Raw genomic sequence first — 57112 nt, forward strand, 5'->3', positions numbered from 1 at the left:
GTTTGTGGCCATGGTATTGGTCCTTTCAGTCCGTCAGGGCGTCGAGCGCGCGAGAGATGCGTGCAAGCCCTTCGGTGAGGTTATCGGTGGAATAGGCGTAGGAAAGGCGGAAATGGCCGGGCAGGCCAAAGGCACGGCCGGGCACCAGCGCCACCAGCGCCTCGTTCAGTAGGTAATCACAAAGATCGGCATCAGTCTCAATCACGCTCCCATCCGGGCGTTTGCGCCCGATGGTCCCGGCGCAGGAGGGGAAAACGTAGAACGCGCCCTCCGGCACCGGGCAGGTCAGGCCCGGCATGGTGTTGAGAGCGGATACAACCATGTCGCGGCGTGATTTGAACGCGTCACAACGGGTGGCAAGGTGATCTTGTGGACCGGTGAGGGCGGCCAGCGCAGCGGCCTGTGAAATCGACGAGGCACCAGAGGTGGATTGGCCCTGTACAGCCACCATCGCCTTGATCAGAGAGGCCGGACCAATACCCCAGCCAAGCCGCCATCCGGTCATCGCATGGGCCTTGGAGACACCGTTCACAATCAGCGTGCGATCCGCCAGATCGGGCGCAGCGCTGACAAAGCTGGCGAAAGGCGCATAGGCGATGTGTTGATAGATCTCGTCGGCGATCACCCAGACATGGGGGTGGCGGCGTAATACATCTGCAAGCGCGGCAAGCTGCGCCTCGGAATACATCGCACCAGACGGGTTGCCCGGCGTGTTTAAAAGCAGCCAACGGGTCTTGTCGGTGATGGCCGCCTCAAGCGCCTCTGGCGTCAGCAGGAACCCGGTCTCTGCAGATGTTTCCACCACCACCTGCTTGGCCCCGCAGAAGGTGAACATGTCGCCATAGCTGGTCCAGTAAGGCGCGGGCAGGATCACCTCATCGCCGGGATCCAATGTGGCTTGAAAGGCGTTTGACAAGACCTGTTTTGCCCCGGTTGAAACAAGGACCTGTGTGGGATCAAAGTCAAACCCGGCCTGCGCGGCGATGGCTTTGCGCAAGGCAGGGGTGCCTTGGGTGGGTGGATAGGTGGTTTGGCCTGCCCGCGCCGCCTTCATCGCGGCGTCGATCACATGGGGCGGGGTCGGAAAGTCCGGCTCTCCGGTTCCGAATGTGAGCACCGGTTTGCCCTCAGCCTGCAGGGCTCGTGCAGCTTCCGAAATACGGACGATTTCCGAAAGCGACAGGGCGGCAGCGCGCTGTGCGCGACGGAATGGGGCGGGTTGCGGCATGGTTTGATCCTGATCTTGCGCTACAGTCATAGGTTACACCATGGAACCCGGTGGAAAAAACGATATAAGGGCATAAGGTTATTCCAAAAGGGAATGTTATGTCGCGCCGATTTGCCCCTCCGATATCCTGTCTGACCGCGTTTGAGGCGGTGGCGCGCCTTGGGGCTGTGACCGAAGCAGCTTATGAACTTGACCTGACGCAAAGCGCGGTCAGTCGGCAGATCCAGAAGCTTGAGGCATTGGTGGGCACAAGTTTGTTTCATCGGGATCGCAAGCGATTGACCCTGACAGAGCCGGGCGCGCGCTATGCTGAAGAAGTGCGCATAGCGCTGTCGCAGATCACCAATGCGACAATTGCCCTTCAGGCCAACCCGGATGGGGGCGCGCTCAACCTAGCGATTCTGCCCAGTTTCGGCACCCACTGGCTGGCCCCTCGCTTACCGGGGTTCATGCAGGACCATCCGGGGATCACATTGAATATGTCCACCCGGACGGCCCCTTTTGCCTTTCCCGGATCGGGATTTCATGGCGCGATCCATTTTGGCCAGCAGGATTGGCCGGGGGCAGGGGTGGTGAAGCTTTGGGATGAGGTGGCGCTGGCCGTGGCAGCACCAGAGCTTTTAAGCCAAGACACCGCAGATCTTCCGCGTCTGGCATTGGAAACCCGACCCGATGCCTGGGCGCAATGGGCGGCAGCACAGGGGGAAGCGCCGCGCGGCAAACCTGCGATGGTTGTGGATCAGTTCGCCACCATGTTGCGTGCCGCACAGGCCGGACTTGGGGTGGCCTTAATGCCGGATTATCTGGTGGATCAGGCGCTTTCGCAGGGCAGCCTTGTCCGGTTGCCGGGAACCAAACCCGTGAGCACCGGCGCATATTATCTTGTCTGGCCCGAGGCGGGTGGGGACTACCCGGCTTTGGCGGCGTTTCGGGAGTGGTTGTTGCTGCAATGCGCGCAACGCCTGTGATCAACCGCGCTGTCTGACCTGTTCGGCCCTGACCTGATTGGGGGTTTTGGAATATTCCAACCGGTAGGCCCGCGCGAGCGATGAACTGTCGGAAAACCCACAGGCCAGCGCCACTTCGATCAGCGGCATCCGCGTGTCGGTGACTAGGTCATGGGCGCGTTTCAGGCGAATTTTTTTGTAAAGCCGTGCTGGGGTTTCATTCAGGTGGATCAGGAAAAGCCGTTCTAGCTGGCGGGTTGAGACGCCCACCCGCTTGGCCAGCGCGCTGACCTTGAGCGGGTGTTCCACCGTTTCCTCCATCACCCCAATTGCGCTTTGCAGCCGCTTTTCGAGGAAATTCGAAGAATGGCTCATGCCCTTCGGCTGGTCCCGTTGTGGGCCGCGGATGTCGGTCAGGACCAGCTGTGCGGCCAGTTCCGCCGCCAGTTGCGGGCTCAGGTCCGCAGAGAGGATCCCCACCATCAACTCAAGCGTATGTCCAAGACCCGCGCAGGTCATGACACCACTGGATTCTTCAGCCAGATGTGTGGTCAGCGTGGGGAAATCGCCCGCTTCAGACAACACGTTCACATCCCCCCAATGGGTTGTGACCGGTGTCTTTTTCGGTTTGATTTCTTTGATGTATTCGGTCGACGCCGCAGATAAAAGCACAACCCGGCGCTTGATTTTCTGCATCGCCCGAAGTCGAGGCATCCAGCCCGCCCCCTGACATTCCTTCCCGCCAATCACGATTAGGATCTGCTTGAGATATTGTTCGGCAATCGATGGCTCGGCCCGTACCATCATGTCGCCATTGCTGTGGACGATGCCCGGTAGGTCCGAGGTGATTTGCCAATCAAATCGTTCCTGCCCGCAGACTTCATTGGCAGTGTTCAGCGCAGACAGAACCGCAGCAAGTTCCACCTGCCAAAACCCCGGTTGCACAAAGATCTCGACGCTGACGGCTGACGTCGAAGCATCGGGTGGGTTGACAGGATCAGGACGTTGGGGGGAGGACATATGGCAGGCGCCTATGTTGCGGGCAGGGATAAGTGTTTCCCTGTCTCCAACATTTGGCACCGCCAAGCAACCCTAAGGGCGTCAATGAGGCGTTCAAAACCGTCAGAACCGATCCTTGATCAGATGGGTCAGGGTTGCACCTGTTTCATAGTAAACCTGTTTCATCCCGGCCATGGGCAGGGTGTGATGCTCTTGCGGTGTACGGGGCAGGGAGGATGTGTCACCCGTTATCAAAGCGTCTGCCATTGCTTTGCCAAACAATGTACCCGGCCCGATGCCGCGCCCGGAATAACCAAAAGCAATCAGGGCACCCTCTCCCGGAGACATGATTTTTGGCAAATACTCCCCGGTCATTGCGATACGCCCGTGCCAGCATTGAGAAAGCGTCACCCCAGCCAGTGCCGGGAACATTTTTGCCAGTTTGCGTTTGACCCAGCTCCGGTGGACAAAGCTGCCGGGATGATCAAGGGACCCCATGCCGCCGAGGATCAACCGCCCGGCCTGATCAAGCCGCCAGGACGACATCACCATCGCGGTGTCCCAGCATCCTTCTCGTCCGGGCAGGATCTGATCCAGTTGTTCACCCGACAGCGGCTCTGTCGCCGCCTGGAAAAAATGAACAGGAACGGTTGCGGGCGTGGGCAGCCCCTTGATCGGCAGCGCATAGGCGTTGGTTGCAATGATCATCTGTTGTGCGGTGATCTGCCCGCTGGGCGTGGTTACGATCCACTTGCCCCCGGAACGTTCAATTGCCGTGGCCGGGCTGTTTTCATGCAAATGCGCGCCGCGCTCCATCGCCGCCCGGGCCAGCCCTTTTGCGTAACCCAGTGGCTGGATGGTGCCCGCGCGTGGATCATGGATCGCCCCGTGAACCTCTTCTGACCCGACACGCGCCTTGGCTTCATTGGGCGATAAAAGCGCGACTGGTGCGCCAATCGCGGTCAGTTGTCGATGCCGGTTTTCAAGATCACGCATCCCGCTGGGTGCGTGGGCGCAGTGCAGCGTTCCGGACCGTACTGGTTCACATTGGATCGAAAATTCCTCAATCAGGTCAAAGACAAGATCCGGGGCACCTGCCAAGGCAGATGATAGCTTGGCCCCAGCCGCAGCACCAATCCGTGCCGAAATCTCTTCCGGGGGCAACCAAAGACCGGCATTGACCAGCCCCACATTGCGCCCTGATCCGCCGCCGCCAAAGGTGCCCGCTTCCACCAGCCGGACCTCCAGCCCCGCTTTTGCGCAATGAAGGGCTGCGGACAGGCCAGTATACCCCCCGCCAATCACCACCAGATCGGCGGTCACCGTCCCGTCAAGAGCGCTCGCGCGCACTTCCTCGCGGCAGGTCTGATGCCAGTGGCTTAGGGTAATGTCGGATTTGGTGATCGGCGCCATTTCCGCTGCTCGTGTCCTATTGAAATTTTAAGCTGAGATCACAGGCAGGCGCTGTTCACCCAGCCCCTCAACCCCCAGCACCATTTCGTCCCCGTCATTCAGATAAACCGGAGGGGTCTGCCCCATGCCCACACCGGGCGGCGTGCCGGTCGAGATGATGTCCCCCGGTTCCAGCGTCATGAAACGTGACAGGTAAGAGACCAGATGGGCCACCCCATAGACCATGGTGGCGGTGCTGCCCGACTGCATGCGTTTGCCGTTCAGGTCAAGGAACATGGACAGGGCTTGTGGATCTGGCACCTCGTCCTTGGTCACCAACCAGGGGCCGGTCGGGGCAAAGGTGTCATGCGACTTGCCCTTCACCCATTGCCCTGCATGTTCAAGCTGGAAATCCCGTTCCGAGATGTCATTGACCACGCAATATCCAGCGACATGAGAAAGCGCCTCCGCCTCGGTCACGTATTTGGCACGCGTGCCGATCACCACGCCCAGTTCCACCTCCCAGTCGGTCCGGGTGGATCCGCGCGGGATTTCCACCGCATCATTGGGGCCGCAGATGGCTGACGTCGCCTTGGAAAAGATGATCGGTTCCGGTGGCACCTCCATCCCGGATTCCGCCGCATGGTCGGAATAGTTGAGGCCAATGCAAATGAGTTTGCCCACGTCCCCCACACAAGGGCCGATCCGCTCAGGGGTGACGGCAGGCAGGGTGGTCGGGTCTATATCCTTCAGGATCGCCAACCCGGCCTCTGACAGGGCAGCACCGGTGATATCCTTCACATGCCCCGACAGGTCACGTACCTGACCATCCTTGTCCAGCATTCCGGGTTTTTCAGAGCCATGCGGCCCATGTCGCAAAAGTTTCATCGTGTTTTCTTTCCTCTTCCCGCCCGCTGCCCTGGTTTGCCAGCGGAGGATCGTCCCTTGGGTTCTGATGCCGCCTCAATCGCCGATTGTCGCGCCAGCGGGTCATCGGCCACAGCCAGCTCCACGGCTTCCAAACGGTGGATTTCATCGCGCAGGCGGGCAGCCTCTTCAAACTCAAGGTTCTCCGCCGCCTTGCGCATATCCACTTTGAGTGCGTCCAGATGTGCCGCCAAATTGTCGCCGACCAGCGGTTTATCCACGGTTGCGGTCACGCGGTTCATGTCCACGTCACCTTCATAAAGACCGGCCAGAACATCATCGACGTTTTTCTTTACAGTCTCCGGCGTGATGCCGTGCAGCTCGTTATAGGCTTGTTGCTTTTCTCGCCGCCGCTCGGTTTCCTTCAGCGCCCGTTCCATCGACCCGGTCACCCTGTCGGCATACATGATCACCCGCCCGTCAACATTCCGCGCGGCGCGTCCGATGGTCTGGATCAGAGAGGTTTCCGAGCGCAGGAACCCTTCTTTGTCCGCATCGAGAATGGCCACCAACCCACATTCGGGGATGTCCAACCCTTCGCGCAACAGGTTGATCCCGACCAGAACGTCAAACGCGCCCAGCCGCAAATCGCGCAGGATTTCAATACGTTCCAGCGTGTCGATGTCGGAATGCATATAGCGCACGCGGATGCCCTGCTCGTGCAGATACTCGGTCAAATCCTCCGCCATGCGTTTGGTCAGCGTCGTGACCAGCGTGCGATAGCCATCGGCCGAAACCTTGCGCACCTCGTCCAGAAGGTCATCGACCTGCATCTCAACCGGACGGATCTCGACTTGTGGGTCCAGAAGCCCGGTGGGTCGGATGATCTGTTCGGCAAAGACACCGCCGGTCTGCTCCAGCTCCCAGTTCGAGGGTGTGGCCGAGACAAACACCGACTGGGGCCGCATCGCGTCCCATTCTTCGAATTTCAAGGGTCGGTTGTCCATGCAGGAGGGCAGGCGGAACCCATGTTCTGCAAGAGTGAATTTGCGCCGATAATCCCCCCGGAACATGCCGCCGATCTGCGGCACGGAAACATGGCTTTCATCGGCAAAGACAATTGCATTGTCAGGAATGTATTCAAACAGGGTGGGCGGCGGCTCGCCGGGCGCGCGCCCGGTGAGGTAGCGCGAATAGTTCTCGATTCCCGAGCAGAACCCGGCGGCCTCTAACATTTCGATGTCGAACTTGGTGCGCTGCTCCAACCGCTGCGCCTCAAGCAGTTTCCCGTCGGCTTCAAATTCGGCCAGCCGCATGGCCAGCTCCTGTTTGATGTTCTGCACCGCCTGTTTCAGGGTTGGCGTGGGGGTGACGTAATGCGAGTTTGCATAGACACGCACCTTTTCCAGCGTGTCGGTCTTGGCCCCGGTGAGCGTGTCAAATTCGGTGATGCTCTCAAGCTCTTCGCCAAAGAACGAGAGCCGCCAACCGCGATCTTCGAGGTGGCTGGGCCAGATCTCCAGACTATCGCCACGTACCCGGAACGAGCCGCGGTGAAAGGCGTTGTCATTGCGTTTATATTGCTGCGCCACCAGATCGCGCATCATCATCCGCTGTTCATACTCTTCCCCCACAACGATGTCCTGCGTCATGGCGGTGTAGGTTTCCGGAGAGCCGATGCCGTAGATGCAAGACACGGACGCCACGATGATCACATCGTCGCGTTCCAACAGCGAACGGGTGGCCGAATGGCGCATCCGGTCGATCTGTTCGTTGATCTGGCTTTCCTTCTCGATGAAGGTGTCAGAACGCGCGACATAGGCTTCGGGCTGGTAATAATCGTAGTAGCTGACGAAATACTCGACCGCGTTTTCCGGGAAGAATCCTTTCATTTCGCCGTAAAGCTGGGCAGCCAGCGTCTTGTTCGGGGCAAGGATGATTGCCGGGCGCTGGGTTTCCTCGACGATCTTCGCCATGGTGAAGGTCTTGCCGGTGCCGGTGGCACCCAGCAGCACCTGATCGCGTTCACCCGCCTCAAGTCCACCTTTCAATTCGGCAATTGCAGTGGGCTGATCGCCTGCGGGCTGAAAAGGGGAATGCATGACAAACCGCTTGCCGCCCTCAAGCTTGGGGCGGGCGGTTGGGGCCATGGTGGGATTGGTCAGCGGGCTGTGAGGGGCCGCGCCGGATGTGTGAGACATGAACGAATCCTCCGTCCACAAGAATGGTCACTTTTTGTTCCTGTTCAAGAGGGGGGATGTGGTGCCTCCCCCAAAATGGTGAGTTTTATTCAAATGATGGGTTTGTCACATTGATTTTGGTTGAGCTCTGGTGATGTGTTTAAACAACCATTAGTGGTGAACCAAGATTGCGTTGTGCGCGGCTGGCAATATGCTGGCCGCGCTTAACGCTTTTTTAAGACATTGAACAATATTAAGAAACTGATAACGTATAAGGTGAATCTATTTTCAAAAAATACAACCAAAAGTGTTTTTAGCTGTTGCCAAATTATTTCAAATCCGCTTAGTCTGAGAGTGCAAGCAGCAGAACGGTCTGCCGGCGACAACGAAACACCCACCCCACCCCTCGCTCCCTCGTTGTTGCCGGCAGCCACTCTTCCTCAAAAAACAGGCCAGATGCTGAACAAGTGCAGCAAAATCGTTAGCGTGCACCCAGCCTTCACGCGCGATTCCAGCTTGAATTTGCACGTCGCATTAGAGATAAGTATGCGGAACGTTTCAGGAGAACAGCCATGCGCGCCCGTATCTATCAACCTGCTCGCAACGCCATGTCCTCGGGCCTGGGCAAGACCAAGACCTGGGTTCTGGAATACGCGCCGGATGCACCGCGCGATATCGATCCGCTGATGGGCTGGACGGGGTCTGATGATACCCAAAGCCAGGTGAAGCTGAAATTTGACAGCAAAGAAGCAGCGCTGGATTTTGCCAAGGACAAAGGCATCGACGCCGTTGTGCACGAGCCGCATAAACGCGCGGCCAATATTCGGGCCGGTGGATATGGCGAAAACTTCGCCACCAACCGTCGCGGTCCGTGGACGCACTGATTTTCGCTTAAAAGCATTGTGAAGCGCCTTCCAGTTCGGGAGGCGTTTTTGTTTTAAAGCCCTGGAGGGTTGCTGATGGCGGGAGCGAGGCTCTGCCTCGCGCTCCGAGGTATTTTGCGCAAGAAAAAAAGAGCAGATTCCGATCAGCTGCGATCTGACAGGAAGATGTTGGCGGCGGCTTCGAACTCGCGTGGCTTTTCGGCGTGCAGCCAGTGACCTGCACCGGGGATTTTGGCCTGACGGGCCTTGGGGAAAAGGGATTTGATCAGCGCGCGATGTTCCGGCAGAACGTAGTCTGATGCGGCACCGGCAAGGAAAAGGGCGGGGCCATCGAATTGGCCCGAAATGTCGGGGAATCCCACAATTTTCTCCATCTCGGCTTCCAGCACGTCAAGGTTCAAGCGCCATGTCTTGCCTGCAACATCGAGAGATTGCAGCAAAAACGCCCTCACAGAGGGGTCTTCAACATGAGCCGCAAGCTGGGCATCCGCGTCAGAGCGAGTGGTGATCTTCGACAGGTTCACTTTGCGCATCGCATCGATCATCGGGGTCTGGCTATGGCCATAGCCCACCGGTGCAATATCCGCGACAATGAGGCGGCGCACATGTTCAGGATGGGTGAGCGCCAGAACCATCGCTGCCTTGCCCCCCATGGAATGGCCAATCACATCAGCCTGACCACCAAGCCCGCTGATCACCTCGGCCAGATCCCCGGCCAGATCGGCATAGGCGTGGCTGTCGGCCCAATGGCTGCCCCCATGGTTGCGCATGTCAACGGTGATCACGCGACGAGATTTTCCCAGTCGTTTGGCGATGACGCCCCAATTGCGCCCTGATCCAAACAGCCCGTGCGCGATCAGGATCGGGGGGCTTTGGTGTTCCGCGGGGGCGTTGTCGCCATAGGTCTGCAATTCCAACATGATCCTCTGATAGCGTGGCGGGCTTGTGGGATGAACCCCCAAAGCGTAGGTTGCTTGGGTGATTTGGCCCACATGGGGGCAAAATGGATTTGTATCGGAGAACCGCGCGGCTTGCGCGATTGATGGAACACCGCCTTGATGTGCGCGGTGCGGATTTCTCCGCCAAGGTGCACCGGGCCGGGCGGGTGTTGCCCCGCCATGTGCGGATCGAAGCGGAGCGTCTGGTGTGGGCTCTGTCGATGCTGGACCATCCCCGTTTATCGCAACAAATTGATATGAAGGAAATGGCACAAGCCGCACGGATCATCGAGGCGTATCTGCTGTCGGTGGATCCCTGGGACCTGCGGCTCGGGCGTGTCGTGGACTGGGCGGCGGGTCTGGCCTTCAGCCTGCTTCTGCTTCTTGCTCTGTGCCTGTGGATCCTGTTCTGGCGGGGCTATCTGTAGCATTGGGTGCTGCACCTCCTAGCGCGCTGCGATAGACCAGCGTCACGGTGGAAAAGCTCACATATAAAAGCAGGTACCAGCTGCCCATTTTCGCCAAAGAAGCCCAGTCGATTGCCTTGGTGCCCGCATAGACCCAAGTGCCGGATCGGGTGCCGACATTCTCTGCGACCCACAGGAAAAAGCTTGAGAAAAACGCGGCGACCGGCAGAGGCATCCAGTAGAAACGGCCGATGCGAAACCAGATCTGGGTGCGCCAGTAAAGCAGTACCGTCAGTCCCATCAAGACCCAACGCATGTCCCAGATCCAATGGTGGGTGAAGAAGTTCAGGTAAATCGCAGCGGCCAGCGCGAAATGCGCCCAGAGCGGTGGGAAAGGGGTAAAGCGCATCTCAAATATGCGAATGACCCGCGCCATGTAACTGCCGACGCTTGCGTACATGAAGCCGGAGAAGAGCGGCACCCCCATGAATTTCAACACACCCGGTTCAGGATAGGCCCAGCTGCCCATCTGGATCTTGAAGATCTCCATGATCGTGCCGGTGAGGTGAAAGAGCAGGATCACGCGGGCTTCTGCCCAGCTTTCCAGTTTCAACCAAAGGAACCCAGCCTGAAGGGTGATGGCATAAATCACCAGCGCGTCATAACGGGTCAGCGTCCACTCCGGTTGCCATATCGCCTTGGTGACCATGATTCCAATGAGCATCAGCCCGCCAAACAGCGCCGCCCAGCCCTGCTTCAACACAAACATCACAAACTCCGCCACGCCATAAGGCAGGCGCGCGCGCATCCATTGGCCGAGGGACTGTTCCGTGTCGCGGGTGGTGTGGTGGGTCATGCGGTGTACATCTCTTACAGAGGTGACCTGAATAGAAATTGAGATTTCCGTTTTGATTTTGTAGCGTCTCAACCTGAAAGTGAACCCTCTGAGCAGTTTTTCCAGAGGAACCGATTACAAAAAGGTAGATCGATGCAAAGTATAAACGAGGAAAAGCGTGGGGTGTATCTGCATCTTGGGGCTCACCGTACGGGTACAGGCAGTTTTCAAGAGTTTCTAAGTATGAATGCCGGGCGACTAGAAGATCATGGCGTCAATCTAGCCGTGTCCAATCGCGATGGGCAATTGCGCAGCGGATTAAAGCTACGCCTGCCTGGCAAGCGGCATTTCCGCAAGAATGATCTGGACGAACACCGGGTCTGGTTAGACGAACAGATTGACAAAACCGGACTCAATCGGAAGCGGCTGACCCTGGTGTCCGAAGAGAACTTTCCGGGCACGATTAATACGCTGATGTCTCCCGAGATCTATCCGATTGCCGACAAAAGACTTCAGTTTTTCGCAAGCAAGATGCAAAAACCCATACGTAAAGCTCTGTTTGTGGTGCGCAGCTATGACAGTTTCTTTGAATCCATTTTTCGCAAGCGGGTAGAGTTCAGGGCGATTGACCCGTTTGATCACTATCGCGATGACATGATGACCATGAAGCGGGGTTGGGTGGATGTCATTCAGGACATTCGGGACGCCACCAAGGTTGATCAGGTGCATGTTCTTCGTTTCGAGGACAGACACGGCTATCTGCGCTTGCTGCGCACTCTGTTGCCCGGTTTGCCGCAGGATGGGTGGCTGGAACCCGATGGGCATCGCAATGTCAGCGCAACAAATGCGGCCTGCCGTGCGATTCAGAAGGCGTTTCATAACGGTGAAAAGCTCTCAAAACAGCAGATCGAGGATATCAAACTCCAATATGCGGCGGATAAGGGCGGAGAGGCGGTTGCAGATTTTTCCAGCTTGGACCGCACTGAATTACAGGACCGATATGCCGAGGACCTTCAGACAATCCGCAACTTGCCGTATGTTACTTTTTCATAAGCCCCACCATCTGGAAGGCGGGACCGGATCCAATGGCACAAGGAGCGATTGGTGTCGCGGGTGGTGCAGGAGTCTTTTATAGTTTGCATGGCAAATCCATGACCCGGAATGGCGATGTTTGGAAAGAAGCGGTGAAGCGCCCGGCGCGGCATCTACCTAACAGATATTGTGCGATGCGTTGCTTGCGGTTTGCATTTGGGTCAGGCCTCACAAATGAAGCAGTAGGTAAGCATTCGTCGCTCGCGAAGCCCCAGCAGTTGATTTTGCGTCATTTCTGCTGCGGTGTCCCCGAATAAAAGTTGCGTTGTCACGGGTAGTGACCGCGTTGGCTTGGGCTGGGTTGCTCTTTCCTTGAGCCAGTTGAAACTTTCCGCAGTTGAATCCTCTTCATGCAAAATCCTGAATCCGGCTTGCAAAAGATAGTTGGACATTTCCGCAGGTGTTGCAAGCTGGCTGATTGATGCATCCGTCGCCCACGGCGCCGGGTATAGGACATCGCCACCTTCCCCCTGAACAATGTCATATATGCCAAATCGCGCACCCGGTTTCAGGACCCGATGCGCCTCTTGATACATTGCCAACTTGTTAGGGATATTCATAGCAACATGAACTGTGACCGCGCCATCGAACTGATTGTCTGGAAACGGCAGGTCTGTGGCATCCCCTTGAAGGAAATCAGTTTTATCCCCGAGATCGACCCAATTGGAAATTGCATTCGCCGCTTCGCAAAACTCAGGGGTCAGATCGACGCCAACAACGCTTGCGTTGGCTTCCTCTGCGATCGTTCGGGCCACACCCCCCAATCCGCTACCGATATCAAGGACATGGTTCCCCGGCGCCAGTTTCATCTGTTCCAGCAACTGAACTGTCGCTGCTCTTCCGCGAAAATGAAACTCATCAATGGGTTCAAAATCAGAGGGCCGAAGATTAGACAGATCAAACCCCGAGCTTTGAAGATCATTTGCGATCCTGTCGGTCAAATTCATGCCGCGGCCGTAATGTGTTGATATCTGTTCTGGCATGTCACCCCCCACTTCTCGGTTTGAGCATCGTCATCAATTGACGACATCACCTGATCGCTGAGTTGGGAGTTTAGCACATCTGGCAACCAAACCTGAGAAGCCGTGGAAAGTTGGTGGGCAGCCTTGGGTGTTTTCCTTGTTTCCTGCAAATGAAACGCTCCGCTATACTATCCATGGGAACCTGCATGATAATAAGTCCACAACAGAAGTATAACTTGTGGGACCAACACGAAAGCCAGTGTGATGCTCAGAGCTTTAGCGATGTTGGGTTTTGACCAACGGGGTCCCAGAAAGTTGTCGGTCGCTCTTTGGTTTAACGAAATCCAGAAAGCAGAAGCATAAGCCGAGCCAAACGGAATGCCCGCTAGCACGATAAAAATTATTAAGCCGTTTAGATTTGAAATGGGCCCATCAAAGAGAGCAAAAGTGAAAACGCAGATTGTTCCCACAACTCCTCCAATTACAACAGCTCCCCAGTACCCGCCTGTTTGAGAACGTAACCATAGCTTGATGATTGGGACGGCGCATAAGGTGATGAGCGGCGCAAGCAGCATGACCGCAATTGCAAGTAACGCCGCCATGTCGTCATTTGTGATAGCCGATTTGACCATCATGAATCCTATTAAGGGCGAAGCGAAAACACTCCAAACAGGCCCTAAAACTATGGCGTCGAGAAATGAGGGCCAAATTCTTACTTCATCAATCGAGTGGGCCACGTTCCCTCGCAGGTAATAAAAACTCAACTTAAAGTTGATTGTAGGTTTTCTCTGGCAGCCAATCAACCCAGTTGAATACCCCATACTAAAAAAGCCCCGCCAGATGGCGGGGCTTTCGTTTCATACCGTTATGATCCGCCCGATCACAGGTTCGGATACAGCGGGAAGCGGGCGCAGAGGGCGGCGACTTTGGCGCGCACCGTGGCTTCTACATCTGCGTTGTTATCCGGGCCATTGGCGGCCAGACCGTCGACCACTTCGATGATCAGATCTGCGATTTCGCGGAATTCTGCTTCACCAAAGCCGCGGGTGGTCCCGGCAGGGGTACCCAGGCGGATGCCCGAGGTGACCATGGGCTTTTCCGGGTCAAACGGGATACCGTTTTTGTTGGTGGTGATATGGGCACGGCCAAGGGCGGCGTCCACGATGTTGCCGGTCACGCCTTTCGGGCGCAGGTCGACCAGCATCAGGTGGGTATCGGTGCCGCCAGACACGATGTCCAGACCGCCTTTGATCAGCTGATCAGCCAGTGCCACGGCATTTGCACGCACTTGCTTTTGGTAGGCTTTGAACTCGGGCTTCAGCGCTTCGCCAAAGGCCGCGGCCTTGCCAGCGATCACATGCATCAGCGGACCACCCTGGATGCCCGGGAAGATGGCCGAGTTCACCTTTTTGGCAATATCGGCATCATTGGTCAGGATCATCCCGCCACGCGGACCGCGCAGGGTCTTGTGGGTGGTGGTGGTGGCCGCATGGGCATGCGGGAAGGGCGAGGGGTGCTCGCCTGCCGCAACCAGACCAGCGATGTGGGCCATGTCGACCAGCAGGTAGGCGCCAACCGAGTCAGCAATCTCACGGAATTTGGCGAAATCGATCTCACGCGGAATGGCCGAACCGCCAGCAATGATCAGGGCGGGTTTGTGCTCGGTGGCCAGTTCCTGGATCTGATCGTAGTCGATCAGGCTGTCTTCGCGGCGCACACCGTAATGCACGGCGTTGAACCACTTGCCCGATTGGTTCGGACGCGCGCCGTGGGTCAGGTGACCGCCGGCCGACAGGTCCATGCCCAGAATGGTGTCGCCGGGTTTGATCAGCGCCTGGAACACACCTTGGTTGGCCTGCGAACCCGAATTCGGCTGCACGTTGGCAAACTCACAACCAAACAGTTCCTTGGCGCGGTCGATGGCCAGATTTTCGGCTACGTCCACATATTGGCAACCGCCATAATAGCGACGCCCCGGATAGCCCTCGGCGTATTTGTTGGTCAGAACCGAACCCTGTGCCTCCATCACGGCGGCTGAGACAATGTTCTCGGAGGCGATCAGTTCGATCTCGTCGCGCTGGCGACCAAGCTCATTGGTGATCGAACCCCAAAGCTCTGGGTCACGAGTGGCGAGGCTTTCGGTGAAGAAGCCAGGATCACGGGTATCAGTCATGCGCGTTTGTCCTCTGCTGGGTGACAATGGTGAGTACGTTGTTGCGTATTTCCTATCGGAAACATTTTAGGGGGCAAGGGGCAGAATGCGACCTAGAGGTGGAAAGACGCGTCATGACTGGCACTTTCGCGAAACTTGTGGTTCTTTCGGAAACGACGGACAGGAAGGGAAACCAAGATGTCGCAGAGAATCGCTTTCCTCGCCAGCGAGGCGCAGGTGGCACAGGTCGCACGTGAAGAATTGGTGGCACGATATGGAAATGTGCCCCCGGAAAAGGCAGATGTGATCGTGGCGCTGGGCGGCGATGGGTTTATGTTGCAGACCTTGCACGAGACCCAGGAACTGGCGGCACCGGTTTACGGAATGAACTGCGGCACCGTTGGATTTCTGATGAACGAATATAACCTTGATGGGCTGATTGATCGTCTGATCGCGGCCGAAGAAGAGGTGATCAACCCGCTTTCGATGACTGCGGTGGATGAGGAAGGCACAACCCATGAGGCGCTCGCCATCAACGAGGTGAGTCTGCTGCGCGCCGGTCCTCAGGCTGCAAAATTGCAGATCAGCGTGGACGGGCGGGTGCGCCTTGAGGAGCTTGTCTGTGATGGGGCGCTACTGTGTACCCCCGCCGGGTCGACCGCATATAACTATTCCGCCCACGGCCCAATTTTGCCGATTGGGTCCGATGTGCTGGCGCTTACCGCCATGGCGGCGTTTCGCCCCCGGCGCTGGCGCGGAGCGCTCTTGCCGAAAAATGCCACCGTCCGGTTTGACGTGTTGCAGCCAGAGAAACGCCCGGTGATGGCAGATGCTGACAGTCGTCAGGTACAGAATGTGGTCTCGGTCGAGATCCGTTCGGATGCCGAGATCAGTCATCGGATCCTGTTTGATCCGGGGCATGGATTGGAAGAGCGGCTGATCCGAGAACAGTTTGTCTGATCTGTGGCGAGGCTGGATCAACCGCCCTCGGAAGGGGCCTAAAAAGTTTAAACTTTGACGGTTTCAGGTATTAAAGAGTTTAATGTTTCGCGTTTGTGACCGTTAAAGAGTTTAATGTTTTTGCCCATACCGACGCGATAGACAAGACTGTGTGAGCGGCTCAACTCACACTTTGGCAGTCCTGCATTCTTATGCGTCACTGTCCCAAAACCCGGAGACATAATGCGCCTGTTTGCCCTGACCTCGCTGACCATGATCGCATTTGCTGCGAATTCCCTGTTGAACCGCGCAGCTTTGGCAGGGGATGCCAGCGATCCACTGAGCTTTGCGCTGATCCGGGTGGCCAGCGGGGCGGTCATGTTGGTGGGGCTTGTGTCTATGCATCAAGGGTTTTCAATACGGCGCCCCGATCTCTGGGGGGTGATCGCGCTGACAGTATATCTCCTTGGTTTTTCATATGCTTACCTAGAGATGGATGCCGGGCTTGGGGCGCTGATCCTGTTTGGTGGCGTGCAGGTGACAATGTTTGCAGGTGCGGTATATGGGGGTGAGACCTTACCGGCGATGCGTTGGATTGGGGCCGTGTTGGCGCTTTCTGGACTGGCCCTTCTTTTGTGGCCGAGCGAAGGGATCTCGCTCTCTCTTGTCAGCTTTTTCCTTATGTCCGTTGCCGCCGTTGGATGGGGTGTTTATTCCCTGATCGGGCGCGGTGCGACGGACCCTCTGGGGGCGACGGCATGGAATTTTATCTATTCTCTTCCATTGGTTGCAATGGTCTGGGTGTCGAGCTCCAGCGAGGTGGTGTTGTCATTAGAGGGCGTCGCCCTTGCCATATTCTCGGGTGCCATCACCTCAGGTCTCGGCTATGCGCTGTGGTATTCTATACTTCCACGACTTGGGGCGACCATCGGCGCGCTGGCACAGCTGTCGGTCCCGGTGATCGCGATCGCGATGGGAGTGGTGTTGCTCGGCGAAACCCTGACGATGCACATGGTGGTGTCGGCGCTGTTGGTGCTGGGGGGGATCGCTGTGGGGATGGTGAAAATAGAAATTAATTTAAATAGTTAGCTGGGTTAATTGTTCCAGATTTCCCGCTTGCGATAAATTGTGGATGGCGACAACCCAAGTGTATTCGCCGCCTTGGGGATCGACCCGCCATGGGTGCGAATGGTCTCTTCGATCACCAGCTGTTCGATTTCGGCAAAGCTTCGCCCCACCAAATTGCCCAACCCCTTGTCAGGCTGAGCGTGATGCGGCGCGGTGCTGGATGGGGTCTGAATATACGAAGGAAGCATGTCGGCGGTCAGGGTCTTCCCGTCATGACACAACACGGAGTTCCAGATTGCGCATTTCAATTCAAGCACATTGCCCGGCCAGGAATGCCGGTGCAGCCTTTCCAAGGCCTCAGGCGAAATACACTCAAACTTACGCTGCTCTGCCTTGGCGCAATCCTCAAGAAATTGCAGGGCGAGAGCGGAAATATCTTCTTTCCGATCACGAAGAGGGGGGAGCGCGACGGGGACGACATGCAACTGGAAAAACAACTCGTCCAGCACTTCGCCCCCACAAGACAGGGGTTTGGGATCGCGAGAAGTTGCGCTGATAATTCGATTGTCTTCAGATTGAGGGTCGCCCGCTTTAACCTGGTGAAGATTTCCTGATCGAATATACTGCACAAACTGGCTTTGCACGCTGGGGATGAGGTTTGCAATTTCATCCAGATAAATCGTCCCGGGCTTGCTTTGTGTGGTTTCAGTTCGCCCCCAATTTGAATGTCCAGATATAAGGTTTGAAAATTTATCTGGGGTCAAGGACGCGCAGTCGATCACAACAAACTGATCTTGATCGCGCCCTGAGTTTTCATGGATGTGGCGCGCGCAATGCTCTTTCCCCGTTCCGATCTCTCCGTGCAATAAAACAGGCGCCATTGATGCCGCCACGTCTTTCAAAACCTGAAGGATAGATTGCATCTGACTGTTTTCTCCAACCAAACGCCAGCTTGGAGCGGGGTCGAACTCAGCATCATTGGTCGAATGGGAAGATTGACGGATCTGGTCCGAGTTTTCTGGAGCAGAGAGTGCCAATTTGTCAGGGTGCTTGTTTGTGTTGAGGCGTGAAGGTGTCTCAGGGGGACAGGTGAAATTTGACTGCTTGAAACCTTTTGCAGCAGCAGATTGCGGTGCTTCCGGGTCCTCTGACAGAGCATTCGGATCTGCCATAGGTGGGGACAGTGTTTCGGCTACGCTTCGAATGGTGTACTCAAGGCGCTCTTGGCTGAAGGGTTGGAACAGGCACTCAAATACACCGACATGCATGGCCTCGGCGGCAAGGTTGATCTGATCGCTTTGGGCGATGACAACAATAAGCGGTGAGGGATCAAGCCTTTTGAGTTTTTTCAACAAGGGCAATGTTGATGCGCCATTCAGAAGCAGTGGCATGAAAACTGCGTCAGGCACCGACTGAGACAAGCAGGTTTCGACGTGCTGCAAATCCACGGCGTAGATCGCCTTGCCCCCCGAACTTTCGAATAGTTGGGGTGGAATGAGCTCAGCAAGCTTGTCATCGGCCATGACCAAGGCAAGGAGTGTTGAAGCTGTGGTCTTCGTGATTGTCGAATGTGCGGGGCCGGAATTTAGGTCGTTTATATGTATATGCGTCACTGCTGTCTGCCAGATCACCCGGTTCGGGTGAGCTTCACGTAAAAGTTGATTTTGAATCTATAGTTCTGGAAACGGCGTAAGAAAACACCCCTAAATGCAATTTAGGGGTGTTTTTTATCGAAAATTGTAACGTTGGCTATACTTAAGAATAGCCGATTTCAGCAAGTGCGTCCTTGATCTCGTCCAAAATGGCCGGATCGTCGATGGTCGCAGGCATTTTGAACGCCTTGCCATCCGCAATCGATACCATGGTGGCGCGTAGAATTTTGCCTGAACGGGTCTTGGGCAGGCGATCCACGACAATGCAAAGCTTGAAGGCTGCAACCGGGCCGATCTTTTCACGCACCAGTTTTACACACTCCGCAGTGACATCGGCATTATCCCGGTCCGCTCCAGCATTAAGGCAGACCATGCCCAGCGGAAGTTGACCTTTGAGTTGGTCTGTCACGCCAATAACTGCGCATTCGGCCACGTCAGGGTGCGAGGCCAGAACCTCCTCCATTGCGCCGGTCGACAGGCGGTGGCCGGCCACGTTGATCACGTCATCGGTGCGCGCCATGATGTAGACATATCCGTCCTCATCCTTGTAGCCCGCATCACCGGTTTCGTAATAACCGGGGAAGGTGGTGAGGTAGCTCGATTTGTAGCGTTCTTCAGCGTTCCACAACGTCGGCAAAGTGCCTGGGGGCAGGGGGAGTTTGATGGCAATCGCGCCCAGTTCCCCGGCTGGCATCTCATGCCCGCCTTCATCAAGGATCTGCACGTCAAAGCCCGGCATTGGAACGGAAGGCGAGCCCAGCTTGATCGGTAGCTCTTCGATCCCCAGCGGGTTTGCGGCAATCGCGTATCCGGTTTCGGTTTGCCACCAGTGATCGATTACTGGCACGTTCAACTGATCCTGAGCCCAGACAATCGTGTCAGGATCGGCGCGTTCACCGGCCAGATAAACCTGTTTCAGACAGGACAGATCGTATTTCTTCACGAACTCGCCCTTCGGATCTTCGCGCTTCACGGCACGGAAGGCGGTGGGTGCGGTGAAGAAGCTCTTCACATTATGTTCGGAAATCACCCGCCAGAAGGTGCCCGCGTCTGGGGTGCCGACCGGTTTGCCCTCAAACACGATGGTGGTGTTGCCATGCACCAGCGGCCCATAGGTGATGTAGCTGTGGCCCACAACCCACCCCACATCGGAGGCCGCCCAGAACACGTCGCCCGGATCCACGTTGTAAAGGTTTTTCATGGTCCAGTTCAGCGCCACCAGATGCCCGCCCGTGTGACGAATTACGCCTTTCGGCTGGCCGGTGGTGCCGGAGGTGTAAAGGATATAGGCCGGATGATTGCCCTCAACCGGCACACAATCGGCTGGCGCAGCAGCAGCCTCGGCCGCGGCCCAGTCGAAATCACGCCCGTCGATCAGCTCGGCAACATGCTCCTCACGCTGCAGGATCAGGGTAAAGTCCGGCTTGTGCTCTGACAGATCAATGGCACCATCCAGAAGCGGCTTATAGGCGACGATGCGGCCCGGTTCCAACCCACAGGATGCGGCGATGATTGCCTTAGGTTTGGCATCATCAATGCGCACCGCCAACTCGTTCGAGGCAAAGCCACCGAACACCACCGAATGCACCGCGCCAATGCGGGTTACGGCGAGCATGGCAATCAACGCCTCGGACACCATCGGCATATAGATGATGACCCGGTCACCCTTGGTTACGCCCTTGGCAGCCAGCGCTCCGGCAACTTTCGCCACCCGATCCTTCAATTCTGCATAGGTCATTTTCGATTGGCGGCCCGTGATCGGGCTGTCGTAGATGATTGCCACCTGATCCGCGCGTCCGTTTTCCACATGGCGGTCCACGGCGTTCCAGCAGGTGTTGACCATCCCGTCCGAAAACCACTCATAGAGTGGAGCGTTTTCGTCAAAAAGTGCTTTCGACGGAGCTTTGTCCCAGTCGATGGCTTCAGCGGCCTCCATCCAGAAAGCTTCCGGGTTGTCCTGCCAAGCGTTGTATACGTCTTTATATGCCATCATACATGTCCTCCTAAATCCCTTGTGAAGGAGTTAGGCTGGCTCTTGAAGTAAGAGCAAGTATCTTGAGGTGCGGTGCGACCAAAATTCGCAATAACTTTGCAGATCAGCAAAAAATAGCCTGCAAATTTTTGCAAACCGCCTGAAATTGCGGGTGAGAATTGAAAATTAAGTCAACTTTGCAAAACTGCAAAGTTTTGACTGCAAACATTTGCGACGAGATCTGCAGGGGCTATCACCTGCTCAGCTGGCAGAAAAAAAGGGAGCCGAAGCTCCCTTTCCATGTCGTGCAGCTCAAACCCCTTAGCCGTATTCAGCAACCGGGGTGCCCGCGATGGCGGACATGTTCAAAAGCCCGCGTGCGGTGATCGACGGGGTGACAATATGGGCTCGGTTTCCCATCCCCATCAAGATCGGGCCCACTTCAAGTCCGCCGCCCTTGACCTTCAGCGTGTTGCGTACCGCACTGGCCGCGTCGGCGTTGGTAAAGACCAGAACATTTGCGGGCCCGTCAAACCGCGCATCGGGGAATATGCGCTGACGCACTTCTGCGTCCAGGGCCGCATCCACATGCATTTCACCTTCATAGGAAAAATCACGTGGGGCGCTGTCGAGGATCGCCAATGCTTCGCGCGCGCGAATGCCGCTGTCGCTGCCGTGATTGCCAAACTGCGAGTAGGAGCAGATCGAGATTTTTGGCTCGACCCCAAAACGGCGCACATGGCGCGCGGCACCAATCACCGTTTCTGCGATCTGCGCAGCGGTTGGAGTGGGGTGCACATGGGTGTCTGCAATGAGCAGGGGACCGTCCTGCAGGATCATCAGGCTCAGGGCGCCCACTGGGTGCAGGTTTGGGGTGCCGAGGATTTGCTGGATATAATTGAGATGCCAGAGATATTGGCCAAACGTGCCGCATATCAGGCTGTCCGCTTCTTCGCGATGCACCATGATCGCGCCGATTGCTGTGGTGTTGGTACGCAGGATCGCTTTGGCCAAATCAGGTGTAACACCCTGGCGCGACATGATTTTGTGATAGCTGCCCCAATAGTCGCGATATCGCTCGTCCCGTTCCGGGTTCACGATGTCAAAATCGCGCCCCGGCTGGATCGACAAGCCCGCGCGTTCAGCGCGATGGGCAATTACGTCCGGTCGACCGATGAGGATTGGTACATCGGTGGTTTCTTCGATCATCGCCTGGGCCGCCCGCAACACACGCTCGTCTTCGCCTTCCGCAAAAACGATCTTGCGATGGGCTTTTGATGCTGCTTCGAAGACGGGGCGCATAATCAGGGCAGAGCGGAATACGCTCTCATCAAGCTTGGCCTTGTAGGCGCCAAGATCTTCGACGGGGCGGGTGGCTACACCGCTTTCCATCGCCGCCTTTGCCACCGCACTGGCGACCACGCCCATCAGGCGCGGGTCAAACGGTTTCGGGATCAGGTAGTCTTCGCCAAAGGTGAGTTGCTCTCCCTTATAGGCTGCGGCGGCCTCAGCTGACGTGGTGGCACGGGCGAGTGCTGCGATCCCTTCGATGCAGCCCAGTTGCATCGCGTCGTTGATCTCGGTCGCGCCCACATCCAGCGCGCCGCGGAAGATGAAAGGGAAGCAGAGTACGTTGTTGACCTGATTGGGAAAATCGCTGCGACCTGTCGCGATAATCGCGTCAGGAGCGACTTTGCGCACTTCGTCGGGCATGATCTCGGGTGTCGGATTGGCCAGCGCGAAAATAATCGGTTTATCCGACATTTTGGCGACCATTTCGGGTTTTAGGACACCGGGGCCGGAAAGGCCAAGGAATAGGTCCGCGCCCTCGATCACGTCGTTCAGCGTGGCAGGAGACGCGCCTTGTGCATAGGCTGCCTTTTGCGGAGTCATCTCCGCCTCTCGGCCTTCATAAACCAGCCCTTCGATGTCGCAAAGCCAGACGTTTTCGCGTTTTATCCCGAGCTTCAATAGCATGTTCAAACAGGCGATCCCTGCGGCCCCACCACCGGTGGAGACAATCTTGATATCCTCGAATGACTTGCCTACCACCTTCAGAGCGTTGGTGGCAGCTGCCCCGACGACAATAGCCGTGCCGTGCTGGTCATCGTGGAAAACCGGGATGTTCATCTTCTCGCGGCAAATTTGTTCAACGATGAAACAATCTGGCGCTTTAATGTCTTCGAGGTTGATCGCGCCAAAGCTGGGTTCCATTGCGCAAATGATGTTTGCCAGCTTTTCCGGGTCGCTCTCATCCAGTTCGATATCGAAGCAGTCGATATTGGCAAATTTCTTGAAGAGCACCGCTTTGCCCTCCATCACAGGCTTTGAGGCAAGTGCGCCGATATTGCCAAGCCCAAGCACAGCAGAGCCGTTTGAAACCACCGCGACCAAGTTTCCGCGCGCTGTATAACGGCTTGCAGCCGCGGGATTTTTTGCGATTTCCATGCTGGCTTCGGCAACGCCGGGTGAATAGGCCAAAGATAGATCTCGGCCGTTGGCCATCGGCTTTGTCGCTTGGATTTCCAGTTTACCGGGCTTCGGAAACTCATGGTAATCGAGCGCACGCTTGCGCGAATAATTGTTGTCGCTCATGGGGTTCCTCCGTCAAGTCCCGATCCTGAATGGCAATTGTTTAACTTTAAACCATCTGCCGATTTTGCCTGCAATATAAGGACAAGCGCTGTGCAATCAAGTCGCAATCGTCCTGCATTTCGTCGCTTCCTTGTGTCTTTGGGAGAGCGTAGCAGAAAATCGCCGTCGATGTTTGCGCAAACGCGCTTTCCTCTTGCATCCGGTCGCGTTGCGCGTCAGATTTGTTCAATTGATCAAAACGGAGGGGCACATGTCCTTGCTCAAAGCTGCGACTTCCGTGCGTGAGAACGCCCACGCACCGTATTCGAACTTTAAAGTGGGCGCAGCGCTGCGCACCAAAGATGGCAATGTCTATGCCGGCTGCAATGTCGAAAACATCGCCTACCCCGAAGGCACCTGTGCCGAGGCGGGCGCCATTGCGGCCATGTGCGCCGCCGGAGAGCGTGAAATTGCAGAGGTGCTGGTGATCGCAGATGCACCGTTGCCAGTCACCCCCTGCGGTGGATGCCGACAGAAACTCGCCGAGTTCTCGGAAGGTGATGTGCAGATCACCATGACCACGACCGAAGGCAACAGCATGACCATGTCGATGGAAGAGCTGCTTCCTGGTGCGTTTGCCTCGAAGCATATGGAAAACACATGACCCGCGCCTTTCTTGTGGTGATGGACTCGGTGGGCTGCGGTGGTGCCCCCGATGCCGATCAGTTTTTTAACAACAAAACCGTGCCTGATACCGGATCAAACACGCTGGCCCATATCGCACGTGCTTGTGCAAACGGGCAGGCGGAAGACGGGCGAAGCGGCCCTCTTTATATGCCGAACCTCGACGCGTTGGGGCTTTCAGCGGCCGTGAAGCTCGCCTCCGGTGATGAGATGCCGGGCATGGGGGCGACCCCCACCGGGCTTTGGGGCGCGGCGGAAGAGGTATCACGTGGTAAGGATACCCCCTCTGGTCACTGGGAAATTGCCGGCGTGCCGGTGCCATGGGACTGGGGCTATTTCCCGGATACGATTCCAACATTCCCAGAAGATCTGACGGCCGAGATTTGTCGTCTTGCCAATGTGGATGGGGTGCTTGGGAACAAACATGCCTCCGGTACAGCAGTTCTGGATGAACTGGGAGAAGAGCACATCCGAACGGGGTGGCCCATTGTCTATACTTCGGCAGACAGCGTGGTTCAGATTGCGGCGCATGAGGAAACATTTGGCCTCGAGCGTCTGATCAAGCTGTGTGAGGATGTTGCGCCCATGGTGCATAAGATGAACGTAGGTCGTGTGATCGCGCGCCCCTTTGTCGGCGAGCGGTCCGGGGCCTTCTCCCGAACCACCAACCGTCGCGATTTTGCAATTACGCCACCCAAGCCCACACTCTGTGACTGGGTTGGTGCTGCGGGCGGCAAGACCCACGCGATTGGCAAGATTGGCGACATCTTCGCCCATCGCGGTATCGACACGCTTAAGAAAGGCGCGGATCGCGATCTGATGGAGCATCTCGTCGACAGTTTTGATACGGCGCAAGATGGCGATCTGGTGTTTGCCAATTTCGTGGAGTTTGACGCGCTGTATGGGCATCGCCGCGACGTGTCGGGCTATGCTGCTGCGCTTGAGTGGTTTGATACGCAAGTTCCACGCCTGTTTGACAAAATGCGCGACGGCGACATGATCATCTTTACCGCCGATCATGGCAACGATCCGACATGGGTCGGAACCGACCATACCCGTGAACGCGTGCCGGTCGTCGGGACAGGGCAGGGCCTGCGTGAAATCGGTGTTTGTGGTTTTTCTGACATTGCCGCTTCTATCGCGGCCCATCTTGGGCTGAATGAACGCGGTGCAGGGGAGAGTTTTCTATGAGCTTCCAATCCCTTCCAAAAGTTGAACTGCACATGCACCACGAAGGCGCGGCCCCGCCCGCCTTTATCCGGGGGCTGGCCAAGGAGAAGAACGTCGATATCTCGCGGATATTCACTGAGGATGGTGGGTATGCTTACCGCGATTTCTGGCATTTCCTTGAGGTCTATGAGGCTGCGACTTCGGTGCTGACAAGCCCAGAAGATTTCCGCCGCCTGACCCTGGCGATCCTTGAAGAAAGCGCCAAAGAAGGTGTGGTTTATGCAGAAAGTTTCATCTCGCCCGATTTCTGTGGCGGACGCGATGTGGCGGCGTTCAAGGACTATCTTGCGGCCATCAAAGATGCGTCGGATGAGGCAGAGCGCGATTTCGGCATTACCCTGCGTGGGGTTGTCACCTGCATTCGTCACTTTGGTGGAGATGTGGCCCGCGAAACGGCAAAATGTGCGCAAGAGACTGCGGGCGACTGGATTGTCGGCTTTGGCATGGGCGGTGATGAGAAAGCGGGCAACCAGTCCGATTTCAAATATGCCTATGATATGGCGCGCGAAGCTGGATTGAAGCTGACCACTCATGCAGGCGAATGGAATGGACCGGATGAAGTGCGCGAGGCGTTGGATGCGCTGAAGGTGAGCCGGATTGGGCATGGTGTGCGCTCGATCGAGGATCTGAACCTGGTTGAGCGGCTGGTCGAAGAAAAGATCACGTTGGAGGTCTGCCCAGGCTCCAACGTGTTTCTCGGAGTTTTTGACCGTTTGGAAAATCATCCCATTGCCAAGCTGCGGGAACGGGGGGTAAATGTCACTGTGTCCACCGATGATCCTCCTTTCTTCCGCACTACGATGACGAAGGAGTATGAAGAGCTTCAAAGGGTCTTCGGCTGGGACGAAACAGATTTTGCCGATCTCAACCGCGTGGCGCTGGATGCTGCGTTCTGCAACGCAGACACCAAGGCGCGCATTGCCAAGCTGCTGGAGCCCAAAGATGTATGACCACCTGACCGTCGTTGACCACCCGCTGGTGCAACACAAGCTGACCTTGATGCGCGAAGAATCCACGCCGACCAGCGAGTTTCGCAGGCTTCTGCGTGAGATCAGCCAGCTTTTGGCCTATGAAATCACGCGCGAATTGCCGATGACCACCAAATCCATCACCACACCGATGCAACAGATGGATGCACCCACCCTTGCGGGGCGCAAACTGGCGCTGGTGTCGATCCTGCGGGCAGGGAATGGATTGCTTGACGGGGTGTTGGAGCTGATCCCCTCGGCGCGTGTGGGGTTTGTTGGTCTCTATCGCGATGAAGATACACTTGAGCCGGTGGAATATTATTTCAAGGTGCCCGAGCACATGGACGAACGTCTGGTGATCGCGGTTGACCCGATGCTGGCCACTGGCAACAGCTCGGTTGCGGCGATCGATATGTTGAAAAAATCCGGCGCAAAGAACATTCGTTTCCTCTGTTTGCTGGCTGCCCCGGAAGGCGTGGCGCGGATGAAAGAAGCACATCCGGATGTGCCAATTGTTACAGCATCACTTGACGAGCGGCTGAATGAGAAGGGATATATTGTCCCCGGTCTTGGCGATGCGGGCGACCGTATGTTCGGCACAAAATAAGGTTGCTAAAACAGCCCCGGCCAGAGACCTGCGCCGGGGCGTTTTTCGTTAATCCTCTCATATTCCACAAAGAATCTTTTTGAATTATCCACAGGTTTGATCCCGGCTTGTGGATTATCCCTTTACTTCATTAGGGTCATCCATCATGCTTGCCCACAATATTTTGTGTCGGGGCACAAGAGCATGATAAAAAAAACAGCGGCCGTAATGGCCATCCTTGCAGGTATAAGTGCAACAGGCGCACAAGCGCTCAGTTTAAAAAAAGGCGCGCAACCTGCCGAACTTCCGCCTGCTGGCTATGATGGAAATAGCTATGTGGACAGCCGGGGATGTATTTACATCCGCGCCGGTGTTGCGGGCAATGTAACCTGGGTGCCGCGTGTGACGCGGAACCGCGAGGTTGTTTGCGGGGCTAGACCCAGCTTGGCCGCAGCTCAGCCTGCTCCGGTTGAGGCACCTGTTGAAGCAGCGGCACCGATACAATCGGTAACCGCAGTTGAAACACCGTCCAATCCCACAGCGCCTGTTCAGTCCACAACCGTTCGCAAAGTGCCGAGCACTGCGCGCACAAGGGTTGTGCCGCGTCCTTCGAAACCTGGACCGGCCTTACCGCCGCGGATCGGATTTGGCCCGGATGAAACCAATCCGGACTTGCCTCCACCCTCTCCTGCACCCCGCTCTTGGCTGGATCGCTATTCCGAGAACGGTGGGGTTGATCCTTCACTTATTCCAAGCGTTGCGCCTGTGGCCAATCTGGCAGAGTTGCAGGATGCGCAGATTGTCCCCGATAACGGGACTGTTGATCAGAGCGTACGAGTGAATTGCCCTCCACAGGCCAATGTGAACTATGTGACCCTGAACGGAGAGCGTGTTCCCCTTCAGTGCGGTTCTCACCAGACCGTTCCAGAGAGCTATGTGGTGGCGCATGGAAACGGGCTGCGTACGCGGGTTACCACATTTCCGCACCCATCAGTTGCTCAGGCGCAAAGCGTTGCGCCTTACTCATCTGAAAACGTCGCGAGCGTGCCCGCCACAACCGTATCGGTTCCGCAAGGAAATGGGCATGCCCCTAGAAGCTACACAATTGTGCGCCGTAGTGATTTTGATAAATCCGCGCTGCCGCCCAGCACTGTGATTGCACCTCAAACATATGTCGCGTCAAACATGCCCGTGACTGTCCCCGAGGGGTACAAAGTCGCTTGGGATGATGGTCGGTTGAATCGGTTGCGTGGGGTGCGCACCGTTGGCGGGGATCTCCTTAGCGCGCAGATCTGGACGGAAGATCCGCCTCGAAAGCTGATTGGGGTAAAACTACCCAAATCCGCATTGTCAGGGGCGCCTATATTCGGTGGACCGGCCACTGAGGTGTTCTCGACCCGGTCTGCACCGATCACGTCCACGCAATCGGTCAGCGCACAGCCGTCAAATCACCGATATGTTCAGGTCGGCGGTTTTGCCAATCCGAGCAACGCGCGCAAGGTGATCATCAAGCTGCAGAAGATGGGGCTGACCGTCTCGTCGATGTCTTCGAAATCCGGGGTAAAGACCATTTTGGCAGGGCCGTTCACGCAGCAAGCTCAGCTGACATCGGCGTTAAGCAAGGTCCGGAGGGCAGGCTTTCAGGATGCGTTCCTGAGAAAGTGACGCAGGTCTGAAAGACATGAAACGCCCCGTCTGTCTGAGAACGGGGCGTTGTTCATTTGTAGATCACTCGCCGCAAACCCCTTGGAGACGCACCCAATTGTCATCCGACAGCAAAGGGGTTGCTGCGCTTAAAGGCACCGGGTCGGCCTCGATCAGTGAAATGGTCTTTTCTCCAGTCAGGTCAAGCGCATAGGCATAAGGGGTTGACGGTATATCCGCCTCCGCAAACCTGGGCAATAGAGCGTCTGGGTCCAGTTCGGCGGGGTCCGAGGTCAGCAGCCACTCTGCATAGATGTCCACCACCCCTTTCGGCATTTTCCCCGTAGTTAAAAGTTGAACGGTGGCTTTTAGGCCCGCATGGTTCAACAGTCCAAGCATCGGGTCTGTTTCGCGCCTGCGCTGGTCTTCCGCCAGGATGAAGCCCGCTGCTACGGCCGGTTCTTCATAGTCTTCAATAAGGGCTCGGTTCAAAAGCGTGATCTTGCCGGGCAGGTGGGTGGCCGTCTGAACACCGTCTGACAAGATGATCAGGCGCGGCGCATCCGCCCCCAGAACACGACGCCCCAATGCGTCAAGAGCGGAGCGCGCCGTTACCCCTTCACATTGCCGCCCCGCAACACGACCAATTTGGTTCAAGATCTGCTGGCCGATGGCGGCGCGGGTGGTGGCAGGCACTACTTTTGCGGTGTAGCTTCGCAAGGCGTCAGGAAGCCAAAACACCCCTGCACTTATCAAACCTGCCAAAGTTAGGGCACCCATCCAACCTCGAAGACGCCCCGGATGGTCGCGACGCTTTTCGACCACCTTGCGGACCCTTTCGATCCCGTCGATCATGGTATCGTCGTCGATTTCGAGCTCTTCGTAGTTTTCGTCTGACGGGGAAAACCGCGCTGGTCGCGTGCCAGGATTGATCCGCCGAACCGCCGCAAGGGACCAATGTGTCAAGGCTCGATCCGACATGTCGGTGAGGGTGAGAGATGCCTCTCCCAAGGACACAATGACATTGACGCGCTGCGCCTCAGGTGAGGCACACCACACGCCCGGCGCTTCGAGCCGGTCATATTTCTTGAGGGCCGTCATGGTCAGGTGGCGAGTCCTGTGCTGCTCTTACGAGTTTTAGTTGCGAAAAGAATAGCCATGCAGGGGCCGTTTGTCGATTGGTCGAGTTGTGAAAGTCAGATGAGAGCCACGAATTGCCCGATCCCCCGGTTTGGCGGCAACACACTGTTTGTAACGCCTAATCATGTTTGGCCTTGCCGCGCTGGCGATAATGGATTCTAGTTTTCTAGTTTTCTAGTTTTCTAGTTTTCTAGTTTTCTAGTTTTCTAGTTTTCTAGTTTTCTAGTTTTCTAGTTTCGCACGGCTTTAGGGCTGTTTGACCTGCTTGCGGAGTTGGAATTTCTGAATTTTTCCGGTGGAGGTCTTTGGCAGTTCTCCAAATTCCACGGCTTTTGGCGTCTTGAAACCAGCCAGGTGTTCACGTGCGAAGGCGATCAGCTCTGCCTCACTTGCTTCCATTCCTTCCTTTAGTTCGACAAAAGCACAGGGCACCTCGCCCCATTTGTCATCCGGCTTGGCGACCACCGCGCACAGATTAACGGCTGGATGGTGCATCAACACACCTTCAACCTCGACGGAACTCACATTCTCACCACCAGAGATAATGATATCCTTGGCGCGATCGGTGATCTTGATATAGCCGTCCGGGGTTTGGTGGGCGATGTCGCCGGAATGGAAATAACCGCCCTGAAACGCTTCAGCCGTGGCGTCCGGGTTCTTGAGATAGCCCTTCATGACCGAATTGCCCCGGATCATGATCTCGCCTGTGGCTTCGCCGTCCATCGGGATCTGCGCCATGTTGTCATCCATAACGGTGATGTCTTCCATCTGCGGAAAGGGCACTCCTGTCCGGGCCTTGAGTGCTGCGCGTTCATCCTGGGGCTTCCCATCCCATTCCGGGCCGTTCCACAGACATTCGGTCACATGGCCATAAGTTTCCGTCAGGCCATAGACTTGCGTGACGTTGAACCCAAGCGGTTCTACCGCAGCCAGTGTGGCTGCGGGGGGCGGTGCGCCTGCGGTGAAGACCTCGACGATATGGTCGAAGGATTTGCGATCTTCGTCACGCGCATTCACGATCATATTGAGCACAATGGGTGCCCCACCAAAATGGGTCACGCCCTCATCAGCAATCGCATCGTAAATCGCCTTGGGGGTTACGTCTCGGCAGCAAACGATTGTCCCGCCAAGTGCAGGCATCATCCAACTGTGGTTCCAGTTGTTACAGTGAAACAGCGGCACGATGGTCAGGTAGCGCGGATAAAGCCCCATGTTCCAGCTGACCGGCGTGCCCATGGTCATGAGATAGGCCCCGCGATGGTGATAGACCACACCTTTCGGGCGCCCCGTCGTGCCCGACGTGTAATTGAGCGCAAGGCTCTCCCACTCGTCTTCCGGCATGACCCAGGCGAATTCAGGATCACCAGAGGCAAGCAGATCTTCGTATTCCAGATATTTTCCCGAAGCCGGATGGCCTGCACGCGCGTCGGCCACCTCGATGATTTCAGGCGGGTCACCATCCAACAATGCGATCGCCTTTTCCGCCAGTGGCAGGAATTGTGGGTCCACCAGCACCGCCTTTGCTTCGCCATGGGCAAAGATGTAGGCGACCGTATCCACATCAAGGCGGATGTTGATTGTATTGAGCACCGCTCCGCAGGCCGGAATGCCAAAGGAGGCTTCGACATGGGGCAGGGTGTTTGGCAGGAGTGTGGCAACCACATCGCCGGGTTTGACCCCGCGTGTTGCAAGGGACGAGGCAAGCCGAGTGACGCGCGTGTAGTAGTCTTTATAGGTCAGCCGTGTCGGGCCATAAATCAGGGCTTCTCGGTTTGGAAACACCTTGGCGGCACGTCTGAGATGAGACAACGGTGTAAGCGGCACAAAATTTGCCGCGTTCTTTTCCAGCCCTGTTTCATCTGCCATCCAGCCCATCGCGTTCTCCCTGTTAAGTCGGTGTCCGGTTTTTCTGGTCTTTCCCGCCAGAATGTCGTTTTTCGAGCAGACCAGATCCCACTGGTTCTGGTCAATGACAGAAAACCTATTGTCTGGTCCAAAACCGACTTTTGATTGGAAATCATCATGCCTGCAGATGCCTCTCCACCGATTCCTTTGGGCGACGTGGCGTCGGAACATAGTGAAGCCCATGATCGCCCGGCCATGGCGGCGGGGGTGATCATTTTGGCGATGTTCATTCTTGGCGGGTTGGACAATTCAGTGTCGGTGATCGCGAGAGATACAGGGCTTTGGCAGTTCCACTTCATTCGTGCCTGTATAGCCGTGTCGCTGATGGTGGGGATGGCACGGTTTGGGTTTATCAATATCACGCCGAAACGGCGCTGGGCTGTCGCTCTGCGAGGCGGAATGACCGCAATAGCAATGCTGGTTTATTTCGGCTGCCTGGCATTTTTGCCGCTCGGGCAGGTCGCGGCGGGTCTGTTCACGGCCCCGATCTGGGTCATGCTGTTATCAGCAGTGTTTCTGAAGCAGAAGGTCGGTCCCACCCGTCTGGTGGCGGCAGCGATCGGTTTCGTCGGCGTTCTATTGGTGCTGCGCCCCTTCGAAGGCGGACTGAACACCTTGGCGCTGGTGCCAATGATCGCCGGGTTTTTCTATGCCTGCGGAGCCATTGCCACGCGGCAGTGGTGTGTGGGAGAAAGCGCCATGTCGATGCTGCTCTTCTTTTTTATCTCCCTCGGGGTGTTCGGTTTGCTAGGGGCAACTTTCTTGACCCTCTGGCCACACGATGTTCCCGCAGGGCCTGATGGGTTCATCCTGCGTGGGTTTGGCGAAATGGGGGGGCTGTCCATTGGATTGACCATCCTACAGGCGGTGGGATCAATGATTGCAGTGGGGCTGGTGTTTAAGGGGTACCTATTGGGTGATGCAGCTCAAGTTGCCATCTACGAATACTCCCTTTTGGTCTTCGCAGCGGGATGGAGCTATCTGCTTTTCGACCAGAGCGTGACCCCGATGAGCGTGATCGGCATGGGGTTCATCATCCTGTCAGGCATCGTGATTTCTCTGCGCTCGCGCGGGGCATGAAAACGGGCTAGGGTGCAGTCATGATCATTTCGCATGGCCGCCGCTATATCTTTGTTCACGCACCGAAAACCGGGGGCACGTCGCTAGCATTGGCGCTTGAAGCGCGGGCGATGAAAGACGACCTGATGCTGGGGGATACACCTAAGGCGACGAAGCGGCGCAGGCGGTTGAAGGATGTGCAGGCGGCTGGGCGTTTGTGGAAACACTCGACCTTGCGGAATGTTGAAGGTCCGGTGACACCGGATCAGATGCGGGACTATTTTGTGTTCATGCTGGTGCGCAACCCATGGGACAGGATGGTAAGCTATTATCACTGGTTAAGGGAGCAGAGCTTTGACCACCCGGCGGTGACATTGGCCAAGTCATCTGCTTTTGCCGATTTCTTGCGTGCCCCTGCAACACAGGCCAGTTTTCGGGCGACTCCCTATGCGAGTTATGTGACAGACGGGAAGGGGCGCGAACTGGCGGATCTCTTTGTTCGGTTGGAACATGTCGACGAAGATTTACCCGCGCTTGAGACACATCTTGGATTTTCCCTGCGACCACTTCCACATGAAAACCGATCTGATCGAGAGGTCGATTATCGCCGGTTTTATACGGATGAACTGGCGGAGATCGTGGCGAATTGTTGTAGGGAAGATATTCGTCGGTTTGGATACCAGTTCAATGGCTGAACAATTCGGCAGATTCAATGCCACCGCCAGCATCTGTCTCAGGGTTTCACTGCAAAATGATAGGCGGCACAAGGTTGATGCAACACGCGCCGTTGATCGCTGTCGTCAATGGCTTGGTCAAAGGCCTCTTCCATCTCGGTCGCAACATGTTCGAAGGCAGCTTGACGGTCGGGATCCGGTCGAACGATTTTGTCCAGAAAACTGTCAAAGCTCGGATATTCACGGGTCAGGACGTAGTCATTTTTTGACAAAAGACCAAACCTTCCACCTTCGCCCAACCGGTTCAAGAGTTCATGTGAATGGGTGCGCACAAAGGTTTCATCTTCGACAAATCGAACGACATCGAACATTGAACCAAAAGGGAATGGTTCGACAATATGCAGCCTGCCTGTCGGGCGCAGAACGCGATGGGCTTCGTTAAAAGCCGCATCCTGAAGCTCGATCGGAACGTGGTGAAAGGAGAAGAAAAAACAGGCGAGGTCTTGCGTATCAGTTTCCAGCGGCAAGTTTTCGGCTGTTCCCAGTATGACGTCGACATCTACCGGCAAACCAGACTGTGCACGCGCGACTTTGACTGCGTCGATCTCTACCGCGGTCACCACCGCCCCTTCGGCGTGAAGTTGTTTTGAGAATATTCCGTCACCTGCGCCGATGTCGACGACATACCGGTTGGAAAGAGGGCAGAGTGTTTTGAGGTGTTCGATATGCGCCATGTATCTTCCTTTTAGCGCGATAGGCGCTTCACAAGATCATAGCACAGTTTGTTTTTCGTTCTGCTGCATCCCCAAGAGGGATATCGTCGGCCCGAATACTCCGGGCCGACGCATGTTTTATCTGAATCAGGCGGCGTCTGCACTTTCATCAAACCGCTCGTAGAACCCTTCGCCCTCTTCTGCCATCTCGCGCAGCAGCGCAGGGGTGGAAAAGCGCGGGCCGAATTTCTCGGTGAGCTGATCACATACCTCGGCAGCATAAGGCGCGCCGAGCATATCCAGCCAGCTGAACGGACCACCTGACCATGGGGCAAAGCCCCAGGCGAGGATTGCGCCAACGTCACCTTCTCGGATGTCTTCCAGAACGCCTTCTTCCAGCGCGCGCACGGCTTCCAGCACTTGCGACATCATCAGGCGATGCTTGACCTCGGTCACATCGGGCTGCTCATCCGCAACCGCGAATTTTTCACCTAGACCAGCCCATAGCCCCGCACGCTTGCCTTTCGCGTCGTAGTCGTAGAAACCAGCGTTGGCTTTGCGGCCCATGCGGCCCTCATCAGCCATCCAGAAGATGATGTCATCCACGGCACCGTCCGGATAGGCATCACCCATGGCCGCCTTTGTGGCCTTTGCGATCTTCACACCCAGTTCAACCGAGGTCTCATCTACCAGTTGCAGCGGACCCACCGGGAAGCCCAGAAGACGTGCAGCCCCTTCAACAAGGGCAGGGGAAACCCCTTCACCCACCATACGGATGCCTTCGTTGATATAAGGGATGATGCAGCGGTTGCAGTAGAAGAACCGCGCGTCATTGACCACAATCGGCGTCTTGCGGATCTGGCGCACGTAATCGAGCGCTTTGGCCACGGCCCGGTCTCCGGTCTCTTTACCCTTGATGATTTCCACCAGCATCATCTTCTCGACCGGCGAGAAGAAGTGGATACCAATGAACCCATCCGGGCGTTCTGACGCTTTGGCCAGTTCGGTGATCGGCAGGGTCGAGGTGTTGGTGGCAAAGATGCAATCCTCGCCCACAACGGCTTCGACCTTCTTGGTCATCTCGGCTTTCACACCCACGTCTTCAAAAACGGCTTCGATGATCAGATCGGCACCCTTCAGCGCTTCGAGGTCGGTGGTTGCGGTGATTGCGCCCAGTACGGCCTCTTTCTTTTCAGGTGTCGCTTTCTTGCGGGCAATCCCCTTGTCCAGATAAGTCTCGGAATAGGATTTGCCGCGATCGGCAGCCTCTTGGTTCTGGTCGATCAGCACCACTTCCATACCAGCCATGGCTGATACCAGCGCAATGCCTGCACCCATCATGCCTGCGCCCAGAACGCCAACCTTTTTCACCGACTGATCGGCCACGTCTTTCGGACGCACTGCACCTTTTTCCAGCGCTTGTTTATTTATGAAAAGCGAGCGGATCATGGCCGAAGAGGACGGGTGCATCAGCACGTTCACGAACCAGCGGCATTCCACCCGCAGCGCGTCGTCAAAGGGCACCATTGCGCCTTCGTAAGCGGCAGAGAGCAGCGCCTTGGCCGCGGGATAGACGCCCGCGGTTTTGCCGTGAATCATCGCAGCCGCGCCAACATAGGTCTGGAACCCTGCGGGGTGATAAGGGGCGCCGCCGGGCATTTTGTAGCCCTTGGCATCCCATGGCTTGACGATGTCAGCATCCTTGGCGTTCAGAACCCATTCCTTGGCACGAGCCTGAAGCTCTTCCGGAGCGACCACTTCGTCGATCAGCCCAGCGGATTTTGCTTTCGCCGGGGCTACGGTCTTGCCTTCCAAAAGGAAGGGGGCCGCCGCCATTGCACCCATCTTGCGTACGAGACGTGTGGTCCCACCTGCGCCAGGGAAGATCCCCACGAGGATCTCGGGCAGGCCGATTTTGGCCTTTGGGTTGTCGGCAGCGATGATGCGGTGGCAGGCGAGCGGGATTTCCAGACCGATGCCAAGCGCAATGCCAGGCAGGGCCGCGACAATCGGTTTGCCGCCTTTGTTGGTCTTGACGTCCATGCCGGCGCGCTCGATTTTGCGCAGCACGCCGTGCATCTGCATGATGCCGTCAAACAGCCCTTTGGCCGGATCGTCACCCGCGTCTTCTTTCATCTGGGCGATAACATTCAGGTCCATCCCCCCGGCAAAATCCTTTTTGCCCGAAGTGATGATCGCGCCTTTCACGGCCTCATCGGCCAGAACGGTGTCGATATGCCCGTTCAGCTCTTCAAGCGCTGCATAAGACAGCACATTCATCGATTTGCCTGGCACATCCCAGGAAATGGTAGCGACGCCATCGGCGTCAACGGAATAGTTGAAATCAGCCATTATATAACGTCCCTTCTTATACGCGTTCGAGAATGGTAGCGGCACCCATGCCGGAACCGATGCAGAGTGTGGCAAGACCGGTTTCGCGATCTGACCGTTCCATCTCGTCAAGCAACGCCCCAAGGATCATTGCGCCGGTGGCGCCCAGCGGGTGGCCCATGGCGATGGCACCCCCGTTCACGTTCACCTTGTCATGATCGGCGTTGAAAGCTTGCAGGAAGCGCAAGACAACCGATGCAAAAGCTTCGTTCACCTCGAAAAGGTCAATGTCGCCAATGCCCATGCCCGCCGCCGCCAGCACGCGTTCCGTGGCCGGAACCGGTCCAGTCAGCATGATGGTCGGGTCGGTGCCAACCTTGGACGTGGCTTTGATGCGGGCGCGGGGCTTGATGCCATGGCGTTCACCAAATTCCTTGTTCCCGATCAGCACGGCCGCAGACCCATCGGCGATGCCGGACGAGTTGCCTGCGTGGTGCACGTGGTTGATCTTTTCCAGATGCGGGTATTTCAGAAGCGCCACGGCATCGAACCCCGGCATCTGTTCCCCCATCATCGCAAAAGACGGGTTCAGACCGCCCAGCGTCTGCATGTTGGTCTCGCGGATCATCTCGTCTTCTGACATGATCGCAAGACCGTTCTGGTCACGCAGCGTGTAGACGGATTTTTCAAAGCGACCCGCCGCACGGGCAGCGGCGGCGCGTTTCTGGCTTTCCACCGCATAGGCGTCACAGTCATCACGTGAGAACCCGTATTCAGTGGCAATAATGTCAGCCGAGATGCCCTGCGGAACGAAATAGGTCTTGGCCGCCAGGAACGGGTCGGCTGCAATCGCTCCGCCATCGGACCCCATCGGCACACGGCTCATGCTCTCGACACCACCGGCGATGTAAGCGTCTCCGGCCCCGCCGCGCACTTGGTTTGCGGCCATGTTCACGGCTTCCAGACCCGAGGCGCAGAAGCGGTTGATCGACACACCGGGAATGCGTTCGTCGAGGTCCGAATAAAGCACGGCAGATCGTGCCAGACAGGCACCTTGTTCGCCAACCTGGGTTACATTGCCCCAGATCACGTCCTCGACCACATGGCCTTCAAGATTATTGCGGCGCTTCAACTCGTTCAGCGTTTCAGCAGACAGGCGGGCGGCTGTCACTTCGTGCAGGGTGCCGTCCTTTTTGCCTTTTCCGCGCGGGCTGCGCACGGCGTCATAGATATAGGCGTCGGTCATTGTTGTTTCCTTTCGGGATCTTAGCCCCAGGCCTTTAAGCTCGATCAGCGGGGCTGCCGGGCATCAGGTCATAGGGGTGTTTCCAACCGGGTGTCTCCGATATGCGGGTCAACCAGGCGTCGATTGCGGGCCATTCGGCGCGGTCAAAGCCGAAGGGTTCAGGGTAAAAGAGGTAGCCGCAGCAAGAGAGGTCAGCGACGGTGAGCGCATCGCCCACCAACCAGTCACGATTGGAAAGTTCGCTTTCCAGCGTTTTGAACGCGGATTTCAAGCGTGCCATGTTGAATTTGATCACCTCTTGCGGGCGGTTCTCTTCAGGGATGAAGTTGTTCAGGAAGCGGGTTGTGCCAGCGACCGAGGACATCTTGTGATTGTCCCAGAACTGCCACCGCAAAATCTCGCGCCGTTCAGCAGCAGATCCGCCTCCCAGTTTGCCCGACTTCGACGACACATAATCCTGAATGGCGCCGGATTGTGACAGGATCACATCCCCGTCAACCATCACCGGAACCTCCCCCATCGGATTGATCTCGCGGTATTCCGGGGTGCGGGTTTCGCCGTTAAAGAAGTCGACAAAGACCGGTTCCCAAGCAAGACCGGACAGTTCCAGCGTCAATGCCGCTTTATAGGCGTTGCCGCTTTCACCGAAGCAGTAGAGTTTGATGGTCATCACGTTCTCCCCGTTGTGATCTTTCGGTGTGTTGTTTCAGTCTGCCTTCGGAAGCCGGGGGCGCTGCCCCCGGACCCCCGGGATATTTCTGGTCAGAAGATGAGGGTGGGTGTCTTCTTCTGACTTCAAGTATCCCCGCCGGAGGCTCCTGATCGTTCCACTGACGGAGTGTTTAGCGTTTGCGCGCATCCAGTTCGGAGTTGAAAAGGCGCAGACGTGCTGTGAGGTTTTCTTTGTTTGTCACACTGTCGAAATGCTCAAAGAGAAAGGATAGGGCTTCACCTTCATCAAGCCCTGCTTCCTGCGCAAAGCGTTTCAATCGACGATAGCCGTCCTCGGTCATGGCACAAGGGAAGCGGCGGGTCAGTTTGAAACGCTTTGGCATTTATTTCCTCTTTCTCAGATGTTTAGAACTGGTCTGCGTCCAGCCCCATAACAGTGGCCGAGCCGCTTTCGACCCGCGCCAGATGCATTGCTGTGGCGGGCAGGCGTCGTGCCATATAATAGCGGGCGGTGGTCAGCTTGGTCTCGTAAAACGTGGCGTCAGAGGTTCCATTGGCCAATGCGTCAAGCGCTGCGCGGGCGGATTTGGCCCAGACAAACCCAAGGCAGACATGGCCGAAGAGATGCATGAAATCATAGCTTCCTGCCAGTGCATTATTTGGGTTTTTACCTGCGGATTGCATGAAATACATCGCAGCCGCCTGCAGGTGTTTTGAGGCGTCCTTGAGCGGATCGATGAAGTCTTTCATCGCCTCATCTTCACCCTGTTCCTTGCAGTAGGTCTTGATCATTTCAAAGAAGCCCATGATCGGTTTGCCTCCGCCTGCAGCCAGCTTGCGGCCCACAAGATCCAGCGCCTGAACACCGTTGGCGCCTTCATAGATCTGGGCGATGCGAGCGTCGCGGGTGAACTGGCTCATGCCGTGTTCTTCGATATAGCCGTGACCACCATAGACCTGTTGGGCTAGCACGGTCATGTCATACCCCTGATCGGTCAGGAAACCTTTCAGAACCGGGGTCATGAGCGAGATCAGGTCGTCAGCTTCTTGATCTTCGGCACGGTGGGCTTGGTCAATCAAGGTGGCGCCCCAGAGAAGGAACGCACGCGCGCCTTCGATAAAGCTCTTCTGATCCATCAAGGAACGGCGGATGTCAGGATGCACGATCAGCGGATCGGCGGGACCATCGGGGTTTTTGACCCCAGTCACGTCGCGACCCTGCAGACGGTCTTTGGCATAGATCACCGCGTTCTGATAGGCGGCTTCGGCTTGTGCGAGACCCTGCATGGCCACACCAAGGCGTGCTTCGTTCATCATGGTGAACATGGCGCGCATGCCTTTATGCATATCGCCCAGCAGGTAACCTGTTGCTTCGTCATAGTTCATGACGCAGGTCGAGTTGCCATGGATGCCCATCTTTTTCTCGATGTTGCCCACGGATACGCCATTGCGCGACCCAATCGAGCCTTCCTCGTTCACGTTGAACTTCGGCACGATGAACAGCGACACGCCCTTGATCCCTTCAGGACCGCCGGGGATTTTGGCCAGCACCAGATGGATCACGTTTTCCGACATGTCGTGGTCACCGGCGGAGATGAAGATCTTCTGGCCAGACACTTTGTAAGATCCGTCGTCCTGTGGTTCTGCCTTGGTGCGCATCAGGCCCAGATCGGTGCCGCAATGCGGTTCGGTCAGGTTCATGGTGCCGGTCCATTCACAGCTGACCATCTTGGGCAGATAGGTCGCTTTCTGTGTGTCCGTACCGTGGGCCAAAATTGCAGAGGCTGCACCATGGGTCAGACCCTGATACATGGTGAAGGCCTGGTTGGCGGCCGAGAACGTCTCGCCCACGGCTGTGCCTAGCACCACGGGCATGTTCTGCCCACCAAACTCTTCTGGCATATCTAGACCGGGCCAGCCGCCGTCTTTCATCTGCTCAAACGCGTCTTTGAAACCAGTGGGTGTGTAAACGACACCATTTTCCAAGCGGCAGCCTTCTTGATCGCCAACCGTGTTCAGCGGTGTCAGCACTTCGCTGGCCAGCTTGCCGGCCTCTTCCAGCACGGCAGAGGTGAAGCTCGAATCCAGATCTTCATATCCGGGAATGCTGGTTTCGTGCACTTTCAGCACTTCGTGCAGCACAAATCCCATATCCTTTGTCGGTGCGGTATAGCTCGGCATGTGGTGATGATCCTCTGTTTACGCTTATTGGGCGGAGCCGTTTTCAAAATCGGCGATGGCTTTTTCTGCCCATTCAAGTTGTTCCGTCAGATCGTCGATGGCTTCGTCCAACTCGGCGCGCTGTTTCTTGAGATCCGCCAAATGCCCTCTGCCCACCTGATAGGTGCGGGTCAGTTGGGTCTGCTGCTGGTCACCCATTTCATATAGGTCCAGAAGTTGACGGATTTCCTCGAGGGCAAAACCAAATCGTTTGCCGCGCAGGATAAGCTTCAGCCGTGCCCGGTCGCGTTTGGTGAACAGGCGTTTTTGCCCGTCACGGATCGGCGCTAGCAGCTCTTTCGCTTCGTAAAAGCGAAGGGTGCGTGCCGTGACATCAAATGCGTCACACATCTGGCGTATGGTCATAAGTTCATCGGTCATGTCGAACATTCGATCCTCTTTTGACACCGGTCCGTTGGGCGGCATGTCCAGTGCCGCGGTTGATCTGACCGGTTCTGTTTACGGTATAAGTTTACGTTGACGTAAATGTAACGCCACGTCAAACTTTTCCTTGGCGTCGCGTCAACTTTTCTTTCCGTAACGGAACGTCATTTCGGAAATATGAACCTCTATGCGTGTAAATTCTGCGCTGCCGCTCACGTATTTGGGGCGTGAGGCACAAATTGACAGACCTGATTGAGGGTGACTATTTCAGCGGATACGCTGCCCGAAGGTTAGGAGTATTGCCATGTTTGGCGATGAGTCGGAAGGAATAGAACAACTGAACGAAGAGCGTGAAACGCTTCGACTCATGCAAACCCACATGCAGGGATTTCTAAGAAAACGGTTGATGATGTGGGCAATACGTTGGTGTATCGGGATGCCAATCGCCTTTGCTATTCCGGCGATTTGGGGTGTCTGGCGGTGGTTGCCCATGGCTGCAGGTGTGGTTGCCCTGATCTCACTGGCAACGATCCTGATCATGGGGGTGGCAATGAACCGAAAATTCCGCAGGACACACCTTAGCGCAGATCAGTTGGAACACCATTCGAGGGATGAGATCGAAAAAAGGTGACGCTTATTTGACCAGCTTGGCCACATCATCACGCAGATCCTGCAGATCATCGATGGTTTCGGCCAATTGGGCATATTGCTCATGCAGCGCTTTGAGCTGTCGATCTGCCAGTTCGACCCACGCCTGATTCTGCGCGTCAGTGCCTTTCTCATCATAGATCAGCAGCCATTGGCGCAGTTCTTCCAGCGAAAACCCAAATCGCCGCCCACGAAGAATCAGCGTCATACGCGCGACTTCTCGGGGCGTGTAAAAGCGGGAACGGCCTTCCTTTTCGGGCGCGAGCAGCTCGATATACTCGTAATATCGCAGCGTGCGTGGGGTCACGTCGAACTTTGCACACATCTCTTTAAATGTCAGGCGGTCGTCAGACATGGCACTTCCTTGCTCGCTTCCCTTAGGGTTCGGTTCCCCCAATAGGTATAGCTTTCTGCGCTGCGGCGCAATTCGGTAGAACTACGCTTTGCGCAAAATTCTGAGCAAATCAGGTGTTGCAGGGTCAGTTCATGAAGCCGGGTGCGAGGAAGTAGAACGCATAAGCCACAATGAGAGCTGGGATGGCTGAGTAAACCGTGGCAATCACCGCCGCCTTGGGATTAAGCGCAATGGCGGGAAACAGCGCATCGCCATCATTTGAAATCGCATTGCCCATCAGCGCCGCAAACGGAACAGCGCCGTTGATGTACAGCGTGGTGACAAGAACTTGCGGACCACAGCCCGGTACAAACCCGATCACGATGGCAATCAATGGAAGCAGGGGGGCGATGGTTTCAAACACCATGGCAACGTCCACACCAGTGAAGGCAACCAGATAATCATAGGCCAGATAGGCACCAATCACCCAAACCGAAATGAAGCTGGTTTCTTCCGCCATGCGCGTGATCGGGTGATCTTCTGGATGGGTCATCGCCTCAAGGATTGAGGTGGACCAGATGAATAGGCCAAGGAAGGTGCCGGCCATGGCAACCCACAGAACCGGGATACCCAACGGGTCGTTGATCTCCACCTGTGCAAGCTGAGAGGCACCAACGATCAGCCCAGGAACGGCCAGAACGAGATAGGCGATATCTTGCGGCCGGATCTTGCCAATTTTCGGAGCAATATCACAGGATTTGGATGTCGTGTCCCGGAATTCGACGTTGTTGAAGGCATCAACCAGCCAGCCAGACAGGATCCCCACCACGAAAGACAGGGGCAGCACCACAAGCGCTGCATCGGGGCGGGTCGCCAGAAGCAGGAAAGCCGCGTCTCCCATTGTGGCGGTTAGCGTGGCCACAACGGCACCGAACCCGACGTGACCCGAACTGTAGGCCGCAACCACCACAACGGCGCCACCACAACCGGGTGTTGCCCCTAATAATGCAGCCAAGGGCACCTGTGCGGCTTTGGCCTTTGACAGCGCATCTCCGATGTTAAACCGGAACAGGCGCTCGGCTCCGTAAAAGATTAAGAGCGTTGCGGCCACGAAAACCGAGACTTGCACATAAGCATCGGTCATCAACTCACGTGTCAATTCCCCCAGATGACCTGGAAACAGGGCCAGCAGAAGCAAGGACGCGAAGACAAACAGACGTTTCGGGCGCAGATGTCCAAACGGGGTGCTTAGGGCGGTAAGTGTGGCCATGTGAGGCATTCCTGCAATTGAGAATAATTCGCAAGAGCAAAACTAAGGGCTTGCCGCCGAAAACGCAAGAGCCAATAACTATATGGCACAGAGACAAGGGAAGCGCTGCATGATCAAGGATTTGACCCCGGAAAAGAAAGCCAAGCTAGCGCGTCAGTTCACCGAAGCGATTCCCCATTGTCGGGCACTTGGCATGGTGCTTGAGGATATCGGAGAAGGGGAAGCGGTGATCTCAATGCCCTATGACGAACGTTTCGTGGGGGATCCGCGCACCGGTGTCATCCACGGCGGGGCCGTGTCCGCTGTGCTGGATACGTGCTGTGGAACTGCCGTGATGAGCCATCCCCGCGCTCCGGCAATCACCGCAACCATTGATTTGCGGATTGACTACATGCGTCCGGCGACACCGGGGCAGAAGATCACGGCAAAAGCCACCTGCTATCACGTGACGCGGTCTGTGGCCTTTGTGCGCGCCGTTGCTCTGGACGAAGATGAAAACCGTCCGGTTGCGACCGCAACCGGTGCCTTTACAGCAGATAGTAATCCAAAACGGAAATCATCGGAGGCCGCATCATGAGTGGGGCTCGTAATCGGGTCAAACCCGAACCGGTCGAAATCGTCAAACACCGCCGCGACAGCACCCTGTCTGCTCTGGTGGACGGCGTCCCCTATATCAAGTTTCTTGGCATTGAAGTGGAGCGGCACGGGGACGAGTTGACGGCCATCCTGCCCTTTTCCGAAAAACTGATCGGCAATCCGATGCTGCCAGCTATCCACGGTGGTGTGACCGCCGCCTTTCTGGAAACAGCTGCCGTGTTTGAACTGACCTGGGTCAGCATCTGGGCAGATATGGAAGCAGGGCTTTTGGATCAGTCAGAACTGCAGGGCGAGATGTTGGCACGTCTTCCGAAAACTATTGATTTCTCGATTGACTACCTAAGGTCGGGATTGCCGCGTGACGCCTATGCACGGGCGCGTGTAGTGCGGTCTGGACGGCGCTATGCGTCGGTGCATGTCGAGGCATGGCAGGACAATCGGAATAAACTTTTTGCGCAGGCCACCGGACATTTCCTGATGCCGTCCCGCGACTGACATGACATCCAGTGCTTCGCCCGAGATCACGCATTCTCGGATCCTGAAATTCGCGCTCCCGATAACGCTGGCGAATGTCACCGTTCCTCTGTTGGGTGTCGTTGACACCGGAGTTGTAGGGCAGCTGGGGGAGGCCGTGCCGATTGGTGCGGTCGGAATCGGTGCCATCATCCTTTCCGCATTGTTCTGGTTTTTTGGCTTTTTGCGCATGGGGACCACAGGTTTGACTGCTCAAGCCTTTGGGGCTGGCGACAATCTGGAGACCGCTGCAATGCTGATCAGAGCGTTGGTCTTGGCTTTGCTGGCAGGTTTGTTGCTTATCGCAATGCAAACCCCTCTTTTCTGGGCCGCGTTCCAAATGTCGCCCGCATCTGCAGACGTAGAAGACCTTGCCCGCAGCTATCTCGGCATTCGTATATTCGGTGCTCCCGCGGCCATTGGGCTCTATGCGATCACCGGCTGGCTGATTGCGCTGGAACGCACTCGTGCCGTTCTCGTGTTGCAGCTTGTTGCCAATGTCACAAATATCCTGCTCGACCTCTGGTTTGTACTTGGGCTTGGCTGGGGTGTTGAGGGGGTGGCCTTGGCCACGCTGATCGCCGAGTGGTTTGGCTTGGGTATTGGTCTCTTTCTCTGCCGCGAGGTGTTCTCGCTATCAGGATGGGCTGATCCCGCGCGGATCTTTGATCGCATAATCCTGAAACGGATGAGCGTGGTGAACTCGGATATCCTGATCCGATCCCTGCTTTTGCAGGGGATTTTCATCAGCTTCATGTTCTACGGGGCAAAACTGTCGGATGTGGAGCTTGCGGCCAATCAGGTGCTAATCCAGTTTGTCTATGTGACCGCTTATGCGCTGGACGGGTTTGCCCTGGCGGCGGAGAGCATCGTTGGTCAGGCTTGGGGCGCGCGGCGGGCAGGGGCGCTGCGACGCGCCACCATCAGGACAAGCCAGTGGGCAGCTGGGGTATCAATCGCGTTGGCGCTGGTATTTTGGCTGGCAGGACCTGTCGTGATCACCGTAATGACCACCGCCCAGGATGTTCGCGATTTTGCTCAGATCTACCTGATCTACATGATATTTGCCCCAATTGTTGGCTGGCCTAGCTGGATGCTTGATGGCGTTTTTATCGGCGCAACGCGGAGCGGAGAAATGCGGAACATGATGGCATTGTCGGCGCTGATTTATGCGCTATCGCTGGCCGTACTCTTTCCGCTCCTGGGAAATCACGGATTATGGGCGTCACTGCTCATCAGCTTTGTTGCGCGTGGGGCAACGCTGGCCTGGCGCTATCCGGTGTTGGAACGATCATTGGCATCGGTTGCGCGGCCGGTAAAGGGGGAGTGACCTCGCGGCCACCGCCTTCAGAGGGCAGAGCCCAATGGTGGGCAATATTCAGACGATCTCGAGCACTGTTTCAGGCGGGCGGCCAATTCGGGCGGTCCCATTGGCAAAGACAATGGGGCGTTCGATCAGGATCGGATTTTCGGCCATGGCAGTGATCAGGTCTTCGTCCGCAGTATCGGTGGAGAGACCCAATTCTTTGAAGATCTTTTCTCCCCTGCGCATCATCTGGATCGGAGTGAGGTCCAGAGCTTGCAAGGCATCTCGGATCTCATCAGCGCTGGGCGCGTCGTCAAGATATCTGCGGATTGTGACGGCACCGCGTTCTTCAACCAACTGAAGGGTTTGGCGCGATTTCGAGCAGCGCGGATTGTGCCAGATGATCGGTGTGCTCACAGCCACTCCTCCCGTCCGGTGCCCACCGCTTCACTGACCCGGTCAAACCCGTCACGGGCGAGCAACTCATCCAGACCTCGGGCAACATCCTCAACGAGGCTCAGACCGCGATAAGCCAGTGCAGAATAGAGCTGTACCACAGAGGCGCCGGCGCGGATCTTGGCATAGGCATCTTCGGCGGACGCAATGCCGCCCACGCCCACCAACGGCAGGTGGCCATCACTCAGTTTGGACAGCTTGGCCAATACGCGCGTGGATTTTTCGAACAAAGGTGGCCCTGAAAGCCCACCTTTTTCGTCGCGATGGGCACTTTTCAAACCTTCCCGCGACAATGTGGTGTTGGTGGCAATCACCGCGTCGATCTTTACCTCCATCGCCACATCCACAATCTCGGAGAGCTCCTCATCGGTGAGATCTGGTGCGATCTTGAGAAAGACGGGGATATATTTATCCAGCCCGTCCCGAACATTCTGAACACCGGTCAGCAGTCCACGCAGAGCATCCGCACCTTGCAGGTCGCGCAGCTTTTCGGTGTTGGGAGACGACACGTTTACAGTCGCAAAATCCAAAAACGGTCCGCAGGTTTGCAGAACCTTGGCGAAATCGGCAGCGCGGTCGTCGCTGTCCTTGTTGGCCCCTAGATTCAGCCCAACAGGCACCGGGCTTCGACGGTCACGGCGTGTCAGACGGGCAGCGGCAGCTTCCATTCCCTCATTATTGAAACCAAACCGGTTGATGACAGCCTGATCTTCGGTCAGGCGAAACAGGCGTGGCTTTGGGTTGCCCGGTTGCGGGCGTGGGGTGATCGCACCCACCTCGATAAAACCGAACCCCGCTTGCGAGAGCTGGGCCACGGCCTGAGCGTTTTTGTCATACCCCGCAGCAAGCCCCACGGGGTTCAGCATATCCATCCCGCAAAACTTAGTTTTAAGGCGATCGCTTGTCACATCCCCGACCAAAGGGACAACACCAGCCCTTAGAGCCATTAACGACAGGCTATGCGCGCGTTCAGGGTCGACTTTGTGCAGGGCCTTGATGGCCAGTCTCTCAACCAGGTTCATAACATGTCCTCCGGAAAATCATGGCCTTGGGGGGTAAGGGGCAGGGGGCGGTGCCAGATAATCTCGTTGATCGTTAATGCGCGATAGAGATGGGGGAACAGGTCCCCGCCGCGTGAGGGTTCCCATTTGAGCTTTTCCCCAAGTGTGTCACCGTCAAAAGCGACCAGAACCAGATCAGTTTCTCCGGCAAAATGTTTGGCAGCGGTTTCTCGTGCCTGAGAGGCGGTGGAGAAATGGATGAACCCGTCAGACAGATCAACCGGAGCCCCACTGGTTCGACCGTCGGTTTGGAATGTGGCCCATTCGGGCGCGCGGAAGATTTTATAGATCAACATGCGCCCCACATGCCAAGCGGCAGGGCTGGCGTCAAGTTGGGACCTCTAGAAAGAGGCCAATTGGGGGGGGCGCCGCCGAGATTGGCTCGAAACAGAGTGGCGGTTGAGCTTCATTTAAAAGGAGTGGGATAACCGACGTATCTAGCGTTGCAGAAGCTCTTTCAGGGGGGCTGGTTTCACCTTCACCGGATCAAAGTTCAGGTCCTCTTCCAAATGGGCCAAATGTGCATCCATTTCTGAGATCAGCCGCTCACTGTCTCTTGCTTTAAGAGCATCCAGAATACGACCGTGTTCTCCATCGCTGCAATGTGTGGCTTCCGGGTCGTCATAGAGGCCAATAATCAGGGCGGACCGCATGGTCAGATCGGTCAGTATGCGCGTCAGAACGGCATTGCCGGCGATCTCAGCCAGATGCAGGTGAAACTGTGACGCAAGGCGCAACGTGCGGGGTTGGTCGCCTGTAATGCGGGCCTCTTGCTCTTCTGCAACGAGCTGTCCCAGCTTTTCGATGTCGGTTTCTGTGGCCGCAACGCATGCAGTTTCCAGCACCATGCGTTCTATCGCACGACGGGCCTGGAAGATATCGTGTGATTCCTTGGGAGACGGTGAAATGACAAAGGCACCGCGATTGGGGATCAATTCAACCACATTCTGTGCCGCAAGCGACGCAAGGGCCCGGCGCACATTGGCGCGGTTGCAGGAAAACATATCGCTCAGCGCTTGCTCCGCCAACTTTGTGCCGGGGGGCAGTCGGTGTTCTGCGATTGCTGCCAGAACCGTTTCTTCAATCTTTCCTTCGATGCTTGCCTTCATGACGCCTGCTGTGTTGGAGGGGTGTTTGGCCTGTCCTTAAGACTTGAGCCCCTTATTTGCAATGAGATCAATCCTCAGAAAGCCTTTAGGAATGGGAGCAAACGCTCGGTTTCTGGGAATGAAAAGCCCGTGCGGAAGTATGGAGTGTAGAGAGGAGAATCATGTGTCGATCACCAATCCTGAAACACCCTTCTCTTGACGCGCACGATGATAACGATTGCGAAAAGGGGTTGTTATGATGGCGATAAATTGCCCTTTGTGGAGAATGCCTCGTCACCAAAATGTTGTGAAAATTGTTCTAGGATGCCCTTGCGGAAAGCTGACTGCGGCTTTGACAAGCCGCTCTGCATCAGCAAATCTCTTCGCATAATCAAAATCAGGGGGATCCCGAAATGAAACAATTTCTAACAACGGTAGGTGCGCTTGCGCTGTCCGCTGGTACAGCTGCCGCCGACTATTCGCTGACTATTCTGCATACAAATGATTTTCACGCACGCTTTGAGCCGATTTCGAAATATGACAGCGGCTGTTCGGCTGAAGACAACACCGAAGGCAAGTGCTTTGGCGGATCGGCGCGTTTGGTCTCAGCGCTGGCTGATGCACGCGCGCGGTCAAACAACTCGATCCTGGTTGATGGTGGCGACCAGTTCCAGGGCACTCTGTTTTACACCTACTACAAGGGTAAACTTGCGGCAGAGATGATGAACAAGATGGGCTATGACGGGATGACCGTTGGCAACCATGAGTTCGACGACGGGCCGGAAGTATTGCGTGGTTTCATGGATGCGGTGGATTTCCCGGTCCTGATGTCGAATGCTGATGTGTCCGGTGAACCGTTGCTGCATGACAAGCTGGCGAAGTCAGTGGTGATCGAGCGCGGTGGCGAAAAGATCGGCATGATCGGCCTGACCCCGCAGGATACGGATGAATTGGCTTCCCCCGGTCCAAACGTGATTTTCACTGATCCGGTTCAGGCCGTTCAGGGTGAGGTCGACAAGCTGACCGAAATGGGTGTGAACAAGATCATAGTCCTCAGCCACTCGGGTTATGGCGTGGATCAGAAAGTCGCCGCAGGTACTACCGGTGTTGATGTTATTGTGGGCGGGCACTCCAATACGCTTCTGTCCAACACCAATGAACGAGCTGAAGGCCCCTATCCAACCATGGTAGGCAACACCGCCATCGTGTCAGCTTATGCCTATGGTAAGTTCCTCGGCGAATTGAATGTAACCTTCGACGATGCCGGGAACATCACCGAAGCCAAAGGCGAGCCGATCATCATGGATGCGGCTGTGGCAGAGGATGACGTCACCAAGGCGCGGATCGCCGAAGCGGCCGCTCCGCTTGAGGAAATCCGCAACCGCGTGGTAGCAAATACAGCCGAAGCCATTGATGGTGAACGCGGGTCATGTCGCGCCGTAGAATGTGCCATGGGCAACATCATTGCTGACGCTATGCTGGATCGGGTTAAGGATCAGGGTATCCAGATTGCCATTCAAAACGGTGGTGGTATTCGTGCCTCGATCGATGCGGGCGATGTGACCATGGGCGAAGTGCTGACAGTTCTTCCGTTTCAGAACACCCTGTCGACCTTCCAAGTGGATGGTGCCACCATCGTTGCGGCATTGGAAAATGGTGTAAGCCAACATGAAGAAGGCGCTGGCCGTTTCCCACAAGTTGCCGGGATGAGCTATGCCTTTGATGTTTCCAAACCCGCAGGTGAGCGAATTTCGGACGTGATGGTCGGCGGTGAGCCGATTGATCCGGCCAAGGTCTATGGTGTGGTTTCGAATAACTATGTGCGCAATGGCGGTGATGGATACAAGATGTTCAGGGGCGCTATGAATGCCTATGACTTCGGTCCAGACCTTGCTGACGTGACGGCGGAGTACATGGCCAAGATGGGCCCGGTAAAACCCATGCTGGATGGGCGCATTACCAAGAAATAATTTTGAGAAAACTGGAAAAAGGGCAGCTTGTGCTGCCCTTTTTTTGTTGATGGCTTGCCTAGGGGGCTGATCTGGATTCTAGTTTTCTAGTTTTCTAGTTTTCTAGTTTTCTAGTTTTCTAGTTTTCTAGTTTTCTAGTTTTCGATTTGACAGCTGCGTGGTTTGAAAACTCGCAGGCACGATGTAGACTGTGAGCATGGACTATCCCCTTATCGATCTCATCAACCAGAAGATCCACGAAGCGGAAGAAAATGGCGATTTTGATGATCTCGAAGGGGCAGGAAAACCCTTGCCATTCGATGATGATGTGGAAAACGCCCTGATCAACCGGCTGATCCGAGAAAACGGGGCAGTGCCGGAATTCGTGTCACTTTCTAAAGAGCTGCGCAAATTACGTGAAGAACTGGCGGAAACCGGGGGTCGCACCCGGCGGCGAGACATCATGAAAGACATGTCGATGATGGAAGCGCGAATTGATTTGGCGCGAAAGTCCTATCGCTGATCCAGTCTTCATATCCTGGGGTGACACCGGTTAATGCCTGTTGGTCCGGAGCTGCGACCAAGCGCCGATTGACCCAAATTTCACCTCAGGCTAGTTCGAGAGCAACGCAATTTGCGACGATGATCGGAGCTCCAGATGTATGATGCAAACCACCTTGCCCATGCCATTTCCCGCGCCTCTGACGGGCGACATGACGCACCATTTCTGAGGGATGCGGTTTCAGGAAAGGTTATGACATATGGTGCGTTCTGGAATGCCGCAGAACAGATGGCGTCGGCATTGCAGCGGTTGGGCGTTCAGTCAGGAGATCGCGTTGCGGTCCAGGCTCCAAAAGAAATCCCAATGCTTGAACTCTATGTCGGCACTGTGTTGGCCGGGGCGGTCTTCCTGCCTCTCAACACGGCCTATACATCTGAAGAGGTAGAGTATTTTCTCGGCGACGCCACCCCGCGGGTGTTTGTCTGTGATCCAGACAGACAGGATGCTCTCGCGTCAGTGGCTTCGGGATGTGGGGTGGCGCATGTGCTTACGCTAGGGAGCAACGGAGCCGGGACCCTGACCGAGGCGCGCGATGCAGAAGAACCGGGCTTCGAAGCCGTCGCAAGGGATGCGTTGGATCTGGCGGCTATCCTTTATACGTCTGGCACCACCGGTCGATCCAAAGGGGCGATGCTGACCCACAGGGCACTTGCGTCAAATTCCGAAGTGCTTCGCGACTATTGGCGATTTACCGATCAGGATGTGCTGGTTCACGCATTGCCAATCTTTCACACCCACGGGCTTTTCGTAGCCACCAACGTGACGCTGATGGCAGGAGCCCAGGCGATATTCATGCGTGGGTTTGATGCGGATGCAATCATTGCCGCCATGCCGCAAGCCACAGCATTGATGGGCGTGCCGACGTTCTACACACGCCTTCTGAAAGACCCGCGTCTGGGAAAGGCTTCGAAAAACATGCGCCTCTTCGTGTCTGGTTCTGCTCCGCTTCTGGCAGAAACTCACGATCGATGGCGCAAGGTCACGGGCCACGCGATCCTTGAACGCTATGGGATGACCGAGACGAATATGAACACGTCCAATCCCTATGATGGAGACCGTCGGGCGGGCACTGTCGGGTTTCCCTTGCCCGGGGTGGATTTGAAAGTCTGTGACCCGGAAAGTGGCGCTGAGCTGCCCACAGGTGAGATTGGCGTGATTGAAGTGCGTGGCGACAATGTTTTTGCGGGCTATTGGCAGATGCCCGAAAAGACCGCGGAAGAGCTGCGCGAAGATGGCTGGTTCATTACGGGGGATCTCGGCTTTGTGGATGCCGATGGCTATGTGACAATTGTAGGTCGCGGCAAGGATCTGATCATTTCTGGTGGCTTCAACGTCTATCCAAAAGAAGTGGAGGGGGTGATTGATGACCTTCCCGGAGTGTTGGAAAGCGCCGTGATCGCCGTGCCACATGATGACTTCGGCGAAGCTGTGGTTGCGGTGGTCGTGCCACATGACGGTGCTTCGGTTGATCAAGGTCTGGTGCAATCCGGGTTGGTGGAAAAGCTGGCCAAATTCAAGCAGCCCAAAAAGGTGATCGTGGTGGAGGCTCTTCCGCGAAATACGATGGGTAAGGTGCAAAAGAATGTAATGCGCGAGACCTATAAGGAGCTGTTTTCATAACCTTTTTGCAGAATGCCTTCTGGGCATTCCCTCGTGTATGACAGCAGGTTTTTTTGTGTGACCTCTCTGCATTCAGCAAGGTCGCTGCCCCTCGGCCTTCCGGCCTCACCCCGGGATATTTTTTGCAAGAGGAAGAAGATGGTGAAATCTTTGGTTCAGCTGTTAAGGCGCCGGGCCATCTTTCAATCGATACGCCCAGAAGGCAGGGCGCAGATAAGAGCGGCGCAAGCCTGCAAATGGAAAGCGAGCGAGAGGGCTTGCGTGAACGTCTGACCCGGCAGGTTGCCCCATTGCCATGCGGGCAAGCTGCTGCCCGGCCCAAGTTGCGACTGATACGCCGTTGCCATGGTAGTTCATCCCAGCCCAGGCGTTGCCCAAACCTCCCAAAGGGCCGATATAGGGAAGCAGGTCGCGGGACATGCTGATCAGACCAGACCAGAAATATGGTGTTTCCACCTTTTTCCAAGCCGGGAACATCTGTGCCAGATCCCTTGCGGTTCGGGCGCGCATGTCGTCCTGCTTGGTCGGAGTTGCAGCAATATTTCCACGCATTCCAAGAAGGAAGCGACGATCGGGCAGGAGCCGGAAATAATGCAAGAGGTTCCGGCTGTCATAAGCCATGAAATCCGTGTGCCAGCCTTGTTGGGCGATTTCATCGTCCGTCAGTGGGCGCGTAACAATAATGTTTGACTGCACAGGCAGATAGCGTCCTCGCAGCCAATTGGGCAGGTCGTCAGATGAATAGCCGTTTGTCGCCATGATCAGCTTGCGGGCAGTCACAAGTCCTTTGGGCGTGGTCAGGACATAGCGCCCATTTTCCTGCCCGATATTCTTGACCGGGCTATTGGTGTATATGTCCGCTCCTGCGTTATCTGCTGCCTCAGCAAGACCCGAGACATATTTGCCGGGATTGAGTGCAAACCCGAGCGGAAGCACCAGCCCCGCATGGAAGTTCCCGCCCATTCCTTCATCACACAAGGCGGATTTGGGAATGAAACGCGGGGTTTCTCCGAGCGATGTCCAGTCATCGGCCTCTTGGTGAAGAGCGGCAACGGCTTGCGGTCTGTGGGCCAGCAGCAATTCACCCTTGGAATGGGTGTCTGCATCAATGCCATGCGTGTCGAGGATCTGCGCCACAAGATCAACAGATGCCTTTTGGGTCTGGAAATACGTGCGTGCTGCCGTTTCTCCGAAGCGACGGGCGATGGCGGATGGACCAGCCTTGTCGCCGCCGCCCATGCAAAACCCGCCATTTCGCCCGGATGCGCCCCAACCGGGAACATGGGCTTCGAGCACAGTGCAAGATACGCCTTCCTGCGCTAGGTGAAGGGCTGCGGAAAGACCCGTATAGCCGCCACCAACAATCGCCACTTCGGTGGTCAGTTCCCCTTCGACAGAAGGCCAAGCCCGATCGGGAAGCGGCCAGATGCACTCGGCACGCGCTTCATCCGAATAGGCATAGTCTTCGTAGATCCGCTGCATCCATACCTCTTACAGGCGACCTAGATAGGTCCGATATTCGATCTGGCTGACCTCATTGGTGAGCTGAGTAATTTCATCCAATCGAACTGCCGTGTAGATGTCACGATACTTTTCACCAAAAATCTCGGCGGCAATTTCGGAGGCGGCAAACCGATCCACCGCACGGCCCCAATCCGAGGTCAGTCGCTGGGCTGGTTCGGCCTTCGGGTCGTCCAGAGGCAGGGGCAGTTCCGGTTTGGTTTCAAGACCATACAACATCCCACCCAGAATGGCGCTGATCACCAGATAGGGGTTTACATCTGCCCCGGCAATCCGGTGTTCCAGTCGCGCAGCCGGGCCGTTCACTTCAGGTAGGCGCACACCAGCAGCGCGGTTGTCATAGCCCCAGTCGGGGGCAGAGGGGGCAAAGCTCATCGGGCGATAACGACGATAGGAATTCATATGCGGAGCGAACACTGCCACCAGATCCCGCATGGTCTCAAGTGTGCCACCAACCGCTGCGCGTAACACATCTGATGCACCATCCTTGCCATCGTCAAAAATGTTCTTGCCGTCGCTGTCAACGACCGAGGCGTGCAGATGCATTCCGTTGCCAGGGTGATCGGCATATGGCTTGGCCATGAACGTGGCCTCATACCCGTGTTTGCGAGCGACCCCGCGCACCAGTCGTTTGAAAAGAAGTGCGGTATCTGCCGCCAGCATCACATCGTCCGTGTGGTGAAAATTCACCTCGAACTGACCGGGGCCATATTCGGCGATCAGCGTGTCTGTGGCGAGCCCCTGAATGGCCGAGGCGGCAACGATGTCATCAAGCACATCCTGCATCCGCTCCAGAACTTCGAGATCATAGTTCTGTGCATTCGGGCTGCGGTCCGGTGCGATGGGTGGCTCTTCATCATTCGCGCGCGGTTGGATCAGGTAATACTCCAACTCGGTTGCAAGAACTGGGTGCCAGCCTTTGGTGTGGAACTTCTCGACCATCCTAGCCAATTGCTGGCGCGGGGAAAGAAGGCTAAGTTCACCGGTCTCAGGATCCAGCATCTCAACTTGAACCTGAGCCACTTTGCCCTTGGCCCATGGCACAGGTTTCAGCGTGCCGGGGATCGGCACAATGCGACCATCCGGGTCACCGATGATGATACCTAGGCCGGTTTCGGAAACTTCCGCCCCAAGAATGTTCGGCGCGTAGGTCGAATGCGGCAGGCGCACCTCGCCGTTGGCCAGTTTTTCTTCGTCATCGCCGGGCAGCCATTTGCCACGCAAGACAGCGTTGAGGTCGCAAAGCATAAGCTCGATGCGATCAGGCCGGCCATGTGTGTCGCAATACACGGCGTATTCGGTCAGGAAATCACTCATCAGTTTGCGCCTTTTTCGTCTTGCTGTTTCTTGGCAATCGCCCGTTTGGAACTGAGCGATGCGGTGATTACACCGATGGTTACGAGGCCGATCAGGATGGTTGACAGGGCGTTGATCTCGGGTGTGACCCCCAGACGCACGGCCGAGAAGATCTTGATCGGTAGGGTGGTTGAACTTGGCCCTGAGGTGAAGGAGGCGATCACAAGGTCGTCAAGCGACAGGGTGAAGGCCAAGAGCCAGCCAGAGAGGACCGCAGGCATGATGATCGGCAGGGTGACCAGGCGGAACGCCTCGAACCCGGTGCAGCCGAGGTCTAGCGCGGCTTCTTCCAGTGAGTGATCAAAGGTGACGAGGCGCGAGGACACCACAACCGACACGTAACACATCGAAAAGGTGGTATGCGCCAGCACAATGGTCAGGACACCGCGGTCCAGACCAATGGCGATGAACAAGAGCAGCAGCGACAGGCCTGTGATCACTTCGGGCATCACAAGCGGTGCATAAATCATGCCAGAAAAGAGCGTACGTCCTCGGAAACGGCCCGCGCGCACCATTACATAAGCGGCCATGGTGCCTAGAACGGTGGCAATTGTGGATGACATCACAGCCACTTTCAGCGTGACCCAGGCCGCCTGCAGAAAGGCTTCGTTCTGCATCAGCTCGCCATACCATTTGAAGGAAAATCCGGACCAGACGGTGACCAGCTTGCCCGCGTTGAACGAGTAGATGATCAGGATCAGCATCGGGATATAGAGGAAGGCAAAGCCAAGGGTCAGGCTGAGCGTATTGAACCAGCTGAGTTTTCTCATTTGCCAGCCTCCCGCTGTTTTTCTTCGTTTTTCTGAAAGAGCACAATCGGGATGATCAGGATCAGAAGCAGCACCACAGCCACCGCCGAGGCCACCGGCCAGTCGCGGTTGGCGAAGAACTCTTCAAACAGGACCTTGCCGATCATCAGGGTCTGCGAGCCACCCAGGAGGGCCGGGATGACATATTCCCCCATGGCCGGGATAAAGACGAGGAAGCTTCCTGCGATGATACCTTGTTTTGACAGGGGCATTGTGACCAACCAGAAAGCGGTGATGCGGGAACAGCCCAGATCTTCGGCCGCTTCCAAAAGGCTCTCATCCAACCGCTCCAGCGCGGAGTAGATCGGCAGCACCATGAAGGGCAGATAGGTGTAGACGATGCCGATATAGACGGCTGTGTTGGTGTTGAGGATGACCAGCGGATCGCTGATCAGGCCAAGATTCATCAGGAGCTGATTGAGCAATCCCTCGTTCGACAGGATCGATTTCCACGAATAGACGCGGATCAGGAACGATGTCCAGAACGGCAGGATCACCAGCATCATCAGGGTCGGGCGCCATTCATCAGGCGCGCGGGTCATACCATAGGCGATCGGGTATCCGACGATCAGAGTCAGAATGGTCGAGGTGATGGCGATCTTCAGGCTCGACAGATAGGCCTTCCAGTAAAGATCATCTTCGGTCAGCCAGACAAAGTTCTCCATGTCGAGCGCAGCCCACCACTCCTTCACACCCGCCCAGCCCTGGGCAAGATCCAGTTGTGGCGTATAGGGTGGGATCGACAGTTCGGTGTCCGATAGTGAGATCTTGAGCACAATCAGGAAAGGCACCAGAAACAGGGCCAAAAGCCAGAAATAGGGGATTGAGATCAGAGCAAAACGTTTCATGACGTCAGCACCACACCTGCCGTATCCGTGAACGACAGCCAGACTTCCTGTTCCCAGGTGATCGCCCGGCGGGCAATGCGGCGGGTGTTGGCAGCCTGTGCTTTGATCAATTGCCCGGAGGGCGTTTCGATCACATAGGTCGACATATTGCCCAGATAGGCGATGTCATGCACCTTTCCATGGATCACATTGGTCATGCCTTCAGGCCGTTCGGTTGAAATGTTCACTTTCTCGGGGCGCACCGCCAGCGTGGCGCGGGTGCCTGTCGGGATCTCGTCATGAGCAATGCCAATCAGATCCTGCTGCCCGCTTGCCCAGCTGATCGTTGCATGATCGTCGCCAGACTTGGTGACGTTGCCTTCGATCAGGTTCACGTCACCGATAAAGTCAGCCACATAGACCGATCCGGGCTCTTCATAGATCTTTGCAGGTGTATCGACCTGAATGATCTTGCCGTGATCCATTACCGCAATCCGGCTTGCCACTGTCATTGCCTCTTCCTGATCGTGTGTCACGATCACAAAGGTCGTTCCGGTTTGCTCCTGAATATCCATCAGCTCAAACTGCGTGTCCTGACGCAATTTTTTATCAAGCGCCCCAAGGGGTTCGTCGAGAAGGAGCAGTTTGGGG

The 57112-nt window shown here is 56.3% G+C and carries 53 protein-coding genes (1 of these 53 cut by a window edge); 20 read left to right on the forward strand and 33 right to left on the reverse strand.

Annotated features, from left to right (window positions below; genetic code table 11):
- Positions 1-25: 25 nt before the first annotated feature.
- Entirely contained in the window at positions 26-1258 is a 1233-nt protein-coding gene (locus tag O2N63_RS16160) for a pyridoxal phosphate-dependent aminotransferase (RefSeq protein ID WP_271055337.1), read from the reverse strand.
- 68 nt (positions 1259-1326) lie between these two features.
- On the opposite strand from O2N63_RS16160, the gene O2N63_RS16165 reads away from it, so the two are divergent.
- Positions 1327-2196: a LysR substrate-binding domain-containing protein gene (locus tag O2N63_RS16165; RefSeq protein ID WP_271055338.1), complete on the forward strand. Its 870-nt coding sequence runs from the start codon at positions 1327-1329 to the stop codon at positions 2194-2196.
- On the opposite strand, the gene O2N63_RS16170 is transcribed toward O2N63_RS16165, so the two are convergent.
- From O2N63_RS16170 to uvrB, 4 genes are all read right to left on the reverse strand, one after another.
- On the reverse strand, positions 2197-3195 hold the full coding sequence (locus O2N63_RS16170) for a GlxA family transcriptional regulator (RefSeq protein ID WP_271055339.1): 999 nt from the start codon (positions 3193-3195) through the stop codon (positions 2197-2199).
- A 102-nt stretch (positions 3196-3297) separates the two neighbouring features.
- Positions 3298-4587 (reverse strand): NAD(P)/FAD-dependent oxidoreductase, encoded by a 1290-nt coding sequence (locus tag O2N63_RS16175; RefSeq protein ID WP_271055340.1) that lies wholly within the window; start codon positions 4585-4587, stop codon positions 3298-3300.
- Positions 4588-4614: 27 nt separating this feature from the next.
- A complete protein-coding gene (locus O2N63_RS16180; protein WP_271055341.1) occupies positions 4615-5454 on the reverse strand; it encodes a fumarylacetoacetate hydrolase family protein in 840 nt (279 codons plus the stop codon).
- Positions 5451-7583, reverse strand: a complete 2133-nt coding sequence (uvrB, locus tag O2N63_RS16185; protein WP_271055391.1) for an excinuclease ABC subunit UvrB — start codon at positions 7581-7583, stop codon at positions 5451-5453. The genes O2N63_RS16180 and uvrB overlap by 4 nt, the downstream gene beginning before the upstream one ends.
- Before the next feature lie 602 nt (positions 7584-8185).
- On the opposite strand from uvrB, the gene O2N63_RS16190 reads away from it, so the two are divergent.
- On the forward strand, positions 8186-8497 hold the full coding sequence (locus O2N63_RS16190; RefSeq protein ID WP_271055342.1) for an ETC complex I subunit: 312 nt from the start codon (positions 8186-8188) through the stop codon (positions 8495-8497).
- A 143-nt stretch (positions 8498-8640) separates the two neighbouring features.
- Here O2N63_RS16190 and O2N63_RS16195 read toward each other — a convergent pair whose 3' ends face one another.
- Positions 8641-9417 (reverse strand): alpha/beta fold hydrolase, encoded by a 777-nt coding sequence (locus tag O2N63_RS16195; RefSeq protein WP_271055343.1) that lies wholly within the window; start codon positions 9415-9417, stop codon positions 8641-8643.
- 83 nt (positions 9418-9500) lie between these two features.
- On the opposite strand from O2N63_RS16195, the gene O2N63_RS16200 reads away from it, so the two are divergent.
- Positions 9501-9863, forward strand: coding sequence for a hypothetical protein (locus O2N63_RS16200; RefSeq protein ID WP_271055344.1), 363 nt, complete (start codon positions 9501-9503; stop codon positions 9861-9863).
- Here O2N63_RS16200 and O2N63_RS16205 read toward each other — a convergent pair.
- A complete protein-coding gene (locus O2N63_RS16205) occupies positions 9802-10698 on the reverse strand; it encodes a DUF817 domain-containing protein (RefSeq protein WP_271055345.1) in 897 nt (298 codons plus the stop codon). The two genes, O2N63_RS16200 and O2N63_RS16205, sit on opposite strands and share 62 nt — an antisense overlap.
- A gap of 132 nt (positions 10699-10830) precedes the next feature.
- On the opposite strand from O2N63_RS16205, the gene O2N63_RS16210 reads away from it, so the two are divergent.
- On the forward strand, positions 10831-11730 hold the full coding sequence (locus O2N63_RS16210; protein ID WP_271055346.1) for a hypothetical protein: 900 nt from the start codon (positions 10831-10833) through the stop codon (positions 11728-11730).
- A gap of 200 nt (positions 11731-11930) precedes the next feature.
- Here the strand turns inward: O2N63_RS16210 and O2N63_RS16215 are convergent, their stop codons facing one another.
- The 3 genes from O2N63_RS16215 to glyA form a co-directional block, all read right to left on the reverse strand.
- A complete protein-coding gene (locus O2N63_RS16215; RefSeq protein WP_271055347.1) occupies positions 11931-12752 on the reverse strand; it encodes a class I SAM-dependent methyltransferase in 822 nt (273 codons plus the stop codon).
- 167 nt (positions 12753-12919) lie between these two features.
- Positions 12920-13552, reverse strand: a complete 633-nt coding sequence (locus tag O2N63_RS16220) for a hypothetical protein (protein ID WP_271055348.1) — start codon at positions 13550-13552, stop codon at positions 12920-12922.
- Positions 13553-13611: 59 nt separating this feature from the next.
- Positions 13612-14904 carry a serine hydroxymethyltransferase gene (gene glyA / locus O2N63_RS16225; protein WP_271055349.1) on the reverse strand — a complete coding sequence of 431 codons (1293 nt, stop codon included), beginning with the start codon at positions 14902-14904 and terminating at the stop codon, positions 13612-13614.
- A 177-nt stretch (positions 14905-15081) separates the two neighbouring features.
- Here glyA and O2N63_RS16230 point away from each other — a divergent pair, with 177 nt between their 5' ends.
- Both O2N63_RS16230 and O2N63_RS16235 read left to right on the forward strand, forming a co-directional pair.
- Entirely contained in the window at positions 15082-15843 is a 762-nt protein-coding gene (locus O2N63_RS16230) for an NAD kinase (RefSeq protein ID WP_271055350.1), read from the forward strand.
- Positions 15844-16065: 222 nt separating this feature from the next.
- A complete protein-coding gene (locus tag O2N63_RS16235; protein ID WP_271055351.1) occupies positions 16066-16911 on the forward strand; it encodes a DMT family transporter in 846 nt (281 codons plus the stop codon).
- Between the two features lie 5 nt (positions 16912-16916).
- Here the strand turns inward: O2N63_RS16235 and O2N63_RS16240 are convergent, their stop codons facing one another.
- From O2N63_RS16240 to O2N63_RS16250, 3 genes are all read right to left on the reverse strand, one after another.
- Positions 16917-18413 carry a sigma-54-dependent transcriptional regulator gene (locus tag O2N63_RS16240; protein ID WP_271055352.1) on the reverse strand — a complete coding sequence of 499 codons (1497 nt, stop codon included), beginning with the start codon at positions 18411-18413 and terminating at the stop codon, positions 16917-16919.
- 232 nt (positions 18414-18645) lie between these two features.
- Positions 18646-20532, reverse strand: a complete 1887-nt coding sequence (locus O2N63_RS16245; RefSeq protein ID WP_271055392.1) for a propionyl-CoA synthetase — start codon at positions 20530-20532, stop codon at positions 18646-18648.
- Between the two features lie 303 nt (positions 20533-20835).
- Positions 20836-23109, reverse strand: coding sequence for an NADP-dependent malic enzyme (locus O2N63_RS16250; protein ID WP_271055353.1), 2274 nt, complete (start codon positions 23107-23109; stop codon positions 20836-20838).
- A gap of 172 nt (positions 23110-23281) precedes the next feature.
- Between O2N63_RS16250 and O2N63_RS16255 the strand changes: the two genes are divergently transcribed.
- The 5 genes from O2N63_RS16255 to O2N63_RS16275 all read left to right on the forward strand — a co-directional run bounded on the left by O2N63_RS16255 (position 23282) and on the right by O2N63_RS16275 (position 28221).
- A complete protein-coding gene (locus O2N63_RS16255) occupies positions 23282-23752 on the forward strand; it encodes a cytidine deaminase (RefSeq protein ID WP_333780740.1) in 471 nt (156 codons plus the stop codon).
- Positions 23749-24963: a phosphopentomutase gene (locus tag O2N63_RS16260; RefSeq protein ID WP_271055354.1), complete on the forward strand. Its 1215-nt coding sequence runs from the start codon at positions 23749-23751 to the stop codon at positions 24961-24963. The genes O2N63_RS16255 and O2N63_RS16260 overlap by 4 nt, the downstream gene beginning before the upstream one ends.
- Positions 24960-25952 carry an adenosine deaminase gene (locus O2N63_RS16265; protein ID WP_271055355.1) on the forward strand — a complete coding sequence of 331 codons (993 nt, stop codon included), beginning with the start codon at positions 24960-24962 and terminating at the stop codon, positions 25950-25952. The genes O2N63_RS16260 and O2N63_RS16265 overlap by 4 nt, the downstream gene beginning before the upstream one ends.
- On the forward strand, positions 25945-26577 hold the full coding sequence (upp, locus tag O2N63_RS16270; RefSeq protein WP_271055356.1) for a uracil phosphoribosyltransferase: 633 nt from the start codon (positions 25945-25947) through the stop codon (positions 26575-26577). The genes O2N63_RS16265 and upp overlap by 8 nt, the downstream gene beginning before the upstream one ends.
- Positions 26578-26760: 183 nt before the next feature.
- Complete coding sequence (locus O2N63_RS16275; protein ID WP_271055357.1) at positions 26761-28221, forward strand: SPOR domain-containing protein; 1461 nt, start codon at positions 26761-26763, stop codon at positions 28219-28221.
- 63 nt (positions 28222-28284) lie between these two features.
- Here O2N63_RS16275 and O2N63_RS16280 read toward each other — a convergent pair whose 3' ends face one another.
- Complete coding sequence (locus O2N63_RS16280) at positions 28285-29301, reverse strand: hypothetical protein (RefSeq protein ID WP_271055358.1); 1017 nt, start codon at positions 29299-29301, stop codon at positions 28285-28287.
- Between the two features lie 285 nt (positions 29302-29586).
- Positions 29587-31215, reverse strand: coding sequence for a long-chain-fatty-acid--CoA ligase (locus O2N63_RS16285; RefSeq protein WP_271055359.1), 1629 nt, complete (start codon positions 31213-31215; stop codon positions 29587-29589).
- Positions 31216-31362: 147 nt separating this feature from the next.
- On the opposite strand from O2N63_RS16285, the gene O2N63_RS16290 reads away from it, so the two are divergent.
- Both O2N63_RS16290 and O2N63_RS16295 read left to right on the forward strand, forming a co-directional pair.
- On the forward strand, positions 31363-32325 hold the full coding sequence (locus O2N63_RS16290) for a DMT family transporter (RefSeq protein WP_271055360.1): 963 nt from the start codon (positions 31363-31365) through the stop codon (positions 32323-32325).
- 20 nt (positions 32326-32345) lie between these two features.
- Positions 32346-32999, forward strand: coding sequence for a sulfotransferase family 2 domain-containing protein (locus O2N63_RS16295; RefSeq protein ID WP_271055361.1), 654 nt, complete (start codon positions 32346-32348; stop codon positions 32997-32999).
- 38 nt (positions 33000-33037) lie between these two features.
- On the opposite strand, the gene O2N63_RS16300 is transcribed toward O2N63_RS16295, so the two are convergent.
- The 7 genes from O2N63_RS16300 to O2N63_RS16330 all read right to left on the reverse strand — a co-directional run bounded on the left by O2N63_RS16300 (position 33038) and on the right by O2N63_RS16330 (position 40541).
- Positions 33038-33712, reverse strand: a complete 675-nt coding sequence (locus O2N63_RS16300; RefSeq protein WP_271055362.1) for a class I SAM-dependent methyltransferase — start codon at positions 33710-33712, stop codon at positions 33038-33040.
- Between the two features lie 126 nt (positions 33713-33838).
- Positions 33839-36043 carry a 3-hydroxyacyl-CoA dehydrogenase NAD-binding domain-containing protein gene (locus O2N63_RS16305; RefSeq protein WP_271055363.1) on the reverse strand — a complete coding sequence of 735 codons (2205 nt, stop codon included), beginning with the start codon at positions 36041-36043 and terminating at the stop codon, positions 33839-33841.
- 16 nt (positions 36044-36059) lie between these two features.
- Entirely contained in the window at positions 36060-37268 is a 1209-nt protein-coding gene (locus O2N63_RS16310) for an acetyl-CoA C-acetyltransferase (protein ID WP_271055364.1), read from the reverse strand.
- Between the two features lie 34 nt (positions 37269-37302).
- Positions 37303-37938: a glutathione S-transferase family protein gene (locus O2N63_RS16315; RefSeq protein WP_271055365.1), complete on the reverse strand. Its 636-nt coding sequence runs from the start codon at positions 37936-37938 to the stop codon at positions 37303-37305.
- A 172-nt stretch (positions 37939-38110) separates the two neighbouring features.
- Positions 38111-38323, reverse strand: a complete 213-nt coding sequence (locus O2N63_RS16320) for a hypothetical protein (RefSeq protein ID WP_271055366.1) — start codon at positions 38321-38323, stop codon at positions 38111-38113.
- Between the two features lie 22 nt (positions 38324-38345).
- The gene (locus tag O2N63_RS16325; protein ID WP_271055367.1) at positions 38346-40121 is read right to left on the reverse strand and encodes an acyl-CoA dehydrogenase C-terminal domain-containing protein; all 1776 of its coding nucleotides are present in this window, start codon (positions 40119-40121) and stop codon (positions 38346-38348) included.
- Between the two features lie 24 nt (positions 40122-40145).
- The gene (locus O2N63_RS16330; RefSeq protein ID WP_271055394.1) at positions 40146-40541 is read right to left on the reverse strand and encodes a MerR family transcriptional regulator; all 396 of its coding nucleotides are present in this window, start codon (positions 40539-40541) and stop codon (positions 40146-40148) included.
- 307 nt (positions 40542-40848) lie between these two features.
- On the opposite strand from O2N63_RS16330, the gene O2N63_RS16335 reads away from it, so the two are divergent.
- Positions 40849-41175 (forward strand): hypothetical protein, encoded by a 327-nt coding sequence (locus O2N63_RS16335; protein ID WP_271055368.1) that lies wholly within the window; start codon positions 40849-40851, stop codon positions 41173-41175.
- A 3-nt stretch (positions 41176-41178) separates the two neighbouring features.
- On the opposite strand, the gene O2N63_RS16340 is transcribed toward O2N63_RS16335, so the two are convergent.
- Positions 41179-41547 (reverse strand): MerR family transcriptional regulator, encoded by a 369-nt coding sequence (locus tag O2N63_RS16340; RefSeq protein ID WP_271055369.1) that lies wholly within the window; start codon positions 41545-41547, stop codon positions 41179-41181.
- Between the two features lie 124 nt (positions 41548-41671).
- On the reverse strand, positions 41672-42796 hold the full coding sequence (locus O2N63_RS16345; protein WP_271055370.1) for a putative manganese transporter: 1125 nt from the start codon (positions 42794-42796) through the stop codon (positions 41672-41674).
- A 109-nt stretch (positions 42797-42905) separates the two neighbouring features.
- Between O2N63_RS16345 and O2N63_RS16350 the strand changes: the two genes are divergently transcribed.
- Genes O2N63_RS16350 through O2N63_RS16360 form a run of 3 tightly spaced genes read left to right on the forward strand, consistent with a single transcriptional unit; the run spans position 42906 to position 45236 of the window.
- Positions 42906-43373, forward strand: a complete 468-nt coding sequence (locus O2N63_RS16350) for a PaaI family thioesterase (RefSeq protein WP_271055371.1) — start codon at positions 42906-42908, stop codon at positions 43371-43373.
- Complete coding sequence (locus O2N63_RS16355; protein ID WP_271055372.1) at positions 43370-43888, forward strand: PaaI family thioesterase; 519 nt, start codon at positions 43370-43372, stop codon at positions 43886-43888. Before O2N63_RS16350 ends, O2N63_RS16355 begins: the two co-directional genes overlap by 4 nt.
- A gap of 1 nt (position 43889) precedes the next feature.
- Positions 43890-45236 (forward strand): MATE family efflux transporter, encoded by a 1347-nt coding sequence (locus O2N63_RS16360; protein WP_271055373.1) that lies wholly within the window; start codon positions 43890-43892, stop codon positions 45234-45236.
- A 48-nt stretch (positions 45237-45284) separates the two neighbouring features.
- Here O2N63_RS16360 and arsC read toward each other — a convergent pair whose 3' ends face one another.
- The 4 genes from arsC to O2N63_RS16380 form a co-directional block, all read right to left on the reverse strand.
- Entirely contained in the window at positions 45285-45629 is a 345-nt protein-coding gene (gene arsC / locus O2N63_RS16365) for an arsenate reductase (glutaredoxin) (RefSeq protein WP_271055374.1), read from the reverse strand.
- Positions 45626-46690 carry a quinone-dependent dihydroorotate dehydrogenase gene (locus O2N63_RS16370; RefSeq protein WP_271055375.1) on the reverse strand — a complete coding sequence of 355 codons (1065 nt, stop codon included), beginning with the start codon at positions 46688-46690 and terminating at the stop codon, positions 45626-45628. Before O2N63_RS16370 ends, arsC begins: the two co-directional genes overlap by 4 nt.
- The gene (locus tag O2N63_RS16375; protein ID WP_271055376.1) at positions 46687-47025 is read right to left on the reverse strand and encodes a DUF952 domain-containing protein; all 339 of its coding nucleotides are present in this window, start codon (positions 47023-47025) and stop codon (positions 46687-46689) included. Before O2N63_RS16375 ends, O2N63_RS16370 begins: the two co-directional genes overlap by 4 nt.
- A gap of 141 nt (positions 47026-47166) precedes the next feature.
- Entirely contained in the window at positions 47167-47838 is a 672-nt protein-coding gene (locus tag O2N63_RS16380; RefSeq protein WP_271055377.1) for a GntR family transcriptional regulator, read from the reverse strand.
- Positions 47839-48230: 392 nt separating this feature from the next.
- On the opposite strand from O2N63_RS16380, the gene O2N63_RS16385 reads away from it, so the two are divergent.
- The 3 genes from O2N63_RS16385 (at position 48231) to O2N63_RS16395 (ending at position 51948) form a co-directional block, all read left to right on the forward strand.
- Complete coding sequence (locus O2N63_RS16385) at positions 48231-49787, forward strand: bifunctional metallophosphatase/5'-nucleotidase (RefSeq protein ID WP_271055378.1); 1557 nt, start codon at positions 48231-48233, stop codon at positions 49785-49787.
- Positions 49788-49983: 196 nt separating this feature from the next.
- Complete coding sequence (locus O2N63_RS16390) at positions 49984-50289, forward strand: DnaJ family domain-containing protein (RefSeq protein WP_271055379.1); 306 nt, start codon at positions 49984-49986, stop codon at positions 50287-50289.
- 135 nt (positions 50290-50424) lie between these two features.
- A complete protein-coding gene (locus tag O2N63_RS16395) occupies positions 50425-51948 on the forward strand; it encodes a malonate--CoA ligase (protein WP_271055380.1) in 1524 nt (507 codons plus the stop codon).
- Positions 51949-52110: 162 nt separating this feature from the next.
- Here the strand turns inward: O2N63_RS16395 and O2N63_RS16400 are convergent, their stop codons facing one another.
- The 5 genes in view from O2N63_RS16400 to O2N63_RS16420 are tightly spaced (at most 9 nt apart) and all read right to left on the reverse strand, a layout consistent with a single transcriptional unit that may run on beyond the window.
- Positions 52111-53430 (reverse strand): NAD(P)/FAD-dependent oxidoreductase, encoded by a 1320-nt coding sequence (locus tag O2N63_RS16400; RefSeq protein WP_271055381.1) that lies wholly within the window; start codon positions 53428-53430, stop codon positions 52111-52113.
- A 9-nt stretch (positions 53431-53439) separates the two neighbouring features.
- A complete protein-coding gene (locus O2N63_RS16405; protein ID WP_271055382.1) occupies positions 53440-54786 on the reverse strand; it encodes a glutamine synthetase family protein in 1347 nt (448 codons plus the stop codon).
- Entirely contained in the window at positions 54786-55595 is an 810-nt protein-coding gene (locus tag O2N63_RS16410; RefSeq protein WP_271055383.1) for an ABC transporter permease, read from the reverse strand. The genes O2N63_RS16405 and O2N63_RS16410 overlap by 1 nt, the downstream gene beginning before the upstream one ends.
- Positions 55592-56482, reverse strand: coding sequence for an ABC transporter permease subunit (locus O2N63_RS16415; protein WP_271055384.1), 891 nt, complete (start codon positions 56480-56482; stop codon positions 55592-55594). Before O2N63_RS16415 ends, O2N63_RS16410 begins: the two co-directional genes overlap by 4 nt.
- Positions 56479-57112, reverse strand: partial view of an ABC transporter ATP-binding protein gene (locus O2N63_RS16420; RefSeq protein WP_271055385.1) — the 3' portion only. Its footprint extends 512 nt past the window's final position; 634 of the gene's 1146 nt are visible here — the last part of the coding sequence; its start codon lies beyond the right edge, outside the window; the stop codon is at positions 56479-56481. The genes O2N63_RS16415 and O2N63_RS16420 overlap by 4 nt, the downstream gene beginning before the upstream one ends.

The sequence above is a fragment of the Aliiroseovarius salicola genome, from assembly GCF_027891095.1.
Taxonomy (GTDB): Bacteria; Pseudomonadota; Alphaproteobacteria; order Rhodobacterales; family Rhodobacteraceae; genus Aliiroseovarius; species Aliiroseovarius salicola.

Coding starts and splice junctions, on each gene's coding strand:
- O2N63_RS16160 (WP_271055337.1), bottom strand. CDS start 1,258: ATGACTGTAGCGCAAGATCAGGATCAAACCATGCCGCAACCCGCCCCA.
- O2N63_RS16165 (WP_271055338.1), top strand. CDS start 1,327: ATGTCGCGCCGATTTGCCCCTCCGATATCCTGTCTGACCGCGTTTGAG.
- O2N63_RS16170 (WP_271055339.1), bottom strand. CDS start 3,195: ATGTCCTCCCCCCAACGTCCTGATCCTGTCAACCCACCCGATGCTTCG.
- O2N63_RS16175 (WP_271055340.1), bottom strand. CDS start 4,587: ATGGCGCCGATCACCAAATCCGACATTACCCTAAGCCACTGGCATCAG.
- O2N63_RS16180 (WP_271055341.1), bottom strand. CDS start 5,454: ATGAAACTTTTGCGACATGGGCCGCATGGCTCTGAAAAACCCGGAATG.
- uvrB (WP_271055391.1), bottom strand. CDS start 7,583: ATGGCCCCAACCGCCCGCCCCAAGCTTGAGGGCGGCAAGCGGTTTGTC.
- O2N63_RS16190 (WP_271055342.1), top strand. CDS start 8,186: ATGCGCGCCCGTATCTATCAACCTGCTCGCAACGCCATGTCCTCGGGC.
- O2N63_RS16195 (WP_271055343.1), bottom strand. CDS start 9,417: ATGTTGGAATTGCAGACCTATGGCGACAACGCCCCCGCGGAACACCAA.
- O2N63_RS16200 (WP_271055344.1), top strand. CDS start 9,501: ATGGATTTGTATCGGAGAACCGCGCGGCTTGCGCGATTGATGGAACAC.
- O2N63_RS16205 (WP_271055345.1), bottom strand. CDS start 10,698: ATGACCCACCACACCACCCGCGACACGGAACAGTCCCTCGGCCAATGG.
- O2N63_RS16210 (WP_271055346.1), top strand. CDS start 10,831: ATGCAAAGTATAAACGAGGAAAAGCGTGGGGTGTATCTGCATCTTGGG.
- O2N63_RS16215 (WP_271055347.1), bottom strand. CDS start 12,752: ATGCCAGAACAGATATCAACACATTACGGCCGCGGCATGAATTTGACC.
- O2N63_RS16220 (WP_271055348.1), bottom strand. CDS start 13,552: ATGGGGTATTCAACTGGGTTGATTGGCTGCCAGAGAAAACCTACAATC.
- glyA (WP_271055349.1), bottom strand. CDS start 14,904: ATGACTGATACCCGTGATCCTGGCTTCTTCACCGAAAGCCTCGCCACT.
- O2N63_RS16230 (WP_271055350.1), top strand. CDS start 15,082: ATGTCGCAGAGAATCGCTTTCCTCGCCAGCGAGGCGCAGGTGGCACAG.
- O2N63_RS16235 (WP_271055351.1), top strand. CDS start 16,066: ATGCGCCTGTTTGCCCTGACCTCGCTGACCATGATCGCATTTGCTGCG.
- O2N63_RS16240 (WP_271055352.1), bottom strand. CDS start 18,413: ATGGCCGATGACAAGCTTGCTGAGCTCATTCCACCCCAACTATTCGAA.
- O2N63_RS16245 (WP_271055392.1), bottom strand. CDS start 20,532: ATGGCATATAAAGACGTATACAACGCTTGGCAGGACAACCCGGAAGCT.
- O2N63_RS16250 (WP_271055353.1), bottom strand. CDS start 23,109: ATGAGCGACAACAATTATTCGCGCAAGCGTGCGCTCGATTACCATGAG.
- O2N63_RS16260 (WP_271055354.1), top strand. CDS start 23,749: ATGACCCGCGCCTTTCTTGTGGTGATGGACTCGGTGGGCTGCGGTGGT.
- O2N63_RS16265 (WP_271055355.1), top strand. CDS start 24,960: ATGAGCTTCCAATCCCTTCCAAAAGTTGAACTGCACATGCACCACGAA.
- upp (WP_271055356.1), top strand. CDS start 25,945: ATGTATGACCACCTGACCGTCGTTGACCACCCGCTGGTGCAACACAAG.
- O2N63_RS16275 (WP_271055357.1), top strand. CDS start 26,761: ATGATAAAAAAAACAGCGGCCGTAATGGCCATCCTTGCAGGTATAAGT.
- O2N63_RS16280 (WP_271055358.1), bottom strand. CDS start 29,301: ATGACGGCCCTCAAGAAATATGACCGGCTCGAAGCGCCGGGCGTGTGG.
- O2N63_RS16285 (WP_271055359.1), bottom strand. CDS start 31,215: ATGGGCTGGATGGCAGATGAAACAGGGCTGGAAAAGAACGCGGCAAAT.
- O2N63_RS16290 (WP_271055360.1), top strand. CDS start 31,363: ATGCCTGCAGATGCCTCTCCACCGATTCCTTTGGGCGACGTGGCGTCG.
- O2N63_RS16295 (WP_271055361.1), top strand. CDS start 32,346: ATGATCATTTCGCATGGCCGCCGCTATATCTTTGTTCACGCACCGAAA.
- O2N63_RS16300 (WP_271055362.1), bottom strand. CDS start 33,712: ATGGCGCATATCGAACACCTCAAAACACTCTGCCCTCTTTCCAACCGG.
- O2N63_RS16305 (WP_271055363.1), bottom strand. CDS start 36,043: ATGGCTGATTTCAACTATTCCGTTGACGCCGATGGCGTCGCTACCATT.
- O2N63_RS16310 (WP_271055364.1), bottom strand. CDS start 37,268: ATGACCGACGCCTATATCTATGACGCCGTGCGCAGCCCGCGCGGAAAA.
- O2N63_RS16315 (WP_271055365.1), bottom strand. CDS start 37,938: ATGACCATCAAACTCTACTGCTTCGGTGAAAGCGGCAACGCCTATAAA.
- O2N63_RS16320 (WP_271055366.1), bottom strand. CDS start 38,323: ATGCCAAAGCGTTTCAAACTGACCCGCCGCTTCCCTTGTGCCATGACC.
- O2N63_RS16325 (WP_271055367.1), bottom strand. CDS start 40,121: ATGCCGAGCTATACCGCACCGACAAAGGATATGGGATTTGTGCTGCAC.
- O2N63_RS16330 (WP_271055394.1), bottom strand. CDS start 40,541: ATGACCGATGAACTTATGACCATACGCCAGATGTGTGACGCATTTGAT.
- O2N63_RS16335 (WP_271055368.1), top strand. CDS start 40,849: ATGTTTGGCGATGAGTCGGAAGGAATAGAACAACTGAACGAAGAGCGT.
- O2N63_RS16340 (WP_271055369.1), bottom strand. CDS start 41,547: ATGTCTGACGACCGCCTGACATTTAAAGAGATGTGTGCAAAGTTCGAC.
- O2N63_RS16345 (WP_271055370.1), bottom strand. CDS start 42,796: ATGGCCACACTTACCGCCCTAAGCACCCCGTTTGGACATCTGCGCCCG.
- O2N63_RS16350 (WP_271055371.1), top strand. CDS start 42,906: ATGATCAAGGATTTGACCCCGGAAAAGAAAGCCAAGCTAGCGCGTCAG.
- O2N63_RS16355 (WP_271055372.1), top strand. CDS start 43,370: ATGAGTGGGGCTCGTAATCGGGTCAAACCCGAACCGGTCGAAATCGTC.
- O2N63_RS16360 (WP_271055373.1), top strand. CDS start 43,890: ATGACATCCAGTGCTTCGCCCGAGATCACGCATTCTCGGATCCTGAAA.
- O2N63_RS16370 (WP_271055375.1), bottom strand. CDS start 46,690: ATGAACCTGGTTGAGAGACTGGCCATCAAGGCCCTGCACAAAGTCGAC.
- O2N63_RS16375 (WP_271055376.1), bottom strand. CDS start 47,025: ATGTTGATCTATAAAATCTTCCGCGCGCCCGAATGGGCCACATTCCAA.
- O2N63_RS16380 (WP_271055377.1), bottom strand. CDS start 47,838: ATGAAGGCAAGCATCGAAGGAAAGATTGAAGAAACGGTTCTGGCAGCA.
- O2N63_RS16385 (WP_271055378.1), top strand. CDS start 48,231: ATGAAACAATTTCTAACAACGGTAGGTGCGCTTGCGCTGTCCGCTGGT.
- O2N63_RS16390 (WP_271055379.1), top strand. CDS start 49,984: ATGGACTATCCCCTTATCGATCTCATCAACCAGAAGATCCACGAAGCG.
- O2N63_RS16395 (WP_271055380.1), top strand. CDS start 50,425: ATGTATGATGCAAACCACCTTGCCCATGCCATTTCCCGCGCCTCTGAC.
- O2N63_RS16400 (WP_271055381.1), bottom strand. CDS start 53,430: ATGCAGCGGATCTACGAAGACTATGCCTATTCGGATGAAGCGCGTGCC.
- O2N63_RS16405 (WP_271055382.1), bottom strand. CDS start 54,786: ATGAGTGATTTCCTGACCGAATACGCCGTGTATTGCGACACACATGGC.
- O2N63_RS16410 (WP_271055383.1), bottom strand. CDS start 55,595: ATGAGAAAACTCAGCTGGTTCAATACGCTCAGCCTGACCCTTGGCTTT.
- O2N63_RS16415 (WP_271055384.1), bottom strand. CDS start 56,482: ATGAAACGTTTTGCTCTGATCTCAATCCCCTATTTCTGGCTTTTGGCC.